53 protein-coding genes and 1 tRNA gene (2 of these 54 only partly in view) are annotated in these 56,008 nt (G+C 63.1%); 30 read left to right on the top strand and 24 right to left on the bottom strand.

Annotation, left to right across the window (positions count from 1 at the left end; genetic code table 11):
* Both N0P34_RS16815 and N0P34_RS16810 read left to right on the top strand, forming a co-directional pair.
* Window positions 1–473, top strand: the 3' portion of a protein-coding gene (locus N0P34_RS16815) for an AEC family transporter (RefSeq protein ID WP_275604374.1). The gene continues 463 nt to the left of window position 1, outside the view; only the last 473 of its 936 coding nucleotides appear in the window; its start codon lies beyond the left edge, outside the window; its stop codon occupies window positions 471–473.
* Window positions 474–558: 85 nt separating this feature from the next.
* Entirely contained in the window at window positions 559–1,488 is a 930-nt protein-coding gene (locus N0P34_RS16810) for a 2-hydroxyacid dehydrogenase (RefSeq protein ID WP_275604373.1), read from the top strand.
* Window positions 1,489–1,692: 204 nt separating this feature from the next.
* On the opposite strand, the gene N0P34_RS16805 is transcribed toward N0P34_RS16810, so the two are convergent.
* From N0P34_RS16805 to N0P34_RS16795, 3 genes are all read right to left on the bottom strand, one after another.
* Window positions 1,693–2,574, bottom strand: coding sequence for an alpha/beta hydrolase (locus N0P34_RS16805; RefSeq protein ID WP_275604372.1), 882 nt, complete (start codon window positions 2,572–2,574; stop codon window positions 1,693–1,695).
* The gene (locus N0P34_RS16800; RefSeq protein ID WP_275604371.1) at window positions 2,571–2,909 is read right to left on the bottom strand and encodes a cupin domain-containing protein; all 339 of its coding nucleotides are present in this window, start codon (window positions 2,907–2,909) and stop codon (window positions 2,571–2,573) included. Before N0P34_RS16800 ends, N0P34_RS16805 begins: the two co-directional genes overlap by 4 nt.
* A gap of 143 nt (window positions 2,910–3,052) precedes the next feature.
* A complete protein-coding gene (locus tag N0P34_RS16795) occupies window positions 3,053–3,514 on the bottom strand; it encodes a GNAT family N-acetyltransferase (protein ID WP_275604370.1) in 462 nt (153 codons plus the stop codon).
* A gap of 101 nt (window positions 3,515–3,615) precedes the next feature.
* Here N0P34_RS16795 and N0P34_RS16790 point away from each other — a divergent pair, with 101 nt between their 5' ends.
* Window positions 3,616–5,244, top strand: coding sequence for an alpha-glucosidase family protein (locus tag N0P34_RS16790; RefSeq protein WP_275604369.1), 1,629 nt, complete (start codon window positions 3,616–3,618; stop codon window positions 5,242–5,244).
* Between the two features lie 296 nt (window positions 5,245–5,540).
* Here the strand turns inward: N0P34_RS16790 and N0P34_RS16785 are convergent, their stop codons facing one another.
* From N0P34_RS16785 to N0P34_RS16770, 4 genes are all read right to left on the bottom strand, one after another.
* A complete protein-coding gene (locus tag N0P34_RS16785) occupies window positions 5,541–5,828 on the bottom strand; it encodes a hypothetical protein (RefSeq protein ID WP_275604368.1) in 288 nt (95 codons plus the stop codon).
* A gap of 28 nt (window positions 5,829–5,856) precedes the next feature.
* On the bottom strand, window positions 5,857–6,924 hold the full coding sequence (locus N0P34_RS16780; RefSeq protein ID WP_275604367.1) for an AbrB family transcriptional regulator: 1,068 nt from the start codon (window positions 6,922–6,924) through the stop codon (window positions 5,857–5,859).
* Between the two features lie 294 nt (window positions 6,925–7,218).
* Window positions 7,219–7,554, bottom strand: a complete 336-nt coding sequence (locus N0P34_RS16775; protein ID WP_275604366.1) for an endonuclease domain-containing protein — start codon at window positions 7,552–7,554, stop codon at window positions 7,219–7,221.
* A 224-nt stretch (window positions 7,555–7,778) separates the two neighbouring features.
* Window positions 7,779–8,948: a M20 aminoacylase family protein gene (locus N0P34_RS16770; RefSeq protein ID WP_275604365.1), complete on the bottom strand. Its 1,170-nt coding sequence runs from the start codon at window positions 8,946–8,948 to the stop codon at window positions 7,779–7,781.
* Between the two features lie 198 nt (window positions 8,949–9,146).
* On the opposite strand from N0P34_RS16770, the gene N0P34_RS16765 reads away from it, so the two are divergent.
* Window positions 9,147–10,118 carry a Tim44 domain-containing protein gene (locus N0P34_RS16765; protein ID WP_275604364.1) on the top strand — a complete coding sequence of 324 codons (972 nt, stop codon included), beginning with the start codon at window positions 9,147–9,149 and terminating at the stop codon, window positions 10,116–10,118.
* Between the two features lie 69 nt (window positions 10,119–10,187).
* On the opposite strand, the gene N0P34_RS16760 is transcribed toward N0P34_RS16765, so the two are convergent.
* Window positions 10,188–10,907: a LysE family transporter gene (locus N0P34_RS16760; RefSeq protein WP_275604363.1), complete on the bottom strand. Its 720-nt coding sequence runs from the start codon at window positions 10,905–10,907 to the stop codon at window positions 10,188–10,190.
* Between the two features lie 251 nt (window positions 10,908–11,158).
* On the opposite strand from N0P34_RS16760, the gene N0P34_RS16755 reads away from it, so the two are divergent.
* From N0P34_RS16755 to N0P34_RS16725, 7 genes are all read left to right on the top strand, one after another.
* A complete protein-coding gene (locus N0P34_RS16755) occupies window positions 11,159–11,917 on the top strand; it encodes an electron transfer flavoprotein subunit beta/FixA family protein (RefSeq protein ID WP_275604362.1) in 759 nt (252 codons plus the stop codon).
* Entirely contained in the window at window positions 11,917–12,855 is a 939-nt protein-coding gene (locus N0P34_RS16750; protein ID WP_275604361.1) for an electron transfer flavoprotein subunit alpha/FixB family protein, read from the top strand. The genes N0P34_RS16755 and N0P34_RS16750 overlap by 1 nt, the downstream gene beginning before the upstream one ends.
* Before the next feature lie 144 nt (window positions 12,856–12,999).
* Window positions 13,000–14,184 (top strand): amino acid aminotransferase, encoded by a 1,185-nt coding sequence (locus tag N0P34_RS16745; protein ID WP_275604360.1) that lies wholly within the window; start codon window positions 13,000–13,002, stop codon window positions 14,182–14,184.
* An 80-nt stretch (window positions 14,185–14,264) separates the two neighbouring features.
* Window positions 14,265–14,918: a fructose-6-phosphate aldolase gene (gene fsa, locus N0P34_RS16740; protein WP_275604359.1), complete on the top strand. Its 654-nt coding sequence runs from the start codon at window positions 14,265–14,267 to the stop codon at window positions 14,916–14,918.
* Window positions 14,919–15,017: 99 nt separating this feature from the next.
* Window positions 15,018–16,076 carry an Mrp/NBP35 family ATP-binding protein gene (locus N0P34_RS16735; RefSeq protein WP_275604358.1) on the top strand — a complete coding sequence of 353 codons (1,059 nt, stop codon included), beginning with the start codon at window positions 15,018–15,020 and terminating at the stop codon, window positions 16,074–16,076.
* Window positions 16,077–16,164: 88 nt separating this feature from the next.
* Window positions 16,165–17,478: a GH1 family beta-glucosidase gene (locus N0P34_RS16730; protein WP_275604357.1), complete on the top strand. Its 1,314-nt coding sequence runs from the start codon at window positions 16,165–16,167 to the stop codon at window positions 17,476–17,478.
* A 47-nt stretch (window positions 17,479–17,525) separates the two neighbouring features.
* Complete coding sequence (locus tag N0P34_RS16725; RefSeq protein ID WP_275604356.1) at window positions 17,526–18,110, top strand: UPF0149 family protein; 585 nt, start codon at window positions 17,526–17,528, stop codon at window positions 18,108–18,110.
* Window positions 18,111–18,209: 99 nt separating this feature from the next.
* On the opposite strand, the gene N0P34_RS16720 is transcribed toward N0P34_RS16725, so the two are convergent.
* From N0P34_RS16720 to N0P34_RS16700, 5 genes are all read right to left on the bottom strand, one after another.
* Window positions 18,210–19,775 carry an ABC transporter ATP-binding protein gene (locus N0P34_RS16720; RefSeq protein WP_275604355.1) on the bottom strand — a complete coding sequence of 522 codons (1,566 nt, stop codon included), beginning with the start codon at window positions 19,773–19,775 and terminating at the stop codon, window positions 18,210–18,212.
* On the bottom strand, window positions 19,772–20,608 hold the full coding sequence (locus tag N0P34_RS16715; RefSeq protein WP_275604354.1) for an ABC transporter permease: 837 nt from the start codon (window positions 20,606–20,608) through the stop codon (window positions 19,772–19,774). Before N0P34_RS16715 ends, N0P34_RS16720 begins: the two co-directional genes overlap by 4 nt.
* Window positions 20,605–21,555, bottom strand: a complete 951-nt coding sequence (locus N0P34_RS16710; protein ID WP_275604353.1) for an ABC transporter permease — start codon at window positions 21,553–21,555, stop codon at window positions 20,605–20,607. Before N0P34_RS16710 ends, N0P34_RS16715 begins: the two co-directional genes overlap by 4 nt.
* A gap of 81 nt (window positions 21,556–21,636) precedes the next feature.
* The gene (locus N0P34_RS16705; RefSeq protein WP_275604352.1) at window positions 21,637–23,115 is read right to left on the bottom strand and encodes an ABC transporter substrate-binding protein; all 1,479 of its coding nucleotides are present in this window, start codon (window positions 23,113–23,115) and stop codon (window positions 21,637–21,639) included.
* A 171-nt stretch (window positions 23,116–23,286) separates the two neighbouring features.
* Window positions 23,287–25,893 carry a HAMP domain-containing sensor histidine kinase gene (locus N0P34_RS16700; protein ID WP_275604351.1) on the bottom strand — a complete coding sequence of 869 codons (2,607 nt, stop codon included), beginning with the start codon at window positions 25,891–25,893 and terminating at the stop codon, window positions 23,287–23,289.
* Window positions 25,894–26,207: 314 nt separating this feature from the next.
* On the opposite strand from N0P34_RS16700, the gene N0P34_RS16695 reads away from it, so the two are divergent.
* A tRNA-His gene (locus tag N0P34_RS16695) sits at window positions 26,208–26,284 on the top strand.
* Window positions 26,285–26,451: 167 nt separating this feature from the next.
* Here N0P34_RS16695 and N0P34_RS16690 read toward each other — a convergent pair.
* Window positions 26,452–28,581, bottom strand: a complete 2,130-nt coding sequence (locus N0P34_RS16690; RefSeq protein ID WP_275604350.1) for a histidine kinase dimerization/phosphoacceptor domain -containing protein — start codon at window positions 28,579–28,581, stop codon at window positions 26,452–26,454.
* Between the two features lies 1 nt (window position 28,582).
* Between N0P34_RS16690 and N0P34_RS16685 the strand changes: the two genes are divergently transcribed.
* Window positions 28,583–29,113, top strand: coding sequence for a hypothetical protein (locus tag N0P34_RS16685; protein ID WP_275604349.1), 531 nt, complete (start codon window positions 28,583–28,585; stop codon window positions 29,111–29,113).
* 114 nt (window positions 29,114–29,227) lie between these two features.
* Here the strand turns inward: N0P34_RS16685 and N0P34_RS16680 are convergent, their stop codons facing one another.
* Both N0P34_RS16680 and N0P34_RS16675 read right to left on the bottom strand, forming a co-directional pair.
* Window positions 29,228–31,099, bottom strand: a complete 1,872-nt coding sequence (locus tag N0P34_RS16680; RefSeq protein WP_275604348.1) for a pilus assembly protein TadG-related protein — start codon at window positions 31,097–31,099, stop codon at window positions 29,228–29,230.
* 67 nt (window positions 31,100–31,166) lie between these two features.
* A complete protein-coding gene (locus N0P34_RS16675; protein ID WP_275604347.1) occupies window positions 31,167–31,796 on the bottom strand; it encodes a L,D-transpeptidase in 630 nt (209 codons plus the stop codon).
* 459 nt (window positions 31,797–32,255) lie between these two features.
* On the opposite strand from N0P34_RS16675, the gene N0P34_RS16670 reads away from it, so the two are divergent.
* From N0P34_RS16670 to N0P34_RS16650, 5 genes are all read left to right on the top strand, one after another.
* On the top strand, window positions 32,256–32,516 hold the full coding sequence (locus tag N0P34_RS16670) for a hypothetical protein (protein ID WP_275604346.1): 261 nt from the start codon (window positions 32,256–32,258) through the stop codon (window positions 32,514–32,516).
* A gap of 164 nt (window positions 32,517–32,680) precedes the next feature.
* A complete protein-coding gene (hisS, locus tag N0P34_RS16665; RefSeq protein WP_275604345.1) occupies window positions 32,681–34,099 on the top strand; it encodes a histidine--tRNA ligase in 1,419 nt (472 codons plus the stop codon).
* A 94-nt stretch (window positions 34,100–34,193) separates the two neighbouring features.
* Entirely contained in the window at window positions 34,194–35,258 is a 1,065-nt protein-coding gene (locus tag N0P34_RS16660) for an ATP phosphoribosyltransferase regulatory subunit (protein ID WP_275604344.1), read from the top strand.
* Window positions 35,255–35,959 (top strand): ATP phosphoribosyltransferase, encoded by a 705-nt coding sequence (gene hisG, locus N0P34_RS16655; protein ID WP_275604343.1) that lies wholly within the window; start codon window positions 35,255–35,257, stop codon window positions 35,957–35,959. The genes N0P34_RS16660 and hisG overlap by 4 nt, the downstream gene beginning before the upstream one ends.
* A gap of 91 nt (window positions 35,960–36,050) precedes the next feature.
* Entirely contained in the window at window positions 36,051–36,800 is a 750-nt protein-coding gene (locus N0P34_RS16650; RefSeq protein WP_275604342.1) for a TSUP family transporter, read from the top strand.
* A gap of 16 nt (window positions 36,801–36,816) precedes the next feature.
* Here N0P34_RS16650 and N0P34_RS16645 read toward each other — a convergent pair whose 3' ends face one another.
* The 3 genes from N0P34_RS16645 to N0P34_RS16635 all read right to left on the bottom strand — a co-directional run bounded on the left by N0P34_RS16645 (window position 36,817) and on the right by N0P34_RS16635 (window position 39,316).
* Window positions 36,817–37,059 (bottom strand): BrnA antitoxin family protein, encoded by a 243-nt coding sequence (locus N0P34_RS16645; RefSeq protein WP_275604341.1) that lies wholly within the window; start codon window positions 37,057–37,059, stop codon window positions 36,817–36,819.
* A 269-nt stretch (window positions 37,060–37,328) separates the two neighbouring features.
* Complete coding sequence (groL, locus tag N0P34_RS16640) at window positions 37,329–38,969, bottom strand: chaperonin GroEL (protein WP_275604340.1); 1,641 nt, start codon at window positions 38,967–38,969, stop codon at window positions 37,329–37,331.
* 56 nt (window positions 38,970–39,025) lie between these two features.
* A complete protein-coding gene (locus N0P34_RS16635) occupies window positions 39,026–39,316 on the bottom strand; it encodes a co-chaperone GroES (RefSeq protein ID WP_275604339.1) in 291 nt (96 codons plus the stop codon).
* A gap of 182 nt (window positions 39,317–39,498) precedes the next feature.
* On the opposite strand from N0P34_RS16635, the gene N0P34_RS16630 reads away from it, so the two are divergent.
* The 3 genes from N0P34_RS16630 to N0P34_RS16620 all read left to right on the top strand — a co-directional run bounded on the left by N0P34_RS16630 (window position 39,499) and on the right by N0P34_RS16620 (window position 41,130).
* On the top strand, window positions 39,499–39,858 hold the full coding sequence (locus N0P34_RS16630) for a DUF427 domain-containing protein (RefSeq protein ID WP_275604338.1): 360 nt from the start codon (window positions 39,499–39,501) through the stop codon (window positions 39,856–39,858).
* A 95-nt stretch (window positions 39,859–39,953) separates the two neighbouring features.
* The gene (locus N0P34_RS16625) at window positions 39,954–40,148 is read left to right on the top strand and encodes a hypothetical protein (RefSeq protein WP_275604337.1); all 195 of its coding nucleotides are present in this window, start codon (window positions 39,954–39,956) and stop codon (window positions 40,146–40,148) included.
* Between the two features lie 73 nt (window positions 40,149–40,221).
* Window positions 40,222–41,130 (top strand): DMT family transporter, encoded by a 909-nt coding sequence (locus N0P34_RS16620; protein ID WP_275604336.1) that lies wholly within the window; start codon window positions 40,222–40,224, stop codon window positions 41,128–41,130.
* 3 nt (window positions 41,131–41,133) lie between these two features.
* Here N0P34_RS16620 and N0P34_RS16615 read toward each other — a convergent pair whose 3' ends face one another.
* Both N0P34_RS16615 and N0P34_RS16610 read right to left on the bottom strand, forming a co-directional pair.
* Window positions 41,134–41,949: a class I SAM-dependent methyltransferase gene (locus tag N0P34_RS16615; protein WP_275604335.1), complete on the bottom strand. Its 816-nt coding sequence runs from the start codon at window positions 41,947–41,949 to the stop codon at window positions 41,134–41,136.
* A 73-nt stretch (window positions 41,950–42,022) separates the two neighbouring features.
* Window positions 42,023–43,453, bottom strand: a complete 1,431-nt coding sequence (locus N0P34_RS16610) for a sigma-54 dependent transcriptional regulator (protein WP_275604334.1) — start codon at window positions 43,451–43,453, stop codon at window positions 42,023–42,025.
* Window positions 43,454–43,648: 195 nt separating this feature from the next.
* On the opposite strand from N0P34_RS16610, the gene N0P34_RS16605 reads away from it, so the two are divergent.
* The 9 genes from N0P34_RS16605 to N0P34_RS16565 all read left to right on the top strand — a co-directional run bounded on the left by N0P34_RS16605 (window position 43,649) and on the right by N0P34_RS16565 (window position 54,567).
* Entirely contained in the window at window positions 43,649–44,905 is a 1,257-nt protein-coding gene (locus N0P34_RS16605) for an EAL domain-containing protein (protein ID WP_275604333.1), read from the top strand.
* 42 nt (window positions 44,906–44,947) lie between these two features.
* Complete coding sequence (locus tag N0P34_RS16600) at window positions 44,948–45,871, top strand: TIGR01459 family HAD-type hydrolase (RefSeq protein ID WP_275607009.1); 924 nt, start codon at window positions 44,948–44,950, stop codon at window positions 45,869–45,871.
* A gap of 29 nt (window positions 45,872–45,900) precedes the next feature.
* Window positions 45,901–46,872: a bifunctional riboflavin kinase/FAD synthetase gene (locus tag N0P34_RS16595; protein WP_275604332.1), complete on the top strand. Its 972-nt coding sequence runs from the start codon at window positions 45,901–45,903 to the stop codon at window positions 46,870–46,872.
* 180 nt (window positions 46,873–47,052) lie between these two features.
* Entirely contained in the window at window positions 47,053–50,043 is a 2,991-nt protein-coding gene (gene ileS / locus N0P34_RS16590) for an isoleucine--tRNA ligase (protein ID WP_275604331.1), read from the top strand.
* Between the two features lie 181 nt (window positions 50,044–50,224).
* Window positions 50,225–50,782, top strand: coding sequence for a signal peptidase II (gene lspA / locus N0P34_RS16585; protein ID WP_275604330.1), 558 nt, complete (start codon window positions 50,225–50,227; stop codon window positions 50,780–50,782).
* Between the two features lie 84 nt (window positions 50,783–50,866).
* Window positions 50,867–51,568 carry a hypothetical protein gene (locus tag N0P34_RS16580; RefSeq protein WP_275604329.1) on the top strand — a complete coding sequence of 234 codons (702 nt, stop codon included), beginning with the start codon at window positions 50,867–50,869 and terminating at the stop codon, window positions 51,566–51,568.
* Window positions 51,569–51,680: 112 nt separating this feature from the next.
* Complete coding sequence (locus tag N0P34_RS16575; RefSeq protein ID WP_275604328.1) at window positions 51,681–53,567, top strand: pseudouridine synthase; 1,887 nt, start codon at window positions 51,681–51,683, stop codon at window positions 53,565–53,567.
* A gap of 3 nt (window positions 53,568–53,570) precedes the next feature.
* Window positions 53,571–54,143, top strand: coding sequence for a 16S rRNA (guanine(966)-N(2))-methyltransferase RsmD (gene rsmD, locus N0P34_RS16570; protein WP_275604327.1), 573 nt, complete (start codon window positions 53,571–53,573; stop codon window positions 54,141–54,143).
* Between the two features lie 46 nt (window positions 54,144–54,189).
* Complete coding sequence (locus N0P34_RS16565) at window positions 54,190–54,567, top strand: GFA family protein (protein WP_275604326.1); 378 nt, start codon at window positions 54,190–54,192, stop codon at window positions 54,565–54,567.
* 4 nt (window positions 54,568–54,571) lie between these two features.
* Here N0P34_RS16565 and N0P34_RS16560 read toward each other — a convergent pair whose 3' ends face one another.
* From N0P34_RS16560 to N0P34_RS16550, 3 genes are all read right to left on the bottom strand, one after another.
* Entirely contained in the window at window positions 54,572–54,985 is a 414-nt protein-coding gene (locus N0P34_RS16560) for a Fur family transcriptional regulator (RefSeq protein ID WP_275604325.1), read from the bottom strand.
* Complete coding sequence (locus N0P34_RS16555; protein WP_275604324.1) at window positions 54,975–55,793, bottom strand: metal ABC transporter permease; 819 nt, start codon at window positions 55,791–55,793, stop codon at window positions 54,975–54,977. The genes N0P34_RS16560 and N0P34_RS16555 overlap by 11 nt, the downstream gene beginning before the upstream one ends.
* Before the next feature lie 188 nt (window positions 55,794–55,981).
* A protein-coding gene (locus N0P34_RS16550; RefSeq protein WP_275607008.1) for a metal ABC transporter ATP-binding protein crosses the window boundary here: on the bottom strand, window positions 55,982–56,008 show its end. It continues 789 nt past the right edge of the window; only the last 27 of its 816 coding nucleotides appear in the window; the start codon falls outside the window, past its right edge; it ends in the stop codon at window positions 55,982–55,984.

The raw sequence follows: 56,008 nt of genomic DNA, 5'->3' as shown, positions 1-56,008 counted from the left end.
CGCTGGGCAAGACCCTCATCGTCGCCGTGCGCCGCGTCGTCTCCAATCCGCTGATCTGGGGCATTGCCGCCGGAATTATCGGCTCGCTCATCAATCTCCAGCTCATCGAGCCGGCCGAGGCGTTTTTCTCCATGATGAGCCAGGCCGTGGTTCCCGCCGCGCTCTTCGGCATTGGCGGCGCGCTCAACGAATTCAAGCTCTCGGAAAACTGGCGTCAGGCGCTGGTGGCCTCGCTCATAAAGCTCATCCTTCACCCGCTGCTCGCCTATGTGCTGATGATCCATGTGCTCGGCGTGCCGATGGACATCGCCCGCTATGGCATCCTCCTCGCCGCCATGCCGGCCGGGGTGAACATCTATGTCTTCGCCACCTATTACGACCGCGGCACCAGCGTCGCCGCCAACACCATTCTCATCGCCACCATATTGTCGGCGCTGACCATTTCCGCCTGGCTCTATATTCTGAGCTTTTAGGGTTTTTGACACGCAACCCGGTCACGGGGTGACGCGTCATCGATATTGACTATTATTCCATTGCTACCCGAGGGGGACGCTTTTCATGACCATCGAGATTCTCCAGACCGGCCCGCTGCTGGCCTCCTGCGAAGAGGCGCTTGCCGAGCGCTACACCGTCCACAAACTCCATGAACAGGCCGACAAATCCGCCTGGCTCAAGCAAAACGGCGCCCGCATCCGCGCCCATGCCGGCTCCGGCGTGCAGGCCGATCTCATGGACGCGCTTCCCAATCTCGAAATCATCGCCAGCTTCGGCGTCGGCTATGACAATATCGACACCGCCACCGCCAAGGCCCGCAATATCCGCGTCACCAACACGCCCGACGTGCTCAACGATGCGGTGGCCGAGCTCACCATCGGCCTCATGATCTCGCTGGCCCGCCGCATCCCCCAGTCCGACCAATATGTGCGCCAGGGCAAATGGCTCGCCGGCAATTTCGGCCTTTTCTCCGAATTGACCGGCAAGACCGTGGGCATTCTGGGCCTTGGCCGTATCGGCAAGGAAATCGCCACCCGCGCCCAGGCCATGAAAATGCGCGTCGTCTATCACGGCCGCCATGCCCAGCCTTCGGTCCCCTATGTCTATTACGACAATCTCGAAGACATGGCCCGCGACGCCGACTGGCTGGTGATCATCGCCCCCGGCGGCAAGGGCACCGAGAAGATCGTCTCGCGAAAAGTCCTCGAAGCCCTCGGCCCCAAGGGCGCCATCGTCAACGTCGCGCGCGGCACGCTCGTCGATGAAGCCGCCATGGTCGAGCTCCTGCAAAGCGGCGGCCTCGGTGGTGCGGCCCTCGACGTCTTCGAAGACGAGCCCTCGGTCCCCGAAGCGCTCTTCGGCCTCGACAATGTCGTGCTCTCCCCCCACCAGGGCAGCGCCACCAACCAGACCCGCGACGCCATGGGCGCGCTTCTCGTCGCCAATCTCGAAAAACACTTCGCCGGCGAACCGCTGATCTCGGCCGTCGTCTGACCCCCTCCTAACCTCCCCCGGAAGACGGGGGAGGGACCGACCAGTGGAAAGCCAGACATCGAGAGCCCCGCTCCACTCCTCCCCCTTCGAGGGGGAGGTCGGGTGGGGGTACGGGAGCCCCGATCCCCCAAATTGTCCCCCCGGCTTCCCTCGGGCTCGACCCGAGGGCCACTCCGAAAGCCCCAATCCCTCGGCTCTATCGCCTCACTCCCCCAGAAACGCCCTGGCAAACTCCGTCACCGGCCCCACCCCCTTGCTGATCAGATCATAATGCGTGGTCCCGGGTATGATGGCGAGCTGGTTCGGCGTCGGCCGCAGCGCCCCATCGACGCCCGCATCCCGCGTCCCCCCGCCCAATAGCCCATAGATTTCGGCAATATGGGCCGGATACATCATGTCCGCATCGGCGAAGATCACCAGCGTGGGGACGGTCAGCGCCTTCACCCCCTCGGACCAGTCAAACGGCGCCGCCGCCATCTCCCCGGTCCGCCGCATCAGTTTTTCCCAGTCCACATCGGGATACATCTTTCCCATGGGCGTGGTCGCAAGATACGCCCCGATATCGGCCGCCTGTGCCCCCATCGCCTTGAAGGCAGCCTCCACCTCCGGATAATTCCCGCTTGTCTTGATGCTGGCCGAAACCATCACCAGCTTGCCCACCCGCTCCGGGTGCCGGATCGCCAGTTGCAGCGCCACGCCGCCACCCAGCGAATAGCCCATCACATCGGCGCTTCCGATCCCGATTGCCTCCAGCAGCGCATCGACATCGTCCGCCATCAGTTCCGAACTCCATGGCGCATCGCCGTCGCTGCTCAAGCCATGCCCGCGGAGATGCACGGCGATCACCTGATGCGTTTCGGCCATTGCCGCCAATGGCGCGCCGAACATATCCGCCGGATTGACCCCGCCATGCAGCATCACCAGCGGCTTGCCCGCGCCGTGAATTTCGTAGTGAAGCGCAACGCCGTTCACCGCGACGCGGTAGGATTTGCTTGGGGCGTTCATCTGTGTTGCTCCCTGTTCCTGGGCCATCGCGCCGGTGGCCATCACAACCGCACAGAGGGCGGCCAGTGCCAGCCCTCTCATTCCAGATTCTCCTGCACCATCGTCCCCGCCGCGTGAATGCAGGTCATTTCCAGCCGCTCGGTCCCGATGGCGGTAAATTTGTGCGGCACCTCCGCCGGCACCACGGCCACATCGTCCGGCCCGATTTCGAAATGCTCGCTTCCCGCCACCACCAGCGCCCGCCCACGCTTGACCACCCATGTCTCGGCATAGGGGTGCCGGTGCAGTTTCGGCCCCTGTCCTGGCCCTACATCCACCGCAAAGAACGAAATCGGCGTCCCTGCCGTGGCGCCTTCGAAGCGTATGGTTTTTCCGCTGCCGCGGATCTGGTCAGCTGCCCGCACAATATGCGCCATCGCAGTCTCTCCTCACTGCATCCTCCACTATGACGAGAAACAGAGCGGATTTTCGACACCGGCGCTCGGCCCTCCGCTCCATCGCCCCCTCGCCCCTCTGGGGAGAGGGCTGGGGTGAGGGGCTCTGCCCACGATCTGGCCCCTCAGCTCGTCCGCACGAAAACCGCGTGCGCTTCCCCACCCACCTGCGTAGTCTCCACCAGCCGCCATCCCTCCCGCACGAACAGCGCCTCTGCGCTGGCGGTCAGTGCATAGACCCGCTCGTGCCCCAGCCGCCGCGCCTCCACCAGCGACCTTGCCAGCAGCGTACCGCCCACGCCTTGTCCGCGCAGCGCGGGGTCCACGACCAATCCCCCCAGCCACGGCCCGCGCTCGCTCACCACCCCGCCAGACCGCGCCGCCAGCGCGCAGGTGCCCGCCAGAACTCCGTCGACAAAGGCCACGATCCCCAGCGGCAAATGCTCCCGCTGCATGCGTTCGGCCAGGTCGGCCCGTGCCGAAGCGCCACGCGGATTATACCATTCGGGCCAACTTGCCTCGAGCAGATCCACCAGCGGCGTCACAGTCTCGCCATGGTCAATCAGCAAAGCCGTGACTATCGCCATCGTTTCGGCTCCTCATGCAGGGGCGCCCTGCGCTGCGCCCAATTTTCAGCCGCGCCACAAACAGCTAGCCTAGCGCGCGGATTCAGCAAAGGAACAGGTCCATGAAGGAATGGTGGCGCGGCGGAGTGATCTATCAGGTCTATCCCCGCTCGTTTCAGGACAGCAATGGCGACGGCATCGGCGATTTGCCGGGCATCATCGAGCGGCTCGATCACATTGCCAGCCTGGGCGTGGATTGCATCTGGCTCTCCCCGATCACCAAGTCGCCCCAGGCCGACATGGGCTACGACGTTTCCGACTATAAGGATGTCGACCAGCTCTTCGGTTCGCTGCAGGATTTCGACACGCTGATCAAGGCCGCCCATGCGCTGGGCCTCAAGGTCATCATGGATCAGGTGGTCAGCCATTCGTCCGACCGCCATCCCTGGTTCCAGGAATCGAGTTTCAACCGCACCAATCCCAAGGCCGATTGGTATGTCTGGGCCGATCCGCATCCCGATGGCTCCCCGCCCAACAATTGGCTCTCGGTCTTCGGCGGTTCTGCCTGGGAGTGGCACACCGGGCGCAAGCAATATTACCTGCACAATTTCCTGACCTCGCAGCCCGACCTCAACTTCCACAATCCCGAAGTCCAGGACGCGGTGCTCGACACCATGCGCTTCTGGCTCGAGCGCGGGCTCGATGGCTTCCGCCTCGACACGGTCAATTACTATTTCCACGACGACCAGTTGCGCTCCAATCCGCCGCTGCCGCGCGACAAGGATGACACGCTCAAGGTCAATCCCTACGACATGCAGAGCCACCAGTTCTCCAAGAGCCAGCCCGAAAATATCGACTGGCTGAAGCGTGTGCGGAAGCTGCTCGACGAATATCCGAACGCCACCAGCGTCGGCGAAGTCGGGGACGATGAGCGCGGGGTCGAGCTCATGTCGGCCTATACGGCCGGCAACGACATGCTGCACATGTGCTATTCCTTCGATTTCCTCAGCCCCAAATTCACCGCCGCCCATTTCCGCGGCAAGCTCGAAACCTTCTTCTCGAGCGGCGAAGGCTGGCCCTGCTGGAGCTTTTCCAACCACGACGTCATCCGCCACATGACGCGCTGGGCGCCGCACAGCGTCTCGCCCGCCGATCTCTCTCGCCAGGCGGCAGCGCTTGTGTTCACCATGCGTGGTTCGGTCTGCATCTACCAGGGCGAGGAACTGGGCCTGCCCGAAACCGATATCGCCTTCGAGGAACTCACCGATCCGCGCGGCATCCGCTTCTGGCCTGGCGACAAGGGCCGCGATGGCTGTCGCACCCCCATGCCGTGGGAAGCAGGTCCTCCGCCTAATGGTTTTTCCACCGGCAAGCCGTGGCTGCCGATCAAGCACGCCCAGTCCGCGCTCAATGTCGAGGGCCAGAACGAAGACCCCGGCTCGACCCTCAATTACTACCGCGAAATCCTCGCCTGGCGGAAATCCCAGCCGGCGCTTCTCACCGGCGGCATGGAGTTTTTCGACATCGACGAGCCGGTCCTCGCCTATCGCCGCAGCGCCGGCAACAAGGATTTGATCTGCGTCTTCAATCTCTCGCCCGAGCCGCGCCGCGTCACCCTGTCCGGTGTCATCGGCACGCCGCTCGAGCCCGTCAGCCACAACGCCACCTTCATCGACGAGGACCTCTCCCTCGGCCCCAACGGTTTTGCGATCGTCGAAGTCCCGGCGGGGGAGGCTTCGGTCACGGCCTGAAAGGCAAAATCGCCCCGGTGGGGCGATTTTAGTGCCGAAGGCCATGAGAGCTACGCTCGAATGGCGGGGTCATGGCCTCAAACACAAACCCACCGGCTCCTGCGCTCCCTCCCCTCGCGGGGAGGGTAGCAGAGCTCGGCCGATAGGCCGTAGCGGCGCTGGGGTGGGGGGCTCGCGTTTGCCTCGATCTCCCAACACAGCGCCAGGCTTCCCTCGGACCCGACCCGAGGGCCACTCAGCGAGCCCAAAAACCCATACGCTCCTGCGCCCCTCCCCCTGTCAGGGGGAGGTTCTTCTCAATACACCCGCGCAAAACTATCCGGGTCGAAGAACTGCATTTCTTCCCCGCCGCCCGGCTTGCGCACAAAGGCGCGGATGCAGCCGTTCCATTTCTCGGCAGCGGTGGCGTCCACCCCCATCTGCCGCAGCCGCATGAGATTGAATTCGTTCACTTCGCTTTCGCTGAATTCTCCGACGGCGAATCCGAACGAAAAACTCACCCCCGACCCCGTGCAATAGGGCACGGCCGCCGCCGGCAGGGTGAGGCCCATCAGCATCAAACTGGCAATGACAAGACGTTTCATTTTCCGCTCCATTTTCGGTCCGGCCCGTTCAGCCGACCTGGCGATCTTGCGCGGCCTTTTCCTGCCAGCGCACCAGCATAACCACTGTGGGAATTGCAAAGCTCAGCATCAAGAGGCGAATGACATGGTGCGCTGCAATGAAGGCGGTATCATAGCCAAGCGCGATCCCGAGAGCGCCCATGCCCTCGATGGCGCCCGGCGCCAGCCCCAGCCAGATCTGGCCGAATGGCATGTCGACAAATTGCGCGACGACAAGTGTGATCGCGGTACAGATCCCCACCGTCATCGCCGTGGCGATAACCCCGCCCTTGGCCGCCGCCAGAAATTCCGCCCGCGTAATGCCCACAAACCGCGACCCGATCAGCACGCCGGTCAGCATGAAGGTGATGACCATCAGTGGTCCGGGCATGGCTTCGGTGTAAAGCCCACCCAGCTTGGCCACAGTCGCCGCCGCCATCGCGCCAAGCACCATCCCCGCCGGAATTTTCAGCTTGATAAAGACCAGCCCCACGGCCACGCACCCAGCCGCGAGCAATAGAAGCTGCACCGGGCTCATCACGCCCATCGACCCCAGCGCTATTCCATCGCCCAGCGGCAAGAACACCGCCATCACCGGCACGGCAATGGTCAGCATGAAAATGCGGATCACCTGGATGATGACGATCTGGCGGGGATTGCCCACCCCGCTGGCGGCGATGCCCAGCACCAGCGACAAATGTCCGGGAAATGAGCTGAGATAGGCCGTCCCCGCATCGAGCCCGAACAGCCGCGTCAGCATCCAGCCTGTGGCGGCAATGATGATCACGAGCTCGATCGCCAGCGCCGCCAGGCTGATCGGCCAGCTCGCCAGCAGCGAAAGGCTGTCCGGCGCCACGCTCGCACCCATCGACATGCCGATCAGCACATAGATCACGTCCCGCAGCCAATTGGGCATGCTGATGGGCAGCCCCAGCATCGCCGCAACGGTCACCGCCAGCGCCGACCCCATCAGCCACCCCGCCGGCAGTCCCAACAGCGTTGCAACGCCCCCTCCGGCCGTCGCCAGCGCAAGGGTCAGCACGAAAGACAATGGCTCAGGCAGGGCAGGGCGGGACATGGCGGGCAAATATCGAATAGGCAGGCCACCACACCCTGCCCATGTTCGCCGCACATTCAAAGCTCTAAGTTGGTTTTCGAGGTCTGCGCGTGGGCAGCAGCATCATGCTCAAGAGCCCCCTCCCCGCCCTCCCCTCAAGGGGGAGGGTGACCGCGGTGGGTGGACTAGAAAACGCCGCGCACCGACGCCCCGAATTTTCGCCACCTGTGCTACGAACTCGATGTCACCCTCCCCCTTGAGGGGAGGGCAGGGAGGGGGTGATCCTTCAAGCGTCACTGACTGCAGTCCCGGGTCTCAAACCTCCTCCCCCAGCGTCTCAGCCAGCGCCAGATAAACCCCCTCCGGATTGCGCATCACTTCGTCATTGGTAAACCGCAGCACGCGATAGCCGTGTGCTCGCAACGCCGCATCCCGCAGAGCATCTCGCTCCGGCCCGTCGCCGACAAAATGGCTGTCGCCATCGATCTCGACCACCAGTCGCGCCGAATGACTGGCAAAGTCCACGACATAGGGCCCCATCGCGACCTGCTTGCGAAAATGGTGGAGAGTCCGAAGCGGCGCGATCAATCGCCAGAACCGGATCTCAGCCGGCGTCGGGTTCTTCCTCAGCTTGCGCGCAAATTGAGACATCGCCCCCCCTCCCTGGCCCTCCCCTCGAAGGGGGAGGGTGGCATTGTGCTCGTGGCAAATTCAATGCGCCGCAACACACACTCTCCGTGGCCGGTGGATACCCGCTCCCCTACCCATCCACCGATGTCACCCTCCCCCTTGGGGGGAGGGCAAGCAAAGCTTGGGTCCAAGGGACCCTAGCGGCGCTCGGGAGGGGGAATTTCCGACCCCCCCCCGCCAAAATCTCACCCCACCGGCAGTGCTTTTTCCACCAGCCGCACCCAATAGCTCACGCCGACCGGGATGGCCTCGTCGTTGAAATCATAGGTGTCGGTGTGCAATTCGCTCGATGCCCCATTGCCGAGGAAAATATAGGCCCCCGGCCGCTCCTGCAGCATGAAGGAGAAATCCTCGCCACCCAGCGATGGCGCGATATCGTCGTCCACGCGATCGTCGCCCACCACGTCCCGCGCCACCGCGGCCGCAAAGGCCGTCTCGTCGGGGCTGTTGACGGTCACCGGATAGCCGCGCGCATAGCGGATGCTGGCCTCGGCGCCGAAGCTGCGGGCAAATTGGGGCACCATTTCGCCCAGCTTGGCCTCGATGAAATCCTGCACGTCCGGATCGAGCGTGCGCACCGTGCCGGTGATTTTCGCCGTGCGCGAAATCACATTGTCCGCCTCGCCGGCTTCCAGCATGGTCACGCTGAGGACGGCATTGGCCATCGGGTCGAGGTTTCGCGACACGATTGTCTGCAGCGCCACCACCATCTGCGCCGAAACGATCAGCGGGTCCACCGTCTGCTGGGGGCGCGCCGCATGGCCACCCTTGCCCACCACATCGATATAGAACCGGTCCGTGGCCGCCATGATCCCGCCGACGCGGATGCCGAATTGACCGACCGGCATGCCCGGCCAATTGTGCATTCCATAGACCTCGTCGATGGCGAACTGGTCGATCATCCCGTCGTCGATCATCACCTTGCCGCCGCCGCCGCCTTCTTCCGCCGGCTGGAAGATCAGCGCCACGCGCCCATCGAAATTGCGCGTCTCGCTGAGATATTTCGCCGCGCCCAGCAACATGGCGGTGTGCCCGTCATGTCCGCAGGCATGCATTTTTCCCGGAATGGTCGAGGCATGGGGAGCCCCCGTCTTCTCGGTCACCGGCAGCGCGTCCATGTCCGCGCGCAGGCCTATTGTCTTGCCGCCCGTCCCGCCGCGCCCGTTGATGATCGCCACCACGCCGGTCCGACCGATGCCCGTCACCACCTCGTCGCAGCCGAAGGCGCGCAGCTTTTCCGCCACGATGCCCGCCGTCCGATGCACGTCGAACAACAGCTCCGGATTGGCATGCAGATCCTGCCTCCAGGCGGTGATTTCGTCGTGGAACTCGGCAATACGATTGATAATGGGCATGGATGAACCGAAGCAGGTGGGAATGGGGACAATGTCTCTGTCCGGTTCCCGCCCGTCAACTGTTCGCGCGCCGGCCATGCCCGCCAGCGGTGCCGCAGGGCCTCAAAATTCCGTGGGACGGATTTTTCCGGGCCTGTCGCTACACATTTGCCATCCTACTCCCTATATCGAGCGCAACACTGTTCTGCCGGGTTCGCCATGTTCGCTTCCAAGTCCTTCCGCTTTGCCAGCCTCTTTGCCTGCCTGATCATGGCCTTTTCCATGGTTTCGGTGTCCGACGCCGAGGCCCGCCGGGGCGGCAGCTTCGGCAGCCGTGGCATGAACACCTTTAATTCTCCCGCACCGACCAAGACCGCGCCCACCCAGGTCGCGCCGGTGCAGCGCACCATGACCCCCGGCCAGCAGCAGCCTTCGGCCGCGCCCACCGCCCAATCGGCCCAGCCGCGCGGCGGCTTCATGAATGGCTTTGGCGGCTCGCTCCTCCGCGGCCTCGCCATTGGCGGCCTCTTCGGCCTGCTGATGGGCGGCGGCTTTGGCGGCATGAGTGGCATTCTGGCCATGATCGCCCAGATCGCCCTCATTGGCGGCGTCATCTGGCTGGCCATGCGCTTTTTCCGCGGACCGCGCCCCGCAACGGCAGGCGGCCCCGATGTCGCGGCCTACCAGGCCCAGCCCCAGCCAAATGCACAGCCCAAGGATTTTGGCCAGATGTTTGGTGGCGGATCGGCCGCGCCGCGCGCCGCCCAGCCCGTGCCCGGCAAGAACGCCCTCAACATCGGCATGGAAGACCTCCAGATCTTCGAGCAGATGCTGACCCGCGTGCAGGCGGCCTTCTCGAGCGAAAATTATGCGGCCCTGCGCGCGCTCACAACGCCCGAAGTCATGGGCTACCTCTCCGAGGAACTGGCCACCAACGCCACCAATGGCGTCAAGAACCAGGTTTCCGACGTCACCCTGCTGCAGGGCGATCTCTCGGAAAGCTGGCGCGAGGGCAAGGTCGAATACGCGACCGTCGCCATGCGCTATTCGTCCATTGACTACACGCAGGATCGCCAGTCTGGCGCCATCGTCGAAGGCGATGCCGACAACGCCACCGAGTCCACCGAAATCTGGACCTTCAAGCGTGACATTGGCGGCGACTGGCTGCTCTCGGCCATCCAGGAAGCCTGATCGGCCCACAATCTGCTTTTTCGGCCCGCGCCTCCTCGTGAAGCGCGGGCCTTTTTCTGCCTGCAGCTATTAGAACTGCGTGCAGGTGAGCACCGCCGACCCGATTAGCGCCGCCCCGGAGATGCGGTTGAACCAGTGCACGGTGCTCTTGTGGCGGAGGACATGTCCGAGCAGACGTCCGCTCAAGGGCCAGATTGCCATTTTCCCTATCGATGCGAGCGCCAGCCCGGCCACGCACCAGAGTTTGGCTTCGATATCCGGCTGAGCAACCAGCAATCCCGCAAAGAGTGCCCATTTGAGATAACCCAGCGGATTGCACCATGTGACGATCAGCATGTGGGCGATGGCCACGCCATGGCTTTCGGGCTTGAGCGAGACGTGATCGATGCCATGCTGATTGTGCTGGCTGAGCTGGCGCAGGCCGCACCAGAGCAGAAATCCTGCGCCGAGCACGATCAACGCCGGTCGGATCGGGGCAAAGGCACCCGCCACAACCCCCGAAGCTGCGGCACTCAACAGCAGCAGGGTGAATTCCGAGGCCAGTCCAGCGCCCAGCACCGGCGCCATGTGCCGCCGAACCAGCCCCGTTCTGATCAGAAAGAGGTTCTGCGGTCCCAGAGATGCGGCAAAGGCCAATCCCAGGCCGAGCCCGGTCAGAAAGCTCTTGCCATCGGTTCCGCCCGCCCAGCCAGATGAGGTGGCCGCCAGGGCAAGGGCAGTGGCTATGCCGGCCAGGGCGAGCCCGGTCGGCGCGCCAATCCGGATGGTGGAACTCTCTCCAGTGGTCATCGGTCCCCGTCGCATTCGCTGTGTCGCAAACCGCTATGCGCCCACCGCCGGCCTGGAGCTACGGAACTATTTGCGTCCAAGGGCTCTACGCCCGGAACTTTCTGCGCATAGTCCGGACCTCGGCCTGGAGCGGTCCTGGGGCAGGGCGGCTTTTTCAACAAAGCGCGTCTGGCTAGCCCAAAATTTCCCATCCGCGCCTTGCCCCTGTCGCCCCTTTTTGCGAAGGGATGCCCAGCCCCGGGAGTTGCCCAATGAAAATCCTCGTCGCCGTCAAGCGCGTGGTCGACCACAATGTGCGCATCCGTGTCCGTCCTGATGGTACGGGCGTCGAGACAGCTGGCGTGCGCATGTCGATGAACCCCTTCTGCAAGCATGCGGTGGAAGCCGCCGTGCAGCTGGCCGAGGCCGGAAAAGCCGACGAGATCGTCGTGGTTTCCATCGGCCCAAAGGGCACCAACGACGTCATTCTCACTGCCCTCGCCATGGGCGCCCACCGCGGCATTCTGGTCGAGGCCGAGCAGAAGCTCGAAACCCTTACCATCGCCAAGCTCCTGGCAAAGATCGTCGCGGAAGAGCAGCCCGATCTCATTCTTTTGGGCAAGCAGGCGGTGGACGACGACAGCAATCACGTCGGCCAGATGCTCGCCGCCCTCACCGATCGCCCGCAGGCCACGTTCGCCTCCGAGATCAAGGTTGACGGCACCACCCTCGAAGTTACCCGCGAAGTCGATTACGGGCGCGAGACCCTGTCGCTGCCGCTCCCGGCATTGGTGACCGCCGACCTTCGCCTCAACACCCCGCGCAATGCGGCCCTGCCCATGGTCATGAAGGCGCGCTCCAAGCCGCTGGCCGTCCGCGCCGCTGCCGATCTTGGCGTCGATCTCACCCCGCGCCTCACCGTCGAAAACATATCCCCGCCGCCCGAACGTGTGGCAGGAAAGAGCGTCGCCTCGGTTTCCGAGTTCGCCGCTTCCGTCGCCGCCGAAGTCAACGAGATGGAGGCGCTCTGATGTCCGTTCTTCTGCTTGCCGAACACGACAACGGAAAACTCTCGCCCGCGACGGCGCGCCTCGTCGCTGCCGCCAGCCAATTGGGCCCGGTCGATCTTCTGGTCGTGGCCGAAGAGCCAGCTGCCATCGCCGAGGCTGCGTCCACCCTCTCCAATGTTCGGAAAGTCCTGGTCGCAAAAGGTCCGGAAACCGCAGATTCGTTAGCATCAACGCTCGAACGCTGTGCCAAAAGCTATCAATTTGTTAGCGCCAACGCCTCAACGGTGGGTAAGGACGTCATTCCGCGCCTGGCTGCAAAGCTCGATATCCAGCCTGTCACGGACATCGTCGCCATCGCGGCGCCGAACCGCTTCACCCGCCCCATCTACGCCGGCAATGCGCTCGAAACCGTCACCGACCCGCAGCCGCTGCACCTTCTCACGTTCCGCGCCTCGGCCTTCCGCCCTGTTGCGGCTGGTGCCGCTGCGCCCGTGGAAACGCTCGACAATTCAGTCACTTCGGTGGCGCGTCTGCTCGCCGCGCACCGCACCGAGAGCGACATTCCCGACCTCTCGACGGCCCAGATCGTCATTGGTGGCGGTGTCTCGGTCGGTTCCGCAGCAGGCTTCCAGCTCATTGAAAAGCTTGGCAAAACCCTGGGCGCAGCGGTCGGCGCCACCCGCGCCGCGGTCGATGCCGGCTACGCTCCAAATGATTGGCAGATCGGCCAGACCGGCAAGATCATCGCCCCCGATCTCTACATCGCCATCGGCATTTCCGGCGCCCTCCAGCACCTCGCCGGCATCCAGGGCGCCAAGAAGATCTTTGCCATCAACACCGATCCCGAAGCTCCCCTGATGAAACTCGCCGACGTCGCGCTCGTGGGCGATCTATTTGAAATCATTCCGCAATTAATCGCCGAACTGGAAAAGCTGGGTGTCACTAAACCCACCGGCTGACACCCTTCTCTTCACCCTCCCCCTTGAGGGGAGGGCCGGGGAGGGGTGTTTTCACTTCTAAAAGCCCCGCCCTCAACCCCCTGCCGATTGCAAAAATCCCCCGCGCGCCTATAAAGACCGCGCCTTCTCACCGGACTTCAAAAAATGTTCGAAAACCTCTCAAAGGCCCCTGGCGACAAGATCCTTGCGCTCATGGGCGAATATGCGGCTGATGCCCGTCCCACCAAGATCGACCTCGGCGTCGGCGTCTATAAGGACGAAAAAGGTGTGACCCCGGTCATGACCTCGGTTCGCAAGGCCGAAGAGCGGATTCTTTCGAACGAAAAAACAAAGACTTACCTCGGCATCGCCGGGAACAAGGGTTATGGCGCGGCCGTGCTTGACCTCGTTCTGGCCGACAGCATCGACCGCAGCCGCGTCCGTATCGCGCAGGCGCCGGGCGGCACCGGTTCCCTCTGGGTCCTGATGCAGCTGATCAATCGCGCCCGTCCCGGCGCGACCGTCTATGTCTCGGATCCGACCTGGGCCAACCACAACCCGATCGCCATCAATTCGGGCCTCAAGGTTGCAACCTATCCCTATTTCGACGCTGCCACCCGCGGCGTGAAATTCGACGAAATGCTTGCGGCAATTGATAAATTGAGCGCGGGCGATGTCGTTCTCCTCCATGGCTGCTGCCACAATCCGACCGGCGCAAACCTCAATAACGAGCAGTGGGACCAGGTCGCGGCGAGCCTTCTGCGCACCGGTGCTCTGCCCTTTATCGACCTCGCCTATCTCGGTTTCGGCGATGGCATCGAGGCCGACGCCTACGGCACCCGTAAGATTCTCTCCACGGTCCCCGAGGCCGTGATAGCATTCTCTGGTTCGAAGAATTTCGGTCTCTATCGCGAACGCGTTGGTGCCGCCATTCTCGTGGCCCGCACTGCAGAAGAAGCCGATGTTACAAATTCGCAGCTTCTGAACATCATTCGCGGCGCCTATTCCCAGCCGCCTGATCACGGTGCCGAGATTATCCGCACCATCCTTCAGGATGCGGATTTGCGCGCCGAATGGGAAGAAGAGCTGGAGATCATGCGTAACCGTATGATTTCATTGAGAGAAAAGCTCTCTGCAGCAATTCGCGAACGCTCGAACTCCACTGATTTCGACTTCGTGGCCGGTCATCGCGGCATGTTTTCGCTTCTCGGCCTCTCGGTCGAGGCGGTGGACCATTTAAAAGCTGGAAACGGTGTCTATATGACATCTGATAGCCGCATCAATGTCGCCGGCATTCCGGAAGACCGCGTTGGCGATCTTGCAGACGCGTTTCTGGGCGCCATTCGCTGAGCCAATGCTTGCGGCTCCCGTGCCGCCATGGAATAAACTCGGCTAACCGGCCGAAATGAAACGCTTTTCAGGAGGGAACGATGAAGTTCTTCGTCGACACAGCAGATACCAAGGCCATCGCGGAGCTTCACGATGCGGGCCTCGTCAATGGCGTCACCACCAATCCGTCGCTGATTGCCAAGTCTGGCCGTGACTTCAAGGAAGTCATCAAGGAAATCTGCGCCATCACGCCCGATCCGGTCTCGGCCGAAGTGGCAAGCCTCGAATATGACGGCATGATTGCCGAGGGCGAGGTGCTGTCCAAGCTCGCGTCCAACGTTGTCATCAAACTGCCCCTTACCCTGAATGGCCTCAAGGCCACCAAGTACTTCAAGGAAAAGGGCATTCCGACCAATGTTACGCTCTGCTTCTCGGCCAACCAGGCGCTTCTGGCTGCCAAGGCCGGCGCGACCTACATCTCGCCCTTCATCGGCCGCCTCGACGACATCAATCTCGATGGCATGGAACTGATCGAAAACATCCGTCAGATCTATGACAACTACCAGTTCGAGACGCAGATCCTGGCCGCCTCGATCCGTTCGGCAAACCACGTGACCCAGGCCGCCCTCGCCGGCGCCGACGTCGCCACCATCCCGCCCGACGTGATCAAGAAGCTCGCCCAGCATCCGCTGACCGACAAGGGCATCGAAGGCTTCCTCAAGGATTGGGCCGGCACCGGCCAGTCGATCCTCTAAGGATTTCAAACGATTATCCGCCCTTCGGGGCGGGAGATATGCAACAGACCTCGCCCTTCGACACGCTCGGGGTGAGGTCTTGTTCATTCAGGGATTGTCATGGCCGACACCGAACTTTCCGCAGAGATCAAGTCTGCGCTCGCCGCAGTGGACATCCCCGGCGGTGGCGATCTGGCCTCCTATTCCGGCCTCTCGGAGATCATCGTCACCCCCGGCGCCGTCGCCTTTGCCATCGCCGTCCAGCCCGGCATGGAGGCGGCTTTCGGCCCCGCCCGCGATGAGGCCCAGAAGCGCACCCAGGCGCTCGCCGGCGCCCGCAAGGTGATGGTCTCGATCACCGCCGAAAAATCGAGCGGCCCCAAATTCTCCCACGGATCGCCTGTTCCAGTCGGAAAGACCCCGGTCAAAGGTGTCCGCCGCATCATCGCCGTAGGCTCGGGCAAAGGCGGTGTCGGCAAGTCGACCACCGCTGTCAACATCGCCCTATCCCTTGCGGCCGAGGGCCTCAAAGTCGGCATCCTTGATGCCGATCTCTATGGCCCCTCGGTCCCGAAACTGCTCGGCATCGAAGGCCGTCCAGCCATTCGCGAAGACGGTATTTTCTCGCCGCACGAGGCCTTTGGCCTCAAGGCCATTTCCATCGGCTCCATGCTGGTTCCCGCTCAGGCCGTGGTCTGGCGCGGCCCGATGGCCACCTCCGGCCTCCGCCAATTGCTGCGCGAAACCGATTGGGGCGAACTCGACGTCCTCGTCATCGACCTGCCCCCCGGTACGGGCGACATCCATATCGGCCTCTTCCAGCAGGCCGTGGTCGATGGCGTCGTCATCGTCTCGACGCCGCAGGATCTGGCGCTGATTGACGCGCAAAAGGCCATCGACATGCTGCGCCGGATGAACGTGCCGGTCCTCGGGCTCGTTGAAAACATGAGCTATTTCATCGCGCCCGATACCGGCAATCGCTACGACATCTTCGGCTCCGGTGGGGCCGAAAAGGCCGCTGCCGATCTTGGGCTGGACTTCCTCGGGGCTGTCCCCCTGGTGATGTCGATCCGGGAAAACTCCGACGCGGGCGCGCCCTCGGTCGCCAAAGATCCGGAGGGAGCCGAAGCGGCGGCCTATCGGAACATCGCCCGACGCCTCGTGGCCCGCATTCCCTGACCCGACGCGACTTAAATCGATTGCATAAACTCCGGTCGCGATGCTATCCGGCACTCCAATTGGCGATACGCCGTTCTGGAGGGGATCCATGTTTTCATTCGACCGGCGGGATTTCGGTCCCGACTTCACCTTTGGCGTTGCCACGGCCGCCTATCAGATCGAAGGCGGGCAGGGCGATGGCCGCGGCCAGTCGATCTGGGACAGTTTCTCCGCTACTCCTGGCAATGTCCACAACGGCGATACCGGGCGTGACGCCTGCAATCATTACGAACTCTGGCCGGCCGATCTGGACTTGATCCGCGACGGTGGCTTCGACGCCTATCGCTTTTCCTTCGCCTGGCCGCGTCTGATCCCGGAAGGGACGGGCGCAGTGAACCAGAAGGGCGTCGATTTCTACGACCGCCTGATCGACGGCATGCTCGAGCGCGGCCTAAAACCCTATGCAACGCTCTATCACTGGGACTTGCCTTCGACCCTGCAGGATCGCGGCGGCTGGATGAACCGCGACATCGCCCATTGGTTCGCCGACTACGCCACGCTGATTGGCGAAAAATTCGGCGATCGCTTGACCGCCACGGCCACGATCAACGAGCCCTGGTGCGTCGCCTTCCTCAGCCATTTCCTCGGCGTCCATGCCCCCGGCTATCGCGATCTGCGCGCCGCCGCCCGCGCCATGCACCATGTGCTCTTCGCCCATGGCACGGCCATCGATGCCCTGCGCGCCACCGGCACGAAAAATCTCGGCATCGTGCTGAACCTCGAAAAATCCGAGGCCGCCACCGATAGTCCCGAGGATAAGGCCGCCGCTGATTTCGGCGATGCCCAGTTCAATCGCTGGTATCTCGACGGCGTCTTCAAGGGCAAATACCCGGAAGTCCTCACCAAATGGCTGGAGCCCTATCTGCCGGCCAACTACCAGGCCGACATGGATGTCGTCTCGCGGCCGCTCGACTGGCTGGGGATCAACTATTATACGCGCGGCCTCTATAAGGCCTCGACCCAGCCCGGTCGCCCCGTCGAGCAGGTCAAGGGACCGCTCGAAAAGACCGATATCGGCTGGGAAATCTACCCTCAGGGCCTGTCGGACCTGCTGGTCCGGGTGTCCAACGACTACACCAAGATTCCCGTCTACGTGACCGAGAACGGCATGGCCGAAGTGGAGGGGGACAATGATCCCCGTCGCGTCAAATATTATGACGACCACCTCAAGGCCGTGCTGGCCGCCCGCCAGGCCGGCGCTGACGTGCGGGGCTATTTCGCCTGGTCGTTGCTCGACAATTACGAATGGGCGGAAGGCTACAACAAGCGTTTCGGCCTCGTTCACGTCGACTACACCACCCAAAAGCGCACGCCCAAGGATAGTTATCGTTCCTTCCAGGGCCTGCTGCACAATTCGCGCTAAGCGTGTATGGTCCGCGCCAAACGAACATTAGGCGCGGACCTCATCACATGACTCCAGAATTGACCGACCTGCCTCAATCCCTGCAGCGGCTTGAGGAGCTCCTGGCCGAGGCCGGGCCCGATGCAATGCTCCTGCCGGAGCTGGACGGCTTTCTCTGTGGCCTTGTGGTCAGCCCCGAGCCGATTTCGCGCGACGAATGGTGGCCCTTCGAATGGCTGGCCGACGAACGGGGCGAGCTGCGCAGCGGCAATGAGGAACTGGCCTCGCTGATCGAAGCCCGCCTTGCCGAGACCGAGCAGGAACTGGCCAACGACAATTACGCCCCGCTCTTCGAAGTCGACGAGGAAACAGAGGAAGTCATCTGGCAGGTCTGGATCTCCGGTTTCCAGCAGGCCATGCTGCTCCGGTTCGACGCATGGGACGCGCTGCTGCGGGACACGGAAAGCGCCGGCGAGCGCGGTGAGGCCGCCCTCGGGTTGGCCACTGCCCTGATGCTCTCCTCCCCCGATGCAGGGCCGGACGATACGGCCGGCGAGGAAGAATGGGCCGAGTATGACGAGATGATGGAAGCCATGCCCATGGTCATCGCCGGCTTCGCCGGTCTTGCGTACCGCCTCCACAAGGGCAGCTAGAGTGCTTTGAGGAAAAGTGGACGCCACTTTTCCGGTTCGAAAGCGCGACAATACAAGGATCTGGAGCGATTTCATCGCGTCGCCGACGCGGTGAATGCTCTAGTCGACCAATTCCGGCAGCCTGGCCGCCATCAATTCCTGCGTCAGGCGATGGTTCGGGTGCGCAAACAGCGCATCTGGGCTGCCCTCCTCCACGATCCGGCCCGCCTCCATGACCAGCACACGGTCGGCCATTGCCGCGATCATGTCGAGGTCGTGGCTGATGATCAGATAGGTCAGCGCGTGCTCGGCCTGCAGGCGCGCCAACAGGTCCAGCACATCGCCACGTACCGACATATCGAGCGCTGACACCGGCTCGTCGAGCACCACAAGGCGCGGGCGCGTGACCATGGCTCGCGCGATGGCGAGGCGCTGCCGCTGCCCGCCTGAAAACTCATGCGGATAGCGCGAGAGCATGGCCGGCTCGAGACCCACCGAGAGGATCGCCTCTTCCAGCCGCCCGCGGCGCTCGATCGGCGCCATCTTCGGCAGCAGCCGCAGCGGCTCGCCCAGCGACGCGCCAATGGTCAGCCGCGGATCAAAGCTTGAGAACGGATCCTGGAAAACGAAGGAAAGGTCGGCCCGCAGCGCGGCGGGCAAATCGGCGCCGCCATAGCGCCTGCTCTGGAATTCCAGCCACCCGGACGTGGCCGTGTCCAGTCCGACGATCAGCCGGCCCAGCGTGGTCTTGCCACAGCCGGATGGTCCGACCAGCGCCAGACATTCCCCCTCGAGAATGGAAAAGTCGACCGCATTGACGGCGCGAAGCGGCGTCTCGCCCCAGTGTAGCCAGCCCCGCCCAAATTCCCGCGTCAGCCCTGCAACGCGTAGAATCGGTTTGGTCTCCGCCTGGTTGTGGCGTTGCCGAAGCTCAATCCGGGTCGCGGCGACGAGCCTCTTCGTATAGTCGTGCTGGGGTGCACGCAGGACCTCGCGCGTTGGTCCCGTCTCCACCAGCTTGCCGCGATGGAGCACTGCGATCCGTTCGCAGAGGGACGCCACGGCGCGGATATCGTGGCTGATAAAAACGAGCGTCATGCGTCGGCGCTGGCAGATTTCGAGGATCAGATCGAGCACGGTCCGCTGTGTGATGACATCGAGGGCCGACGTCGGCTCGTCGGCAATCATCAGGTCGGGCTTGCTGGCCAATGCCATGGCGATCATCACGCGCTGCCGCTGGCCGCCCGACAATTGATGCGGGAAGCGGCTGCCATGGCCGGGCTCGAGCCCCACCTCTTCGAGAAGGGCAGGCAGTTCCACCAGCGGCGCCGTACTGGCAGCCGCCAGCCGCATGGCTTCCTCGATCTGCTCGCCTACGCGCAGCAGCGGGTTCAGCGCCGTCATCGGCTCCTGGAACACCATGCCGATGCGTTTGCCGCGCAGACGCGCCAGTTCCCGTTCGTCGCTGGGCAGTGGCGCGCCGTCGAACCGAACCTCTCCGCGCATTTCCGCTGTTTCGGGAAGCAGCCCCGCTATGGCCAGCGCCGTCAGCGACTTGCCCGATCCGCTTTCCCCAATAATGCCGAACCGTTCGCCGGCTTCGATGGCGAGCGACAATCCGTCAACCGCCGGACGGCCGCCGAAAGAAAGCGTCAGATCGTTGATCTCGACCAATGGCTTGGTCATGCCACCTCCTGCCGGCGCAGGCGCGGATCGAGCGCATCGCGTAGACCGTCCCCGGCAATGTTGAGCGCAACCACGATCAGCACGATAGCGAGCCCCGGCAGCAGGCTGAGCCAGGGGTGGATCAGGAAAAGGCTCTGTGCATCGCGCAGCATCAACCCAAGGCTGGTCGCCGGCGGCTGGGTGCCCAGCCCGATATAGGACAGCCCCGCTTCGGCCAGTATGCCCAGCGACAGCTGGATCGTGCCCTGCACGATGATGAGGCTCATAATGTTGGGCAGCAGGTGCCGCAGGGCAATTTCGGCCCGGCCCATGCCGGCGAGCCGCGCTGCGCCCAGATAATCGAGCGAGGACAGCGCCAGCGCGCCGCCCCGTGCCACCCGCGCGAAAACGGGGATATTGAAAATGCCGATGGCGACCACTGCATTGGTCGCCCCCGGCCCGACCAGCGTGGCGATCAGGATGGCGATGACCACCGATGGGAAGGCAAAGGCCAGATCGGAAATGCGCAGCACCACCCATTCCACGGGACCGCCCCACATGGCTGCCGCCAGGCCCATGGGCACCCCCACCCCGATACCAATGGCCACGGCGGCCGTGCCCACAGTAAAGCTCACCAGCGTGCCGGACATGATCAGTGACAGCAGGTCGCGCCCGAGATGATCCGTACCCAGCAGGTGCGCCATATCCGGGCCCATGAAGCGGCGCGCAATGGAAATGTCGCCAATGGGGTAGGGCGTCCAGACCAGCGATACCAGCCCCAGCACGGCGAATATGATCGTTGCCACGAGGCCGATCATCAGGCTGGGATGGGCCGAAATACGCTGCCAGTTCATGGTCGCCGCTCCCTGAGGCGCGGGTCGACCATTGCATAGGCGAGATCAACCAGGAGCATGGTCACACTCACCGCCAGCACCAGCACAATCGTCGCGCTCCGCACCAGCACAAGGTCGCGCTCGAAAATAGCGGTCGAGATCAACCGCCCCAGGCCCGGCAGGTAGAAGACGTTCTCGACGATGATCGTACCAGCGATCAGATAGGCAAATTGCAGTCCAAGAATGGTCAGAACAGGGAGCAGGGCATTGCGAAGCCCATGGCGCCAGATGGCTTCTCCAAAGGTCATGCCCTTGGCCCGGGCGGTGCGGATATAATCCTGCCCCGCGACGTCGACCAGCGCCGTGCGCATGACGCGCGCCAGAATTGCGGCCTGCGGCAGGGCGAGGGCGAGGCCGGGCAAGATCAGTCCACGCATGGCCAGCCACCCATCTTCGTGCCAGGGCGTAAATCCCCCCGGCGGCAGCCAGCGCAGCGTCACGGCGAATAACAGGGTCAGCAGCATGCCGAACCAGAAATTGGGAACGGCGACACCGGCCTGTGACAGCACCATCAGACCCGTGTCGAGCGGCTTACCCCGGTGCCGGGCCGCCAATATGCCGAGCGGCAAGCCGACAGCCATCGACACCACCATGGCAATGATCGCCAGCGGCATGGTCACCGCCATCCGGTCGAGGATCAATTTGGCCACCGGCTGCCGCTGGGTATGCGACATGCCGAAATCGCCTTGCAGCATGCCCAGGATCCAATTGCTGAAGCGCAGGAGGGCAGGGGTGTCGAGCCCCATCTGCAACCGCAGCGCCGCCAGCGCATCGGCACTGGCATTGATGCCAAGGATGAACCGCGCGGGATCGCCCGGCAGGAGATCGAGCAGCACGAAAATGACCACTGCTGCGATCAGCAGGGTGACCGCGAAACCGAAGAGGCGTTTCAGGATATAGACAATCACCAGCCACCTCGGGCAGGGGGGTGGCGCAGGATATGGCGGGGGGAGATGCGCTCCCCCCGGCCAGCTATCACCAGGGCCGGATTATTCCGTCCAGTGGATGCCGCGCAGCACCACGCCTTCGATCGGCGCGTTCTGCCACATGCCCTCGAGCTTGGCGTTCCACACGCCGGTCTGGGCCAGTTCGAACAGATAGCCGTTGACGGCGTCTTCGGCGATGATGGTCTGGATCTGCTGAACCAGGACCTTGCGCTGTGCTTCGTCGGTCGTGGCATTGAGCGTCTCGTTCAGCGCCTGAACTTCAGGATTGTCGTAGCCGAAGTAGTAGTCGGGATTGGCATAAATGCCAATGTCGAACGGCTCCACATGGCTGATGATGGTCAGGTCGAAGTCCTTGTTGGCAAAGACATCTTCCAGCCAGGGTGCCCAATCCATATTGATCAGCTCGAGCTTGATGCCGATCTTGCTGAATTCGCTGGCAATGATCTGGCCCGACAGCCTTGCATAGGTCAGCGGCGGCAGCTTCAGCGTCGCCGAGAACCCATCCGGAAATCCGGCTTCGGCCAGCAGCGCCTTTGCCGCTTCCGGATCGTACGGGTAGGTGTTGGTCAGGTCGAGATAGTCGGGATTGTGCGGGGCGAAATGGGTGCCGATCGGCACGCCATAACCATAGGTCGCGCCCTCGATGATGTCCGTGCGGTTGATGGCATGCGCCATTGCCTTGCGGACCTCGAGCTTGTCGAACGGTGCCTTGGCATTGTTGGTGGCAAGAATGGTCTCGCCCTCGGTCGAGCCGACCAACACCTTGAACTGCGGGTTGCCTTCGAACACCGCCAAAGCCTCGGGAGCGAAATTGTTGGTGCCGTCGATATCGCCCGCCAGCAGCGCACTGGTCATGGTGGCCGTGTCGCCGATAAAGACATAGGTCGCCTTGGTCAGCGCCGGCTTTTCACCCCAATAGGGGCCGTATTGCTCGAGGATCACCCGGCTGCCGCGATCCCATTGCACGAAGGCGAAAGGCCCGGTGCCGATGGGGTCATTGGCGTTATTGTCCGCGCTTTCCGGCGCCACGATCACCGCGTCCCCGCGACCGAGATTGAAGAGGAACAGCCCATCCTGGCGCGAAAGGGCAATTTCGACCGTTTGCGGATCGATGACAGTCACGGTCTCGATCGGCGTATAGAGCGCCTTCTGGGCGTTGACGCTGTCTTCGGCCAGGAGACGGTCGAAGGTGAACTTGACGTCCTCCGCATCAAAGGCGGTGCCATCATGAAACGTCACGCCTTCCACGAGGGTGAAGCGATAGGTCAGGCCGTCGTCGGAGATGGTCCAGGCGCTGGCCAGCCCGGGCTGCACCGCGCCGGTCTCATCGATGCGCACGAGGCCTTCGAAAATGTTCTGGTAGACGACGACGTCGATCGCTTCGGCTGCCCCCGCCGTCGGGTCGAGCGCCGGTGGTTCAAGCGCCACTCCAATTCTTATCTCGGTCGACTGAGCGTAGGACATGCCGGTTGCCAGCACCAGGCCGGCCGCAGCCAGCGCGAGGGACTTCATCGATATCATTATGGTCTCCCAGAAGGTGAGGCCTGTTCGCACCTCGGGCCTAGATATAGGCAAACTGGCTTTTCAGCGCACCATTGTTGCGTATTAAACTTTTCGCCCATTGGGGCTTTGAAGGGCAAGATCATCCCCCACGCCCAAATCCCGGCATGAACCAGGCGATGCAAGGACCGATTATTGCTCGTCGCCGCTCAGGTCCACCAGATCGGCGGGGACCTTGAGGCTGAAGAGAACGCCGCTTCTGCCGGCAGGATCGACGGACAGCGAGACGGCATTGACTGCCAGCAAGGAGCGCGTCAGCGCCAGCCCCACGCTCGATCGGACCGGGGTCAGCGCCTTGCCCTGCAGGCTCTGCCCGTCGCGGAACACCACGAATCGCTCCGCCATATCCAGCGCATGGTTGGAGCTGTCGCGGACATGGATCGCGATGCCGCCATCGTCGAGCCGCTGCGCCGAAATGACCACCGCGCCGCCCGTCGGGCTCTGGTCGATGGCGCTGGCCAGCAAATTGAGCACCGCCTGGGTTAGCGAGGCCCGGTCCGCCGTGACTTTCGGCAGGCTTTCCGAAATGGCGTTTCGGAGCAGCACGCGCGCGCCATTGGCCTGGTTCTTGATGCGCAGGACGCAGTTTTCCAGGAGTTCCGTCAGGTCGAGGCTTGCCCGTTCGGGCAGATATCGTCCCTCGCGCAGCCGCGCATAATCATCCAGCTCGGTCACCAGCGCAGCGATGTCATGCCCTGCCATCGCGATGTCCTGCGCATAACTGTCGAAACGTTCCGAATCGAACGTCTCCGTCCGCAACATTTCCGCATAGCCGATTATGGTGTTGAGCGGTCGGCGCACGCCACGGCTGATTCGCGCCAGCAAGGCCGGATCGAGGTCGTTTTGGCTGGTCAGCACCTGGCGGGGCATCGCCGTTCTGGCGCGCACGAAGCCGAAATAGCCGCTGACGACACCGGCTTGTCCCTGGGTGAACAGCTGGATATCCGATTGCCCATCCGCGCTGCGCAGGCCGAGCGAGGGCCGCTCGGTTTCGGCAAAGCGCGCCGGCCGTTCGAGGAAGGACCGCAGTGACAGCGCTTCGTCCTCGCTGACATAGCTTGACAGCAATTGGCCCAGAACCGACTTACCGCCGCCGAGCAGCGCCGTCGCCACCCCATTGGCATTGCTGATCATGCCGCTGCGGTTGGCTTCGAAATATCCGTCATCCCGCAACTCGGAGAGGCCTTGGGCGAAAGCGCGCACGGCGTCCTCGTGCCCGGTTCGCACCTCGGTCGAACTCGCCGAGAGCATCAAAGCGGGACGGGCCTGCCAGGACATGGATTGCAGCCGCGCCGTGACGGGCACCAGAGTGCCGTCGCGCTGCACGATGTGGTTGACCGGCCCGGCCTCCTGGTCGGAGCCGGACCCGGGGAAGACTGCCGCAAGGCCGGCCTGGCGCAGGCTTTCGACGCTGTCATAACCCATCATCTCGGTTATGGCCCGATTGGCAAAAAGGATCTGCTGGTCGCGGAACACCAGAATGCCCAGTGGCAATCGGTTGAGCACCAGGGTTTCCCCGCCGAGGCTCACCAAGGCGCCGCTGTTTGTCGGCTGCAAATTGGCCGGCGGCGCCGGGTCCGTGACGAGGCTTTCAGCTTGCCCGCGATCGCCTACCCGGTCGTTGAGGATGCGCGACAGCTCGTCGAAATTATAGCGTGAAACGCGTTCGACGATCTCCGGATCGGGCGCAGCAATGTCCGGGGTCGTCGCAGCGACCGGCTCGGCCAGGAGGGGTTGAGCGGTCTCGCTGCTATCGGGTGCAGGAATGTCATCGCGCCGAAACCCGCGTCCGACAAGCTTGTAGAGCACACGTGGCGCGTCAACGGTCTCTTCCTCCGGCGCCGGCGTTTCCGCAGCGGCCGGGGGCGCCTGATCGTCGGCATCGGTGAGAGGCGCATAGAGCTTTTCATCTGCCGCCAGCCTGTCGACAAGCTGGCTCAGGCTCCGGAAGAGGCGCCGATCGGGTTCGGCGTTTTCGGGTGGAACGAGCGTTTCCCCTGCCGCTGCGGCTCCGTCGTCGATGGTGGGTTCAGTTTCGGCGCCGGGCTCTGCCGCGGGGAGAGCCTCGGGCAGGGCATCATCGTCCGGCGCATCGGCTTCCGTCCCGACGGCGCTGGCCTGATAAGCCGTCTCGGCGTCGGTATCCTGCCAGTTCTGCAGCTCACGGGCATAGGCGCTGTCGCCGGCGATGTCACCCCGGACGGGCTCTTCGGTGTCGTCGGTCGTCACCTCGGTGTCGTCATTGCCTGCCATCTCGGCGTCGGCCAAGCTGATCGCCTCGATTTCCGCCGCCAGTGCCTCCATTTCGGTCACGGCCGAGGGCGCGGCCGCTGGTTCCGGCACCGGCTCATCGGCGGCATCCTGAAGGGCAAGGATTTCCGGGTCTATGGGGTCGACGCCAACAATGAGCAGGGCGTTCTCGTCGTTCGCCCAGGCCAGTGGCGTCGTTGCGCATGTCGCCGACACGGGCTTTTCGCCGGCACGGAACTGGATGCGCGCAAGGCTTGTTCGCCCCGGCGATCCAAGGCGGATGATCCGGGCGATCTGTCCCTTGATCGGTATGGCTGGTTCGGCGCGCTTGAGGCCATGTTTCTTGATTTTGGCCAGGAACAGGCCGGCGGCGTCATTGGCCCAGATCAGGTGCTGGCCGTCCTGGGACCATAGCCATGCCGGTCGCGCGTCCTGAGCGTGTTGCAGAACGCGGCGCGCATTGGGCAATGTCGTCCAGAGTTCATCCATAAGGCAGCGCGTTCGACCAATATGTAGTGCGGCCATTGTCCCAGTTTGAAACGGGTGGCCTGAGTTCTTCATGTGTTCTTAAATATAGTGCCGGCCCGGCCGAATCCAGTGCAGCAGTCCCTTCGGCTCGATTCATTCTCTGCAATGGTTAAGGCCCATGTCCTAACGATTGGTCATGCACCCCCCATTTTCGAGGGAAAACGCCCTGCGGCAATCACACTGTCCACAGGGGAAAATCGGTGCTTGTCATTGCGTCAAACTCGACCTATGTTCCGCCCGTTTCCGGGAGCACGCCAGTGTCGCCCGGCTGGCTTGCCGCCTTAGCTCAGTTGGTTAGAGCGCTAGATTGTGGATCTAGAGGTCCCCCGTTCAATCCGGGGAGGCGGTACCACCAAAATCCAACATTTTTGTCGGTGACGCCCAAGGTGGAGCGGCAGCTTGCCGCCCGATCTAGAGCATTTCACCGCGTCGTTGACGCGATGAAATCACCCTAAGTCCTCGTTTTGTGGCGCTTCCCAACAGAAGAGTGGTGTCCACTTTTCCTGGTAACGCTGCAGTCTATTGTTCCTGCCGAATTGCGGCTGTCACGATGGCGCGGACCCCCGGGTGGTTGTCTTCGTAATCGAGATTTCCCTCGAGACTCTGCATCAGCACCCGCAGCATTTTGGAGCCGAATCCGGTTCCGGCCACGCCGCCATTCATGCCGGGGCCGCGATCCGCGACGATCAGGCGGAGCATGTCGCGATGCTGCTCTAGTCGGATACTCACGGGGCCTGGCCTGCCTTCATAGGCATATTTGACCGCATTGGTCAGCAGCTCGTTCGCAACCAGTCCGAGCGAAACTGCGCGCCCCGCATCGGTCAGGATCGGCGCCAAATCGAGCGCAATCGCATCCCGCCAGCCGGCCTCCAGCGATTTTGCCAATTCATCCATGAGTTCGGTGAGATATCTGGACAGGTCGATGACTTCGACGCTGTTATCCTGATAGAGGCGCCGGTGGGCAAGCGACACCGCCATCAGCCGGCTCTGCGCCTCTTCCAGTTCGGACCGTGTCTCGCCGCCTGCGGCCCGCGCCTGCATCCTGAGGAACGCCGCCACGAGGGACAGGCTGTTCTGCACCCGATGATTGACTTCCTTGAGCAGGAAACCGCGTTGCTCGAGCAAAATCTCGTTCTCGCGCACCGTAGTGGTCAGCTCATTGTTGAGCTCGCGGATGCGACTATTTTTGCGCGCTTCCAGCAGCAGGCGGACCAGCCGCGAGGCAGATTCGGTTTCGGACAGGCTCCAGTCGCGCGCGCGCCCCCTCACGCTCTCCGCCCATTCTTCAAAGGAGCTGCGCGGTGTCAGTTGGGCGCTTGGGTCGTGCGCGACATCCTTGTGCGGATTGCCGGCCCATTTGACGGTCTGGAGTTGCTCGGCCCTGAACCACAGCAAGATCGTGGGCACTTCCGTGGACATGGTGACGGCCAGAAGCCCGCTCGCCGTTTCGGTGAAGTGCGCCGCGGCCGGAAATTGCCTGGACAATTGCCTCGTGGCGTAAGGCTTGGCCAGCGCCCCCACGCGCACATGCTCGGCCATGGCGCGGATGTCGGCGTCGTCCGGACATTTCCCCGTGCAATAAAGGTCCGTGCCCTGCACGGCGGCGAAACCGTCGGCATCGAGCAGTTTTGCCAAATCGAGACCGGATTGCGAGAAAAATCGGGTCAGCGAGCTGTCCGGCCCCAGGCGTGTGAGAATGGCGTCCTCGCGACTGCGCAATTGCACCCGCTCGCGATAGAGCTCATTGTCTTCCCGCACCTTGATAAGGCGCGCCAGGCTCGTCGCCATGGACTGACAGGCGATCCGCGTATCGAGCGAAAGTTCCCGCTTTTCGTGGTGATGGCAGGCGATCAGCCCCCACAGCATGCCATCCTTGACGATCGACATGGATGCCGACGCGGCCACGCCCATGTTCTTGAGATATTGCAGATGCACCGGCGACACGCTGCGTATGGTGGAATCGCTGAGATCGAGTTCCTGCAGGGTCGAACTCGCGCTCACGATCGGAGCGGGCTGGTAATGCACGTCGGCGATCACCCGTACCCGGTTGCGCACATAGAGGGCTCGGGCCTGCCGCGGGATATCGGAGGCCGGAAAATGGTGGTGCATGAAGCTGGGCAGCCCCTCGGAGGTGCTTTCCCCTCTCACGACCCCGGCGCCTTCATCCACGAATTGATAGACCATGACGCGGCCATAGCCCGTCAGCCGCTGGAAGATCTGCGCGGCTTCGGCTGAAAGCTCGGTTAAATTGGTCGCGCGTTCAAGACGCACGTCGAGCGTGTCGAGCGTAGCGAGCAGTGCCGCATCGATCCGTGTGCCGTCGACCTTTTCGGTGAGTTCCACCACAAGGTGCGACCCGCTGGCATAGGCGATCGCATCGCGGGTGACGCCATCGAATTGCACGTCACCGAGCACCTGCATGCCGGTGCGCGGCAGGCTGGATCGGATCGCCTGCGCACTCCAGCCGATCACTTCGTCGAGCGGGCGATCGAACAATGTGCCATCGACACCCTTGGTGCCGGCATAGCCGACGATGCGCCCCGAACCCGGATCTGCCACCAGCATGATGCCGTAAGGCTGGATCGAACCTGGGATATGGATCGGCTCGAGGTCGCAGCTGGTCAGGTCAAGCGAATTGGGAGGGTTCACTTTGGACCTCGATGAAATGAGTGAGTGCGGCCGTAAAACAGGCCCGGGCGCCGCGTATGGCAAGGCTTTGGTCGATGTCGCCAAGGCTCTCGAGCATCGTCAGGAAATTCCGCCAACGCCGGGGATCAGTGACCTGGCCTGCCAGATGGCGCGCGCCATGGGTCTGGGTAAAACCAAGCAGTTCTGCCCGCCTGAAGAGAATGCGGGCGCCCAGCGCCGATCCTTCGAGGACATAGAGCAGTCCAAGCTGCTCCGCCTGCGTTTCGGCGCGCAACGCCGTCACCGGGGCGGATACGATGCCGGCCCCGAGATCCTCAAGATCGTGTGTCAGCTCTTCGAGCAGGAGCTCGGCGTTCCAAAACCCGATGGTGGATGTCGCAGGTTCGAGACATTTGCGAAATCGATAGCTGCCAACAAGGAAGGATCTGTAGCTTTGGAGATCGGAGAAGTCGCCGATCTGTGCATCGAGCCGGTCATGCTCATCCTGGGTATTGTGCCGAAGCGCGCTCCGGAGCCCAATGCCATTCAATAGTTCTGCTCCGGTTGTGCCGCTGCTTTCGGCATGATTTGCGCGCTTTTAGCATATTATCACCGGCCCACTGTTCACATTTTGGCCTGATCGGCGCGCATCTCACAGGGGATGGAGCTATCTCGCGATCCGCAGTGCGGAAATATTGCTGGCGATCTGCTGGAAGGCAGAGTCCAGTCCGCTGGCGTTGTTGGCGAGAAAGGCGTTGTTTGCCCCGCTGGCGCAATATGACAGCAAGTCCGCTGCAGCGCTGCCTTGCGCAATACCGAAGCCCACCGTGAAGATCACGATTTCTTCAGTAGCCTTCATCGCATCGCAATAGGCCCGCGCCTGGACATAGGGCGCGCCGTTGGGAGCGTTACAGGCGATTTTATCGGTGTTCTGACCACTACTTGTGCCGCCGGTCGAACTCCACGACACCACGCCGTTGCAGTGGACAGTGTTGAAGTCCCCGTCGGTCATGATGATTGCGGCCTTGAGCAGGTTTGGCTCGTCATAAGCCGCCGGCGGACCCTCGCCATTCCAGAGATATCCCAGATTGGGCGACAACATATGCCAGGCCCATGCGATGCCGAGATGTCCCGCCGTCGAGCCGTCAGTGGTGAGCGAGGCAATGGCCCCCTTGAGGGTGGTTTTGTTTGACGTCAGGGGTACGATTGGACTGGAAATGCACTTATTGCCCGACTCCGCATAGTTGCGTCCCGCCAAATTCGTCGAGAAGCGCTGGTCGCCAGTCGGGTTGACGGGCCTGTCGGTGACGCAATTTGTCAGCGGAAATGTCTGGAAGCCGCCCGCCGCGGTCGGAAACCGCAAAAAGGCACAGCCCGACGTCGCCGTTTGCCAGGTGCAGTGAAGCTTGCCGGTATTGGAGATATGGCTCAGACGTTCCGGTTCGTTTCCGCCACCGACCGAGCCTTTGAGGATCAGGGTGTCGCGGGTGGCGCTGCTCACCTCAAAGGCTTTGGCATTGGTTTGCGGGACGGGATAGTTCAGACCCGTCATACCCCCGACATCGGTGACGACGACATATTGCCCATCGGTGTAGCCGTGCCGCGTGGAGGTTACCATGACCTCGCAGTTCGCGCGTTCGCACTTGATGACATTGCCGGAACTTGCAGTACTATTCCATCCCGTCTCATTGGCGCCCACCAGACGGAAGGAATTGGTGTTCACATTGCTGATGCGGAAGGCTTTGTGGTTGATCGACGAAAAGCCGTTGAAATTCCAAACGTAGACCCAGTTGTTTTCCGAAAAACCGTGGCCGGAGAGGTCGACCACCACGCCCCCGCCGCTGGAGTCTCGCTTGGCGCTTGCGCCGGTCTTCTTGCTTCCGGAGGCCCAGCTCATCTTGCTCGCCGGAACGGGTGCCTGCTCGGGACTCCGGACCTGGACTTGGTAGGGGGAAACATTGACCGATTGCGCATAGGGCACCAGGGCCATCTTGGTGTAGTTGAGACTCTGATCGTCCTGCACCACTGCATCCACTAGGCGTGTCGCCGCCGCCTTGAGGTCGGTGATCCGCTGGCCTTTCATCGACCCTGTAATATCGAGCGCCACCGCCACTTCGATGTCGAGCGAGCCGCGAATGACTTCAGAGCTGAAGCGTGCCGCGAGTTCAGGCACCCCGACCAGGCGCACGAAATATGTTTGCGTGACAAAAGTGCCGCTGAGGAACAGCGAACCCCGCGCCGCGTCGATGAGGACTTCGTCGATGTCGGCCCGCACGTCTTCATTGCCGATGCGCTCGCGCACCAGCGCCTCTGCGCGTTCGCGGATGCTTTCTTCGTCATAGCCGGGACGGGTGATTTCGGTCTGCAGTGCCAGAGCGGCCGCATCCAGCGCCAACTGCGCGCGATTGCGGCTCTGCTCGAGGGAGACATAATCGACCACCGCACCGCCCAGCGCGATCAGCACCAGCGCCATGACGCCGAACACCATTGCAAACGCGCCGCCTTCGTCGCGGACAAAACGCGAAACGATGCGGTTCAACCTCAACATGGATTTTCAAGCCTCATTCCTGCACCGGACTTTGGTGCAGTCTCGAAGAAAATCCTTATTAAAGGACCACTACTTTTGTGTTGAGTTTTACACGTTCATAAAGGTCGGTCACATCGGCATTGGTCATTCGAATGCACCCGGAAGAAACGTTCTGGCCAATGCTCCAGGGTTCATTCGTCCCGTGGATCCGATAAAGCGTCGATCCCAGATAAAGCGCGCGTGCGCCCAGCGGGTTATTTGGTCCGCCTTCCATATGGGCCGGCAGACCCGGCTGCCGCTTGCGCATTTCCGCCGGCGGGGTCCATCCCGGCCACTCTGCCTTGCGCGTGACCTGATGAGAACCGCTCCACTCGAAGCCGTCGCGGGCCACCCCGATCCCGTACCGCAGCGCGCGCCCGTCGCCGAGCACGAAGTAAAGGAAGTGGGACCGCGTATCGACTACGATCGTGCCCGACCGCTCATTGGTGGCGTATCTGACCACCTGGCGAAGATATTGTGGATGCACCCTGGCATTCCCCTGCAGCATCAGCGCGTGGCGCGGCTTTTGCTCCGTGAGGGTAACCCCCGGGGGCGGGGCAAATCGCCAGCCCTGTTCAAAGCGCTGTTGTGCCATCGAAGGCAGGGCCATCGCGCCCGCCATGACTGTAACGATGATTGCCGTTAACCCGCTTCGAACAAGAGCGCGCATTTCAGTCCCCAAACGATCCATGCGCGGGCCATTCTGCCGACAAGGCCCCAATGAGTGGTCAACCGGGCTGGTTAACCCTCCGCTAGCGGGCAGGGTTAACGCTTCGCTTCGCATGAGCGGGCTGTTGCCCAGCGGCAACAGATAGCGCGCACTGCGACAAGCTGCCGCAGAATGATGTTGCCGATCACGCTGCCGCGATTTAGAAGGCTGGCGTCCGCATTGCCAACCAGGGAGGCGCTATATGAATAATCATCCGCATCGCCATACCTGGGTATCTCACCGTCTCGCTGTCATCTCGCGAGCCTGAGACACAGCATAGTCGGCGCATTCCGCGCCCTATGCCCGTGGACACACTCCCCCACTGAAGCCCTGAAAAAACCGGGTCGTTTTGCGTCCCGATTTTGGCTTCCTTCCTGAACTCAATCAGAGGCCGGCGGGGAATCCCTGCCGGAAACCGCAATGACGTCCAACGTGCTTGACGAGCGCAGCATCGTGCTGCGCCTTGAATTCTCCATCGCCGATGCGGTGCACCAGCGCGGACTTGTCCCCGTTCTGGCCGCAGCCTTCTCTGCATGGTTGAACCGCCCCCGGGCACCGGCCCGCGTGCCTGCCTATCTGCGGGCCGATCTGGGCCTGCCGCCGGTAGCAGAACCCGTTCTCTGGCATTCCCTGCCGACCACCACCACTGTTGTCAGTCTCCGGCGGCGGAGCCGACATTGATAGTGCATGGCGGCCGGGGTCCTCCCCGGCTGCCTTTTCCCGCGCCGCCTGTTGTCACCCAAAACCCTATAAGCTAGAGCAGGTCCCATAGAAGTGGGGGCCGGTTCCTGCCCATCGCCCTGCGTCCGCCCTTAGTCGAACCGACCGCTTTCCAGAGTTGCCAGATGACCGAAAAGACCAAGCTGATCACCGCACGCCTGCCGCGCGGCTTTGAAGACCGTACCCCCGGCGAAATCGCCGCCGTGGGGCAGATGATCGAGACGATCCGCAAGGTCTATGAGCGCTATGGCTTCGACCCCGTCGAAACCCCTCTGTTCGAATATACCGAGACGCTGGGGAAATTCCTGCCCGATACCGACCGGCCCAATGCCGGGGTCTTTTCCCTGCAGGACGACGACGAGCAGTGGATGAGCCTGCGCTACGATCTCACCGCGCCACTCGCCCGCTACTTTGCCGAGAATTTCGAAAGCCTGCCAAAGCCCTATCGGTCCTACCGCCAGGGCTATGTCTTCCGCAATGAAAAGCCCGGCCCTGGTCGTTTCCGCCAGTTCATGCAGTTCGACGCCGATAATGTCGGGGCAGGGGGGCCGGAAGCCGACGCCGAAATGTGCATGATGATGGCCGACGTCATGGATGCACTCGGGCTAGCCGGCAAATATGTCGTGCGCGTCAACAACCGCAAAGTGCTCGACGGCGTGCTCGAAGCAGCCGGCGTCAGCTCAAATGAGCAAAAACTGACCGTCCTGCGCGCCGTCGACAAGCTCGATAAATTCGGCCCCGAGGGCGTCAAGCTCCTGCTCGGTGCCGGCCGCAAGGACGAAAGTGGCGACTTCACCAAGGGCGCCGGCCTCTCCGATGCCCAGGCGGCAGTCGTGCTCGACTATGTCGAGGGCAAGCCGCCGGCCGACAATGACGGCATTGCCGAACTCAACGCCATGCAGGCACTCTTTGACGCCGCCGGCTACGGCGTCGAAAAGATCAAGATCGATCCTTCCGTGGTCCGCGGCCTTGAATATTACACCGGCCCGGTCTTCGAGATCGAACTGACCTTCAAGGTTCAGAACGAAAAGGGCCAGGACGTGGTGTTCGGCTCGGTTGGCGGCGGTGGCCGTTATGATGGCCTCGTCTCGCGTTTCCGTCGCGAGCCGGTTCCGGCCACCGGTTTTTCCATCGGCGTCTCGCGGCTCGCCAATGCCCTCAAGCTCACGGGCAATCTCGGCGCCACCGAACCGGTGGGCCCGGTTGTCGTGCTAGTCATGGACAAGGCCGAGACCGCCGGTTACCAGGCCATGGTCGCCGAGCTGCGCCGCGCCGGCATCCGCGCCGAAATGTTCCTGGGCAATACCAAGAATTTCGGCAAGCAGGTCGCCTATGCCGACAAGCGCAATGCCCCTGCCGTCATCATCGAAGGCAGCCAGGAGCGCGAGCAGGGGATCCTCCAGATCAAGGATCTGGTCGCGGGTAAGGAAGCCGCCGAGGCCATCACCGACAACGCCGAATGGAAGGCCGCTCGTCCTGGCCAGTTCGAAATCAGGCGTGAAGACCTCGTCCCTGCTATTCAGAAGCTCCTGAGCGAACAGTAAGCATGGTTGGCCTCGTTTCCATCAGCACGCACTGTGTCATCCCCGCGAAAGCGGGGACATTGTGTTTGGCGGGCGGCTCTCTGGGACACACGAAATGACCAATTCCGCCTACCGTCGCAGCCAGTTGGAAGCCCTCGTCGAAGCGCAGGGCGGGTGTCGCGCCACCCCGCCGCTCCTGCTCAATGCCAATCCCTATTTCGACCTCGCGGGTGAAGAATTCGGCCGACGACTGTTGCTCACCACGGACGCAACCGGCTCGGAATTCTGCCTGCGTCCCGATTTCACCCTGCCCATCGTCACCGACTACATTGCCGATGCGACGCGCCAGCCCGCAGCCTTTACCTATATGGGCCCGATCTTTCGCCAGCGCGAAAATGGCGCCGCCGAATTCGACCAGGCCGGCATCGAGCTCCTGGCCCAGCCCGATGGCGACATCGCGCTCGATCAGGTGCTCACCTTCGCCCGTGCGGCGCTCTCCATTTACGGCATTCCCACGCGCCTGCGTCTGGGCGGGGTAGGCCTCTTTGAAGCACTGCTGGTCCAGGCGGACATGCCCGATGCCTGGCGTCCGCGCATCCGGCACCGCTTCGGCCACACCGAAGCGCTCGAGCGTCTGCTCAATCGCCTCGAGGCCGCCCCAGATCTGCAACGCAGCGAGCAGCCCGTTCGCGACGCGCTGATCGAGGACGTCACCGCGCGCATGGTCGCCGCCGGTCTTAGTCTTTCCGAAAGCCGCACGCCCGAGGAAATCGCCGACCGCTATATCGAGCAGCAGGCGCTGGACGCCGCCCACGTGCCGGCCCAGACCCTGACGCTGCTGCGAAAATATCTTGCGATCTCCGGCGATGTGCTGGGCGCCCTGCGCCAGATCGAGGCGCTCGCCGCCGAGTATGGCCTGATGCTGGGGGCCCCCATTCGGGCCATTCGCCGTCATCTCGACAAGCTGGGCGAGGCCCGCATCGAGTTCGATGCCGCCTTCTCGCCGCGCCTTGATTATTACACCGGCATCGTCTTCGAAATGCTCGGCCGCGATGGTGCCATCCTGGCCTCGGGCGGCCAATATGATCGCCTGTTGGAACGCCTCGGCGCTCGCGCCCCTATTGCCGCCTCGGGCTGCGCACTCTGGGTGGATCGGCTGGAGGCAGAGGTTACCCCATGACTGGTCTTACCCTCGCCGTGCCGTCCAAGGGGCGGCTCGAAGAATTGACGCGCGACTGGTTCGCCCAACGCGGCTTCCCCATTTCCCGCCCCGGCGGCGCACGCTCCTATCTCGGACATGTCGAGGGCGAGCCGGACATCACGGTTCGTTTCTTCCCCGCCTCGGAAATCGCCCGCGAGCTCATTCGCGGCAATATTGATCTGGGTGTCACCGGCCGCGATCTCATCCACGAAACCAGCGAAACCGGTCCGGAGGCAGTGCATTTCGCCAGATCGCTCGATTTCGGTCATGCCGACGTTGTCATCGCTGTCCCCGAATCCTGGATCGACGTGACCCATCTGCACGACCTGGCCGATGTTGCGTCCGATTTCCGCACCCGGCATGGGCGCTGGATGCGCATCGCCACCAAATATATCACCATCACGCGCCAGCATTTCTCCCGCGCCGGCATTGCAGAATACCGGATCGTGGAAAGCCTCGGCGCCACCGAGGCTGCGCCCGCCTCAGGCGTGGCCGATATCGTCGTCGACATCACCTCCACCGGCTCGACCCTGGTCGCCAATGGGCTGCGCGTGCTCGAAGATGGCGTCATGCTGAAGAGCGAGGCCAATCTTATCGTCTCGCGCACGGCGCCTTGGCCCGACGAGAAAAAAGCGCTGCTCGACGATCTGCTGTCCCGCATTGGCGCCAACGGCCTCTAGCCAGGCCAGGGGCAGGGAGCGACCTTAAGCCCCTGTCCCCGCCGCGCCGCTGATGCTAAGAGCCCGGGCATTGTTCCCTGGTTCTTCCCTTATGCTCGATCCCCTTATTCTTCTGGCGCTGGCTGGCGTCGGGTTTCTCGCTGGTTTTGTGGACGCTGTGGCGGGCGGGGGCGGGATGCTCTCGGTTCCGGCTCTGCTCTCCGTTGGTCTGCCCCCTGTTGCGGCGTTGGCCACCAACAAGATGCAGTCGGTCATCGGCACCGCCATGGCTGTAACCACCTATTGGCGCCGGGGCTATGTCGAGCTGAAAACCTTGCTTCCGGGCCTGCTGCTGGCTTTTGCCGGCAGCGCCATCGGCGCGCTGATCGTGTCGCGGGTGGACACCTCTCTCCTTAATCTCGCCGTGCCGATCGCCCTCATCGCCATCGCGCTCTATTTTCTGTTTGCTCCCAAGATCTCCGACGCCGATCGCGCCGCGCGGCTCCCCTTTGACAAATTCGTACCCCTCATGGCCTTCGTCATCGGCTTTTACGACGGTATCTTTGGCCCGGGTACGGGGAGCTTCTTTTCGATCGGGTTCGTGCTGCTGTTCGGTTTGGGGCTGACCCGGGCCACTGGCAACACCAAGGCGCTCAATCTCATGTCCAATTCGGCGGCGCTGGTGGTTTTCATTCCCATGGGGCACGTCGTCTGGCCGGTCGCCCTGGTCATGGCAATTGGCCAGATCGCCGGTGGCTATATCGGCGCGCGCACGGGCATACGCTACGGGGCGAAGGTCATCCGCCCGCTTATCGTGGTCGTGTCTATCGCCATGGCGGTAAAACTTCTGCTCTGGCCCTGACGGACCAGCGCCGAAACTATTCCTTGTCGAGCCCGGCCGCGACGCGCAGCGCGGCGTTGATCCGCTCCTGCCAGCCAGCGCCATCGTCCTGAAAGTGCTCGAGAACCGCGCGGTCGAGCCGCAGCGATACCAGTTCCTTGCCTTCGGGCTTTGCTGTAGCCGCCAGCTTTGCCGGTTCGGCTGCGGTGGGCCGGGTCGTGGCGCTTTTGAAGGCGGCCTCGGCTTGTTCGTAGGCACTGCCGCGTCGTGGCGTTCGCATCGGTCACTCATGTTTTGTGTGTCGCCAGCTTAACGCCGGAATGTGGATGAAAAAAGCCCCGGTGTTTCCACCGGGGCTTTTCCAACGAGGTTCGTGACTGGGAAGAAACAAACCGCGAAGTCATTTTAGTTCTTTCAGGCTGCAAGGCAGCCCGGCAGTCGTCTGTCGCGCCCGCGCGGGGCCAGCAATCGGTCCAGCGCGGTTTCGCGCGTCGGGCCAATTGCGATGCGGCCCGTGAGCGAGGGGAGGATCTAATTCGCTTTCGCGAATTAGAAGTCCATGCCGCCCATGCCGCCCATGCCGCCGCCGCCCGGCATTGCCGGTGCTGCGTCCTTGGGGGCGTCGACGATGGTTGCTTCGGTGGTGATCATCAGCGATGCAACCGAGGCAGCGTCTTCGAGAGCGGTGCGCACGACCTTGACCGGGTCGATGACGCCGAGAGCGACGAGGTCGCCATACTCGCCCGTTGCGGCGTTGTAGCCGAACGAAGCAGCAGCGTTCTCGAGGATCTTGCCAACGACGACCGAACCTTCAGCGCCGGCATTGTTGGCGATGCAACGGACCGGCTCCTGCAGGGCGCGGCGAACGATCGAGATACCAGCTTCCTGGTCGGCGTTCGCACCCTTGACGGTGATCGCAGCAGCGGCGCGGAGCAGGGCAACGCCACCACCCGGCACGATGCCTTCTTCAACAGCAGCGCGGGTTGCGTTCAGGGCGTCGTCGACGCGGTCCTTGCGCTCCTTGACTTCCACTTCGGTCGAACCGCCGACGCGGATCACCGCAACGCCGCCAGCGAGCTTAGCAAGACGTTCCTGCAGCTTCTCGCGGTCGTAGTCCGAGGTGGTTTCCTCGATCTGCGCCTTGATCTGGCCAACGCGACCCTGGATGTCGTCGGCCGTACCGGCGCCGTCGACGATGGTCGTGTTTTCCTTGGTGATTTCAACGCGCTTGGCAGTGCCGAGCATGTCGATGGTCACGTTCTCGAGCTTGATGCCGAGATCTTCCGAGATCACCTGGCCACCGGTCAGGATGGCGATGTCCTCGAGCATTGCCTTGCGGCGATCGCCGAAGCCCGGAGCCTTGACGGCAGCAACCTTGAGGCCGCCACGCAGACGGTTGACGACGAGGGTCGCGAGAGCCTCACCTTCAATGTCTTCGGCAATGATCAGCAGCGGACGCTGGGACTGAACGACGCTTTCGAGGATCGGCAGGATAGCCTGCAGGTTCGAGAGCTTCTTTTCGTGCAGCAGGATCACCGGGTCCTCGAGGACGGCGGTCATCTTTTCTGCATTGGTCACGAAGTAGGGCGACAGGTAGCCGCGGTCGAACTGCATGCCTTCAACGACATCGAGTTCGGTCTCGGCGGTCTTGGCTTCCTCGACGGTGATGACACCCTCGTTGCCGACCTTCTGCATGGCCTCGGAGATCATCTCGCCGATGGCGGTTTCGCCGTTGGCGGAGATCGTGCCAACCTGGGAGATTTCCGAGGTGGAGGTGATCTTCTTGGCAGAAGCCTTCAGCGAAGCAACGACTTCGGCAACAGCCAGGTCGATACCGCGCTTGAGGTCCATCGGGTTGAAGCCGGCGGCAACAGCCTTGACGCCTTCAACCACGATTGCCTGACCGAGAACGGTCGCGGTGGTGGTGCCGTCACCGGCAATGTCGTTGGTCTTGGAAGCGACCGAACGCAGCAGCTGCGCGCCGAGGTTCTCGAACTTGTCTTCGAGTTCGATTTCCTTGGCGACCGACACGCCGTCCTTGGTGATGCGCGGTGCGCCGAAGGACTTTTCGATGACGACGTTACGACCCTTCGGGCCGAGCGTGACCTTCACCGCATTGGCGAGGATATTGACGCCGCGCAGCATTTTTTCGCGGGCGTCGGTGGAGAACTTGACTTCCTTGGCGGCCATTTATGGCTCCTTGAGAATTCGGGTTGGTGGGAGGGACGTCAGCGGCGGAGAGGCAATTAAGCCTCGATCACGCCCATGATGTCGCTTTCCTTCATGATGATCAGGTCTTCGCCGTTCAGCTTGACCTCGGTGCCGCTCCACTTGCCGAAGAGCACGCGATCGCCGGCCTTCACGTCGAGGGCATTGATCTTGCCGTTCTCGTCACGGGCGCCGGGGCCAACCGAAACGATAATGCCCTCGGAGGGCTTTTCCTTGGCGGTGTCGGGAATGATGATCCCGCCTTTGGTCTTTTCTTCACTGTCAACGCGACGGACGACCACGCGGTCGTGCAGGGGACGGAAGCCCATGATTTTGTTCCTCTTGGCATCATTTCTGAAGCAATTTCGGGCCTGTTAGCACTCGCACTGAAGGAGTGCTAACAAGCTACAGGGATATAGGGAGCGCGCGGTCAGAGAGTCAAGGCTCAGTGAACGGAGATTTTTCTCGTGCGTTAATGGCTATGGACCCAACCCAGCAACAGGAGGCGCCCTTGTCCGCAGATGCCACGCCCAACCCAGTTATCTCGCCAATATCCGGCCGCGTGCATGTCTACTTCGACGACGCCGAGATTGCCAGCACACTCAAGGCAATGCGCCTCGAAGAGCCTGGTCTTGCGCCACAGATCTACATCCCGCTCGATGCCGTGCATCCCGGTATTCTGGAAGCCTCGGACACGAAGAGCCAGGCCCCTGGCAAGGGCGAGGCCCATTATTACACCATCAAGCTCCTCACCGCCGATGGTCCGGACAGGGTTTGGTACTATCCCTACGCCGATGGTGCTTATAGCGATATTCGCGACCTTCTCACCTTTGGTGGCGAGCGTATCGAGATCCGCGTTTCCGACGTTTAGCCCCCTTTGGCGCTCTCAAGTGGTGCGCGTGCGCGCCCTGGTAAACGCCAAATACCCCCTTCCTTCCGCACGGCGAGTGCTGCATAAGGCTGCTCATGAGCGAACAATCCAATCTTCAGATCAAATTGCGCCGCACTGGCGGCATGGGGTCCAACGCCAACTGGCATTGGGAAGTGCTTGATGCAGACGGCAAGACCCTCAAGACGGGCAGTGCCGTCGGTCCCGAGCACAAGGCTTTTGCCACGGCTCGCATTGCCAAGGAAAAGCTGGAGCAGGCCCAGGGCAAGTAAGCCCTGAGAAGGACTACAATTGGCGGCCCCCTCCATACACGTCGACACTCGCCCTGCAGCGGCTTCAGATCCGGTGCGGGGGATTGTTCTAAAGATCACGTCGGTGTGCTGCTTTGTCGTCATGGCGACCATGCTCAAGGCCACCCAGACCATTCCGCCCGGCGAAATGGTCTTTTTTCGCGCCTTCTTCGCCATGGTGCCGGTCCTTGCCTATCTCGCCTGGAAGCGTCGACTGTCCCATGCCTTCGCCACCCGGCGTCCCCTGGGCCACATCGTGCGCGGACTTGTCGGCGTAGCTTCCATGGGGCTGGGCTTTTTCGCCCTCACACGCTTGCCCCTGCCTGAAGCGACGGCGATCACCTATGCCACGCCACTTCTCATCGTCATCTTCTCCGCTGTCCTGCTCAATGAGCGGGTCCATATTTTCCGCTGGACCGCCGTCATCTTCGGTCTTGTGGGCGTTGTCATTATCCTCTGGCCCCGCCTGACCGTCTTCAGCGGCGGCGAGGTTCTTGGTGATGCCGAGGCCGTGGGCGCCATCGGCGCGCTGATGGCGGCCATTCTCTCGGCCTTCGCAGTCCTGCAGGTGCGAAATCTCGTCCAGACCGAGCGCACCGAAACAATCGTCACCTATTTCTTTCTCAGCGCCAGCTTCCTCGCCCTGTTGACCCTGCCGTTCGGCTGGGTCATGCCGACGCCCGAGCAGGCAGCGCTGCTCATCGGCGCAGGCTTTATCGGCGGCGTCGGCCAGCTCCTCATGACCTCGTGCTATCGCTATGCCGACATGTCGGTCATCGCGCCCTTCGAATATGTCTCGCTGATCCTGACCATCATCATCGGCTTCCTGATCTTCTCTGACATTCCCACGGTCACCATGCTGGTCGGCTCGCTGATCATCGTCGGCTCCGGCATTGCCGTCATCCTGCGCGAGCGCCGGCTGGGCCTCGACCGCACCCGCGCCCGCGAGGCCAATACGCCCTGACGATCAGGCCGGGCCGCTGGTGGACCGTTCATCCACCGGTTTGCGCGCCCGGATATGCAGGAAAATCGGGGCCACCCGCGTGTCGGCAACCACGGGCTCTGCCGCCGCCTGTTCGGGGCTTGCCATGGGTTCGCCGAACGCCTCGATGGTTAGCCCGGCGCCCACGATCATGCTCACCCAGCTCGACAAGGTGCGGTGAAAGCGCGGTACGGTAAAGGGTTTTTGGCCCTGCCGTTCCGCTTCGGGGATGGAAGAAAACAGCCAGCTTTCCACTTCGCCATCGGTCTCGCGAAAATAGTCGGCGATTTCCACGGCTACGGGTTCGCCTTGGGCGTCCCGTATATTGCGACGCTTTGGCGGCACGAAGCATGGGTGGAGAATGGAGAACTGCAGAAAGCCACCCGGCTTGAGCACGCGCCGTACTTCAGCCAGCACCGCCGCCTGGTCGCTCATATCCATCATCGACATGAAGGCGGTCACAAAGTGGAACCGACCATCTTCAAAGCCGAGACCAAGGCCATCGCCGAGCACATAATCAATACCGCGCGGGTCCTCGGCTTCGGTTTCCCGGGCGTGCCTGAGAAAGGTTGGCGCGATGTCGAGGCCTGTCATTTTAGCGCCCAATTCGGCGACCGCCCGCGTATTGGTTCCTTCGCCACATCCCAGGTCGAGCCCGTTGAGCCCCGCCACGGGCGGCAGCATGGCGAGAAAAGCGGGTGTATTCAGCGCATCGCGATAGCGGTCATAACCGGCGCGGGAGTATTTCGTCCACGCGTCCGCATTCCCCTCCCAGTGGGCGGCGACCGTTTTGGCGTCCATCTCTCGTCCTCCTCTCGTTTCGGGGAGGCGCTTATAGGAGAAGAGGGGCGCTGTGCAAAGCGCGCGCGGCCTCCTAGCTGGCCGCAGACATCTCCGCCCAGCTCTGGCGCTTGCGATAGATCGTCGACGGGCTGATTTCCAGCGCCGCTGCTGCCAGCGAAATATTGCCCCCGAAGGCGGCAATGGCGTCCTCGATGATGCGCTGCTCCTGCTGCCACATCGGCAAGATGGTCCGGCGGGTCTCGGCGCGGCTGGCTGCTGCTGCGATCGGCGCAAAGGTCTGCGACTCGATATCGGCGGCGTCCAGCATGGCATTGTCCACCTCGCCGCCATCGAACATCACGACGATGCGGCGGATCAGGTTCTGCAATTGGCGCACATTGCCGGGCCAGTCGGCGGCCGTCAGCTGCTGCGCCGCACCGGTTGAAAAGCCACCGAAGCTCTTGTGCTCCTCGCGCGAATAGCTGGTGAGGAAATGGCGGGCCAGCACCATGATATCGGTTGGGCGCTGGCGCAGCGGGGGCAGGTGAATGGGCAGGACGTGCAGCCGGTAGAACAGATCTTCGCGGAATTTGCGCTCCGTGATCATCTGCAACGGATTGCGGTTGGTCGCGCAGACCACCCGCACGTCGACCTTGCGCAGGGTTGATTCGCCAACGCGCGAAATCGTCCCGGTCTGCAGAAAGCGCAGGAGTTTGGACTGCAGCGACAGATCCATTTCCCCGATCTCGTCGAGGAACAGCGTGCCGCCATCGGCCAGCTCGGCCGCACCCTTGCGGTCTTCATGGGCTCCGGTAAAGGCGCCGCGCACCACGCCGAACAATTCGCTTTCCATCAGATCGCGCGGAATGGCGGCGCAATTGATCGCTACGAAACGCTTGCCGACGCGTGGCCCTTTTTCGTGCAGGGCCTCGGCGCACACATCCTTGCCCGTGCCGCTTTCGCCGGTGATGAAGACCGGGGCAGACGAGGTCGCCACGCGCCCGATCTGTTCGTAGATGAACTGCATCGCGCTCGAGGCGCCGACAAAGCCGGCATAGTCGGGCATGGCCAGCGGCTGGGCGGTGTCGAAGCCGAGCGAGCGTGGCCGTCCATGGCGCTGCGCCAGCTCGCCGATGCGGCTGGCAAGGGCCGGACCGGCCACCGGCTTGGCCACATAATCATGGGCGCCTACGCGCATCGCGCCAAGCGCGGCGCTGACCGATGCGCCATCGGCCATGGCGAGGACCAGGGCGCCTTCGGCAAGCCGAACCAGCCTTCCCATGGCATCTTCATCGCTCTCGCCAAGATCGGCGAGGCTGGGCATGTCGGCGAGAATGATATCGAACCGGGTGCGGCGCAAATGCTCCACGGCTTCACGGCCGTCGGCAGCCAGCACCACCTGGGGTGGCACCAGCAGGGCCTGGCAGAGCGATTCGCCTGTGCGTCGGGCCATTTCGGCGTCGCGGTCGATCAGCAGAAGCTGCCCGCACAACGCATGTTCCTGGCCGTTTTGCATCGCCATTATCAAGGATTCCCGGTCTATCGCCCCAGGCGGCGGGTGCGCGCCTGGTCCTGTCTTGGCGCGATTGTTCGTGAACAGGGTAAATAATCCGTTCTTATGGCGTCAGATTGCGAGTCCGCGCTTTTGCCTGCGGGGGGGCGATGCTAAGAGAACAAGGCCGAATCTTGACGCTTTTGTATTTCTTTCGGGATGCCCATGCAGGCTCTGGTCTACGTTTTTATCGCTCTGGCCGCTGCCGCCCTCGGGGCCGCTGCATATTTTGGCCTGAGCTTTACCCCGGCCAATGCCATCCTGGTCTCCCTGGTCGTCGCCTGCGTCTGCGTCATGATCGTCGAGCGGCAACTGCGTCTGCGCGCCGAACGTCGGCTCGAGCGCGGCATTGAGGATCTCTCACGTCTGCTGGCGACCGATGCCCAGGCCGGTGCCGTTCTGGGCCGCCGCATCAATGCCCTTTCGGAGATGAACCCGGGCCAGCGGCTCGAAACCGTCGAAGCCGACATCTCCGTTCTGGGGACCGTCATTCGCCAGGTGGCCGAGGCCGTCGCCGACATCGAGGACAAGCTGGGCAGTGCCCCCGCGACCTTGCCGCGCACCGGCCAGGCTTTCGAGGCGGCCCGCGCGGTGACCCCGTTCATTCCCGATGATGACAGCGAGCCGGTTATTCCGCCCGAAATGGTCCGCGAGGCCCTGTCCGAGGATCGCCTGGTTTTTCACATCCAGCCCATTGCGCGCCTACCGCAGCGCCGCCCGGCAGGTTACGACCTGCTTCCGCGCCTCGTCATGGAAGACGATGATTTCGCCGATATGTCCGACTTCATGCCACGGCGCGGCAGCGACGATATCAGCGAACGTATCGAAGGCCTCGCGCTCAACGAGGCCGTTGCCATTGCCCGTCGCGCGCGGTCCGGCGGACAGTCGGTCAGCCTTTATGTGCCGCTCAGCCGCGCCACTCTGTCCGACGCAAGCGCCGTCGAGCAATTGATGGCCACGCTGGACGCCAACAAGGCCATCGCTACGGGCCTTGTTTTCGTGATGACCGAGGCCGAGTTCCAGACCCTGGCCCAGACGACGCGTCCCCTCATCGAAGCAATCCTGCGCAAGGGGGCGGGATTTTCGCTCTCCGCGGTCCGCTCGCTGCGGCTCGATTTTGCCGATCTCTCCAATCTCGGTGTCCGCTCGCTCCGCGTCGATGCCACCCGTCTCGTCGATATGACCGAGAGCTACACCGATTTCCATCTTTCGGACATCGCTGCCTATGTGGGCCGCTACGACCTGTCGCTATTGGCTACCAATGTCGAGGGCGAGCGCCAGATCGTCGAATTGCTGGACAACGACATCCTCCTCGTTCAGGGCAATCACATCGCCCCGCCCACCGCCGTGCGCCCCGATCTTTTGCTCGAGCCAATTCGCACCGTGACGGCCCATCCCATCCGGCGCCACGCCGAAGTCTAGGAGCCTGGGCAGGAGGGGCGAGGAGGTTTTTGCTTGATCGCCATGGGCAAACTGGCCCATAGCTCGCCGCGCCCCTTCCTTCCCAGCCTTGGTGTCGTCATGACTTCCCCCCTGCCGATCATCTCCGGTTTGTCCGAACTCTCCAGCGGTTACGACGCAGTCCTGAGCGATGTCTGGGGGGTCATCCACAACGGCGTCTCTGCATTCCCCGAGGCTGTGGACGCGCTGGTCTCCTATCGCAAGGCCGGGGGAAGGGTGGTGCTGATCACCAATGCGCCTCGCCCCTCTCCGCCGATCGTCGCCATGCTCGATCGTCTCGGCGTCCCGCGCGATGCCTATGACGCCATCGTTTCCTCGGGCGATGCCACCCGCGCCATGATCTCGAAATATCGCGGCAAGGCCATCCACCATGTCGGCCCGCCGACCGAGGACGATGCGCTCTACGAGGGTTTTGACCTTCGCCGTACCGGCGCAGAAGAGGCCGAAGTCGTTGTTGTCACCGATCTCGACACCGACGATGACACCCCCGAAATGTACCGCGAACGCGCCAAGCTCTGGCTGCAGCGAAGACTCCCGATGATCTGCGCCAATCCTGATCGGGTCGTCGAACATGGCGACAAGATCATCTATTGCGGCGGCGCGCTCGGCGATCTCTACGCCGCCATGGGCGGCATGGTGCTGATGGCCGGCAAGCCTTATCAGCCAATCTACGAAGAGGCCTACCGCCTAGCCGAAGAAGCCGCGGGCCAAAGCCTCGACAAATCGCGTGTGCTCGCCATCGGCGACAGCGTACGGACGGACGCAACCGGCGCCGCCCAGTTCGGCATCGACATCCTGTTCATCACCGGCTCGATCCATGCCGCGGAACTCGACGCCTTCGGCAAGCCCGACCCGCAGGCCATCGCCGATCTCATCTCCCCCAGCCGTGCGCGCGTCGCCGGATTTCTGCCGCGCCTCACCTGGTAATCTCGCCCTGGCGTCTGGAGCCTGCTGATTTGACCTTCATCCGCCTGTCCAATCTGTCCGATCTGCCTGCCTCCATGCGTGGAGCCTATGTCGCCATCGGCAATTTCGATGGCATGCATCGCGGCCACCAGACCGTTATCGAGACCCTGCGCCAGCGCGCTCAGGCGGCGGGCGTGCCGGCCATCCTCCTGACGTTCGAACCGCATCCGCGCGACGTCTTCGCCCCGGCGCCCCATCTCTTCCGTCTGACCGTGGGCGATGCCAAGGCGCGGCTGGCCGAGGCCCTCGGGCTCGACGGCATCATCATCCTGCCCTTCGACAGGCCCTTCTCCCAGATCGAGGCCGAGGATTTTGTCGGCGACATGCTGGTGCGCGATCTGGGTGTGCGCGGCGTCATCGTGGGCTCCGATTTCCATTTCGGCCGCCAGCGCCGCGGTACGCCCGCGTTTCTGCGCGACGAAGGCGCGCGGCTTGGCTTTGCCGTCGAAACCCTCGATCTCATGGATGAAGGCGACGAGGTCATTTCCTCCTCCCGCATTCGCGCTGCCCTCTCGGAAGGCGCGGTTACGGCTGCGAACCGTCTGCTGGGCTACCACTGGTTTTTTGAGGGCTGCGTGGTCAAGGGCGATCAGCGCGGCCGCGATCTCGGCTATCCCACCGCCAATACGATGACCCCCAATGGTTTCCAGCTTGCCCAGGGCGTCTATGCCGTCCGCGCCCGGCTGGGAACGCGTCTCCTCGATGGTGTCGCCGCCTATGGCAAGCCCATGTTCGACAATCACCGTCCGCCCTTTGAGACTCACCTCTTCGATTTTGACGAAGACATTTACGGCCAGACCCTGCAGGTTGCCCTTGTCGGTCACATCCGCGGCCAGGAAGTGTTCAAGGGCCTCGACGAACTGATCGCCGCCATGGATCGCGACTCGGGCAAGGCACGGGCTCTCATCGCCGAATGCGCCCCCCTCGGCCCCGTCGACGAAAAGCTCGGCTTTTTCGCCTAGGCTGCAGCGCGTCCATCCTCCTTTCTTCCCTTCTCCCCTCGAGGGAGAAGGTGGCTCGCGCAGCGCGCGAGACGGATGAGGGGAGGGCCCTCCGCCGACACGCGCGGCAAATCAACCTTTGCCCCTTGCGTCCTGCCTTGCTAAAAGGCAGCCCGATCTTCCCGAACGAAACGCCGATCCATGACCGATACCGCTTCCAGCGCGACCGAAACCGATTACTCGGCCACGCTTTTCCTGCCGGAAACCGAATTCCCCATGCGCGCGGGCCTGCCCCAGCGCGAGCCCATCTGGCTCCAGCGTTGGGAAGACATGGATATTTACGCCCTCCAGCGCGAGCAGGCCAAGGATCGTCCGCTCTTTACGCTGCATGACGGCCCTCCCTATGCCAATGGCAACATCCATATCGGTCACGCGCTCAACAAGACGCTGAAAGATATCATTTCGCGCTCCATGCAGATGCTGGGGCACAACTCGGCCTATGTGCCGGGCTGGGATTGTCACGGCCTGCCCATCGAATGGAAGATCGAAGAGCAGTACCGCGCCAAGGGGCAGGACAAGAACGAGGTCCCGGTGGTCGAATTCCGCCAGGAATGCCGCACCTTTGCCGAGCAGTGGGTCGATATCCAGCGCGAGGAATTCAAGCGACTCGGCATTCTGGGTGAGTGGGACAATCCCTATCTCACCATGAGCTTTGACGCCGAGGCCCAGATCGCCCGCGAGCTGATGAAGGTCTCGATGACCGGTCAGCTCTATCGTGGTTCCAAGCCCGTCATGTGGTCGGTGGTCGAACGCACCGCGCTGGCCGAGGCCGAGATCGAATATGCCGACTATGAGAGCGACACGATCTGGGTGAAATTCCCGGTGACTTCGCTCCTTGGCAAGGATTTGACCGATGGCGGCCGCCCAGCTCCTCTGTCTGCCAAGGCCCTAGAGGATATCGGGCTGAGCGGCGCTTCGGTGCTGATCTGGACCACGACGCCCTGGACCATCCCCGCCAACCGGGCGATCAGTTTCTCGTCGCGGATCGACTACGGCGTCTATGAGGTCACCTCCGCGCCTGATGGCAATTGGGCGAAGACGGGCGACCGGTACATCATCGCGAGCGCGCTGGCCGCCGACGTCATGGCCAAGGCCAAGGTGACCGGCTACCGTGAAGTCAGCATCCTGCCTAACAATGTTCTGTCGCAGATCACCGCTGCCCACCCTCTGCGCGGCTTCGCCGGCGGCTACACTTTCGACGTGCCGCTCCTCGATGGCGAGCATGTCACCGACGACGCCGGTACCGGTTTCGTCCACACCGCTCCGGGCCACGGCCTTGATGACTTTGGCATCTGGATGGAATCGACCCGCCTCCTGCAGGACCGCGGCATCGATCCGGCCATTCCCTACGCAGTGGGCGACGACGGGTTCTACACCGATCAGGCCCCCGGCTTCGACGGCGCCCGCGTCATCGACGACAACGGCAAGAAGGGCGACGCCAACAATCGCGTCATCGCCGCTCTGGCCGAGGCGGGCAACATCATCGCCCGTGGCCGCGTAAAGCACCAATACCCGCATTCCTGGCGCTCCAAGAAGCCGGTCATCTTCCGCAACACCCCGCAATGGTTCGTCTATATGGACAAGGCCATTGAGGGTGCCGAAGGCGATACGCTGCGCCACCGGGCGCTCAACGCCATCGATGCCACAAAATTCTATCCCGCCGCCGGCCAGAACCGCCTGCGCGCCATGATCGCCGATCGCCCAGACTGGGTGCTGTCCCGCCAGCGCGCCTGGGGCGTGCCGATCACCGTCTTCGTCAATCGCGAAACCGGCGAGATCCTCCGCGACGAAGTGGTCAACGAGCGCATCGCCCAGTCCTTCGAGGAAGAAGGCGCCGACGCCTGGTACAAGGACGGCGCTGCCCAGCGTTATCTCGGCACCGCCTACAAGGCCGACGATTACGAGATGATCCGCGACGTGCTCGACGTCTGGTTCGATTCGGGCTCGACCCATTCCTTCGTGCTGCGCAACAAGCAGAAATGGCCGCATCTGAAATTCCCGGCCTCGATGTATCTCGAAGGCTCGGACCAGCACCGCGGCTGGTTCCATTCGTCCCTGCTCGAAAGCTGTGCCACCAACGGTCATGCGCCCTATGACAGCGTCCTCACCCATGGCTTCACCATGGATGGCGAAGGCCGCAAGATGAGCAAGTCCCTGGGCAATACCGTTGCCCCGCAGGACATCATCAAGCAGTTCGGCGCCGACATCCTGCGTCTCTGGGTGGCCTCGTCCGACTATTCGGAAGACCTGCGCCTCGGCAAGGAAATCATCCAGACCACGGTCGACAGCTATCGCAAGCTGCGCAACACGCTGCGCTGGCTGCTGGGCAATCTCGCCCACTTCAAGGCCGAGGACGTCGTCGACCCGCGCGACATGCCCGAACTCGAGCGGCTGATGCTGCATCGCCTCGCCCAGCTCGATGCCGGCGTTCGGACCGCGTATAAGGAATATGACTTCCGCAAGGTCGTCACGCTCCTCACCAACTTCATGAACATCGAGCTCTCGGCGTTCTATTTCGACATCCGCAAGGATGCGCTTTATTGCGACCCGATCTCCTCGATCAAGCGTCGTTCGGCGCTGACCGTGCTCGATCACCTCTTCAACGCGCTCACTGCGTGGCTCGCACCCATCCTCGTCTTCACCATGGAAGAATGCTGGCTGGAGCGTCACCCGGGCGACGCGTCCTCGGTGCATCTGCGCCTCTTCCCGGAAATCCCGGACGAGTGGATCGACGAGGACTTGGCCAGCAAGTGGCAGCTCATCCGCTCGGTGCGCCGCGTCGTCACCGGCGCGCTCGAAATCGAGCGCCGTGAAAAGCGCATCGGCTCCTCTCTCGAGGCCGCTCCGACCGTCTTTGTCTCCGACGCCCGCTATATCGTGGCGCTCGAAGGCCAGGATCTCGCCGAGATCGCCATCACCTCGGCAATTTCGATCAAGCAGAACGAAGGCTCGCTCGAGGCCTTCCGCCTCGACGACGTGCCCGGCATCTCCGTCGTTCCGGCTCTTGCCGAAGGCAAACGCTGCGCCCGCTCCTGGAAGGTTCTTCCCGAAGTTGGCAGCGATCCGGAATACCCGGACGTCACACCGCGCGACGCCCAGGCCCTGCGCGAACGCGCCGCCGCAGGTCTCTAGTTCGAGAAGCCATGCGGTTAACGCCCGCATGGCGCGCCCGGAGTTTCGGCTCCTTCCCCTCTCCCCTTGCGGGAGAGGGTGCCCGAAGGGCGGGTGAGGGGTATTTCCCGACACCACGACCCCTCATCCGGCGCTATGCGCCACCTTCTCCCTCAAGGGGAGAAGGGAAACGGAGAGATCGATGCAGTCCCGCGCCTCTTCCCTCTACACCTCCCTCGTTGCCGCAATCCTCGCCTTCGGCATTGATCGCGCGCAAAAAGCCTATCACGTGGCCGAAGAGTGCATCGGCTTCGCCCAGGCCAAGTGCATCGACATTTTCGCCAACTACATCCCCTTCACCATGCAGGGGTGGCGCGGCGGCGAGATCGTCCCGGTCACCCCGTTCTTCGACTACGTGCTCGTCTGGAATACCGGCATTTCCTATGGTCTGCTCGATGGCCTGCCCACCTGGGTGCTTGGCGCCATCATGCTGGTGGCCATTGCCGCGCTTTCGGTCTGGTGGGTCCGCGCCCGTGAGCCCTTGGTGCGCCTCGGTCTCGCGCTCTGCATCGGCGGCGCGCTCTCCAACGCGCTCGATCGACTAATTTATGGTGGCGTGGCCGATTTCTTCCACTTCCATTGGGGAAGCTGGTCGTTCTACATTTTCAACATCGCCGATATGGCGATCACGCTAGGCGTCATACTGCTTCTGGTCGACCTGCTCGGCTTCACGCGCAAGCCTGCGGATCGCCCGGTCTGACGATACAAATCATTGTGCTGCCAAAATCTGGTCTTAGGGCCGGGAATGCGCTATAAGCGCCGCCAGGATCGTAAGGGATGTTACATGCGTATTGGATTGACAGGCCGACAGAGCCGAGTTTCCGTCGCCGCGCGCGCAGGTATGATGGCCGTAGCGCTGCTGGCGACATTGGCCCTCGGCGCCTGCACCACGGTTGAAGGCACCAATGCCCTGACCGATTTCGGCACCTTCGAACGCGATGTGATGAACACCACGGCGCGCGGCATCGGGCTCATCCCCGGCGAGGCGCCCAAGGCCGATCTTACCCAGGCGCGCGCGCCGCTGGCCCTGCCACGCTCGGGCAATGAGCTGCCGGTCCCGGCCAGCCAGTCCGCCGCAGCGCAGCTTCCTGCGGACAGCAATACCGTCAAGATCGACACCTCCAGTCTCAGCGAAGCCGATCTGGCCCGCCTGCGCAATGCGCGCGTGGTCGATCTGCGCTCGCTTTCCGGCCGCCCGCTGACCGCCGAGGAATCGCGTGCGCTGACCGCCCGCATGACCGCGTCGGGCATGCAGGTCACCGCTTCGGGTAGCCGTCCGCTCTATTTGCCGCCCGATGAATATTTCACCCGCGTCGGCGATGCCAACCTCGTCTGCCGCGCCGCCACTGGCGAACTCGTGCCTCTGGCCGATGCGCGCTGTCCCGAGGAAGTCCGCAAGGCCTTTGGCCCACGCGGTCCGCAGGCGGGCGGTGCGCTCGGCACTGCTGGCGCACGCCTCACCAAATCGGATATCGGCCAGCAATAATCGTCTGGTCTAATACGATCCAAAAAATGCGGCGGCCGGAATTGTCCGGCCGCTTTCGCTTTCCCCGCGCCGCCCATTCATGGGTCCCGCATGTCATGGAAGTCCTGTTCGCATGAGCGAAACTGAAAAACCCGAAACCGCTGACCGTCTTGCCAAGGTCATGGCCCGCGCCGGCCTCTGCTCCCGCCGCGACGCAGAAGCCTGGATCACCGCCGGTCGCGTGATCGTCAACGGCAAGAAAGTGCTGACCCCGGCATTCAACGTCACCAGCCGCGACAAGATCGTCGTTGATGGAGAACAGCTTGCCGCTCGCCAGGGCACGCGCATCTGGCTCTACCACAAGCCTGCGGGCCTGGTCGTCACCGAGAAGGACCCCGAGGGTCGCAAGACGATTTTCGAAGCCCTGCTCGAAGAGGGGCTTCCCCGCGTCGTCACCGTCGGCCGTCTCGACATCAACACCGAAGGGCTCTTGCTCCTCACCAATGATGGCGGCCTCAAGCGCGTGCTCGAGCTGCCCTCCACCGGCTGGCTGCGCCGCTATCGCGTCCGCGCCTATGGTCACGTCACCCAGGCCCAGCTCGATGCCCTCAAGGATGGCATCGAAGTTGAAGGCATCACCTATGGCCCGATCGAGGCCACGCTCGAACGTTCCCAGGGCAGCAATGTCTGGCTGCTGCTCGGCCTGCGCGAAGGCAAGAACCGCGAAGTCAAGAACGTGCTCGGCGCGCTCGGCCTCGAGGTGAACCGCCTTATCCGCGTGTCCTATGGTCCGTTCCAGCTCGGCGACCTTGCAGAAGGCGCCGTCGAGATGGTTCGCGCCAAGATGCTGAAAGATCAGCTCGGCAAGAAACTGGCCGAAGCGGCCGGCGTTGATTTCGACAGCGAAATGCCCGATACGGCGCCGCCGCCACCGCGCGAAGATTTCCGTTCCGCCCGTGGCGGTCGCGATGCGCCGCGTACCGGTCGCCCGCGTCGCGTCCACTTCGAGGAAGACGGCCGTGCGCCCGAGGAATACGAACCCAAGGGTGCGGGCAAGCCGCGCCGTGACCGTGACGACCAGCCCATCAGCACCTACGGCAAGCCCGCGCCCCGTCCGCCTCGCGACGCCGCCGCGCCGGACCGGAAGTCCTTTGGCGACAAGAAGCCTTACGGCGATAAGAAATCCTTTGGCGACAAGAAGTCCTACGGCGATAAGAAGTCGTATGGCGATAAGAAGCCATATGGTGACAAACCCTTTGGCGAGCGCAAATCCTTCGGCGACCGCCCGCAGCGTGGCCCGCGTCCCGATGGTGACCGTCCGGCACGCAGCTTCGAAGGTCGTCCGTCCCGCGATGGTGGCGATCGTCCGGCCCGTAGCGGCTTCGGTGATCGTCCGCAGCGCAGCTTTGAGGCTCGTCCGTCTCGCGATGGCGGCGATCGTCCTGCCCGCGGCGGTTTCGGTGACCGCCCGGCCCGGGGTGGCTTTTCTGACCGTCCTTCCAATGGCCCGCGTGGCGAGCGTCCGCAGCGCTCCTTTGATGACAATCGCGGCCCCCGCCGTGACGATCGTCCGGGGCAGGGCAGGCCGTCGGCAGGGGGGCGTCCCGGTGCCGACCGCAAGCCGTTCGCCGGCAAGCCGGGTGGCGGTCGTCCGTTCGAGGGCAAGCCACGTGGCGACAAGTCCTTTGGCGACAAGCCCTTCGGTGCCCGTCCGTCGGGTGGTCCACGCCCCTCCGGTGCCGGTCGCCCTGCAGGCGGCACTCGTCCGTTCGATGGTGGCCGTCCCGCGACGGGCGGGCGTCCGTCCGGTGGCGGGCGTCCCTTTGATGGCGGCAATCGCCCGTCGGGCGGTGGTCGCCCCGCCGGTGGTGGTGGTCGTCCCTCCGGTGGTGGTCGCCCCTCGAGTGGCGGTGGTCGTCCGCAAGGCGGTGCTCGTCCCACGGGCGGCCCACGTCCCACGGGCGGTGCTCGTCCTTCGGGCGGTGCCCGTCCCACGGGTCCGCGCAAGCCGCGGGGCTAGGCCATGCGCATAGTTGCCGGTAAATTCCGCGGCAAGCAGCTGATCTCGCCGTCGGACGATTCCATTCGTCCCACGGCGGATCGGGTGCGCGAGAGCATGTTCAACATTCTGGGCTCCCGGCTCGGCCCGGTGCTCGAGGGCAAGCGGGTGCTCGACCTCTTTGCGGGCACTGGCGCCCTGGGCTTTGAAGCACTTTCGCGCGGTGCGGCCCATGTCACCTTCGTCGATATCGGCGCCGAGGCCCGCGGCATCATCCGTGACCACATCCAGGCTTTTGGCGTTGCGGGTATCACCAAGCTTTTGCGCCGCGACGCGACGGGGCTTGGTGCACCTGGCACCTTTGGCGAGTTCGATCTCGTTTTCCTCGATCCACCCTATGGTCAGCAACTCGGCGAAAAAGCCCTTGTCGAGCTCGCTGCCAATGGCTGGCTCAAGCCCGGCGCCACGCTGGTCTGGGAAGAATCCGCCGATGCTCCGGTGACCGTGCCGGATGGCTTCACGCTTGAGGACACGCGCGAATATGGCGCTGCCGCAGTCCGGTTCCTGAGTTTTGAGGTCGCCCCGGTGAACCTTTAGCGCTGCTGGCACTTTGTCCTCCCATATCCAGGGGAGGACAATCGACATGCCAGAAGAGACAAGATCCGGCGGTTGCCTATGCGGCGCCGTGCGCTATCAGGTGCGCGGCGCGCCTTTCAAATCCGGCCTCTGCCATTGCGCCGATTGCCGCAAGATCACTGGCTCATCCTTCCTCGCCTTCGCCGATTGGCGCCCGGGCCAGTTCGCCCAAACGGGCGAATATTCGACCTATGACGGCCGGTGCTTCTGCCCGCGCTGCGGTTCGCGCGTCTTCAGCTTCGGCGAAGACCAGGTCGAGATCTATCTCGGCAGTCTCGACGATGCGCCCACCGACATTGTTCCGCAATTCGAGGGCTGGTGCATAAGGCGCGAGCCATGGCTGCCCATCCTTCCTGGCATGCCCATGTATCCCCGCGATCCGTAAAACCTTACGCGGCCTGCTTGCACTCGGCGCAGCGGCCGCGGATTTCCATCGTCGTGCGTTCGACGAGAAAACCGGTGCCGTTCGCCCATTCGCCCAGCCGCCCTTCGATGATTGGATCGGCAAATTCGTCGACCTTTCCGCAGCCGCTGCAGATGGCGAAGGCGATCAGCCCCTTGCGGTGACAATGTTCATCGGCGCAGGCCACGAAGGCATTGATCGATTCCAGCCGATGGGCGAGACCGCGATCGACCAGCTTGTCGAGCGCTCGATAGACCTGCAGCGGCGCTCGCAATCCGTCTTCCCGCAGCCGATCGAGAATGTCATAGGCGCTCAGCGGCCCGTTGGAGCGGTTGAGCGTGCCCAGCACCAGTTCCTGGTTGCGCGTCAGATCGGTCGGCATCTCGTGGCTATGCGCCATGGCGTTCCCTCCTGCCAAAGAGACGATCGACAGGGACCGTCAGGGAAACAAGAAAAATCAGCAAGGCCGCGACCACGATCGAGGGCCCGGAGGCGCTGTCCCAGGTGCGCGAGCCGAAGAGCCCGGCCACCACAGCGGCCACGCCCAGCACGGCCGCCACGATCGCCATCATTTCCGGCGTGGTGCTCAGCCGGCGCGCTGTCGCAGCGGGAATGATCAGCAGCGACGTGATCAGCATAACGCCCACGAGCTTCATGGCAATGGCGATGACACTTGCCATCAGCAGCATCAGGATGATGCGGCTGACATCGGGGCGCAGGCCTTCGGCTTCGGCCAGTTCGGGGCTCACCGTCGCCGCCAGCAGGGGCCGCCAGTTGAGCCACAGCATGGCCAATATCGCCGCGCCGCCACCATAGATTATGGCGATGTCCTCCACGGACACGGCCAGGATGTCACCGAAGAGGAACCCCATCAGATCGATGCGCACGCTGGTCAAAAGTCCCACCAGCACCAGCCCCACAGCCAGCGAGGAATGGCTCAGAATGCCCAGCAGCGCGTCGGTCGAGAGATTGTTCTGCCGCTGCAGCAGCAGCAGCGCGCCGGCCACCATCGCTGCTACGGCAAACACCCCCAGCGTCATGTTGATCGATAGGAGGATCGAAATGGCCACGCCCAGCAGCGCCGAATGGGCCATCGTGTCCCCGAAATAGGCCATGCGCCGCCAGATGACGAAGCAGCCGAGCGGCCCCGTCACCGTCGCCAGCCCCACGCCCGCAATCAGCGCCCGCGAAAAGAAATCACCGAACATGGGATACCCCCTCCCGAGCTGCGCTAAGCCTGCGGCTAAGCTCCGCTTGCCCTCCCCTCAAGGGGGAGGGTGATTTGGTGGATACGGCACGACCTTGCCACGAACTGGCGCTCACCCTCCCCCTTGAGGGGAGGGTAGCAAAGCTAGGCCCTTTGGGCCTTAGCGACGCTCGGGAGGGGGTAATCACGTCACTTGGCATGGCTGTGCCCCTCATG

This window comes from Devosia sp. FJ2-5-3 (genome assembly GCF_029201545.1).
Lineage (GTDB): Bacteria > Pseudomonadota > Alphaproteobacteria > Rhizobiales > Devosiaceae > Devosia.
Note: the sequence above shows the minus strand (reverse complement) of the source record. Positions and strands in the feature narration are given on the sequence as shown.

What these genes read in the sequence shown, in the direction of transcription:
- N0P34_RS16670 (WP_275604346.1), top strand. Translation starts at nt 32,256, where the DNA reads ATGACGTCCAACGTGCTTGACGAGCGCAGCATCGTGCTGCGCCTTGAA.
- N0P34_RS16800 (WP_275604371.1), bottom strand. Translation starts at nt 2,909, where the DNA reads ATGGCGCATATTGTGCGGGCAGCTGACCAGATCCGCGGCAGCGGAAAA.
- N0P34_RS16645 (WP_275604341.1), bottom strand. Translation starts at nt 37,059, where the DNA reads ATGCGAACGCCACGACGCGGCAGTGCCTACGAACAAGCCGAGGCCGCC.
- N0P34_RS16705 (WP_275604352.1), bottom strand. Translation starts at nt 23,115, where the DNA reads ATGATATCGATGAAGTCCCTCGCGCTGGCTGCGGCCGGCCTGGTGCTG.
- groL (WP_275604340.1), bottom strand. Translation starts at nt 38,969, where the DNA reads ATGGCCGCCAAGGAAGTCAAGTTCTCCACCGACGCCCGCGAAAAAATG.
- N0P34_RS16650 (WP_275604342.1), top strand. Translation starts at nt 36,051, where the DNA reads ATGCTCGATCCCCTTATTCTTCTGGCGCTGGCTGGCGTCGGGTTTCTC.
- N0P34_RS16615 (WP_275604335.1), bottom strand. Translation starts at nt 41,949, where the DNA reads ATGGACGCCAAAACGGTCGCCGCCCACTGGGAGGGGAATGCGGACGCG.
- N0P34_RS16635 (WP_275604339.1), bottom strand. Translation starts at nt 39,316, where the DNA reads ATGGGCTTCCGTCCCCTGCACGACCGCGTGGTCGTCCGTCGCGTTGAC.
- hisG (WP_275604343.1), top strand. Translation starts at nt 35,255, where the DNA reads ATGACTGGTCTTACCCTCGCCGTGCCGTCCAAGGGGCGGCTCGAAGAA.
- N0P34_RS16760 (WP_275604363.1), bottom strand. Translation starts at nt 10,907, where the DNA reads ATGACCACTGGAGAGAGTTCCACCATCCGGATTGGCGCGCCGACCGGG.
- N0P34_RS16605 (WP_275604333.1), top strand. Translation starts at nt 43,649, where the DNA reads ATGCAGGCTCTGGTCTACGTTTTTATCGCTCTGGCCGCTGCCGCCCTC.
- N0P34_RS16770 (WP_275604365.1), bottom strand. Translation starts at nt 8,948, where the DNA reads ATGCCCATTATCAATCGTATTGCCGAGTTCCACGACGAAATCACCGCC.
- N0P34_RS16700 (WP_275604351.1), bottom strand. Translation starts at nt 25,893, where the DNA reads ATGGATGAACTCTGGACGACATTGCCCAATGCGCGCCGCGTTCTGCAA.
- N0P34_RS16765 (WP_275604364.1), top strand. Translation starts at nt 9,147, where the DNA reads ATGTTCGCTTCCAAGTCCTTCCGCTTTGCCAGCCTCTTTGCCTGCCTG.
- N0P34_RS16730 (WP_275604357.1), top strand. Translation starts at nt 16,165, where the DNA reads ATGTTTTCATTCGACCGGCGGGATTTCGGTCCCGACTTCACCTTTGGC.
- N0P34_RS16805 (WP_275604372.1), bottom strand. Translation starts at nt 2,574, where the DNA reads ATGAGAGGGCTGGCACTGGCCGCCCTCTGTGCGGTTGTGATGGCCACC.
- N0P34_RS16600 (WP_275607009.1), top strand. Translation starts at nt 44,948, where the DNA reads ATGGGCAAACTGGCCCATAGCTCGCCGCGCCCCTTCCTTCCCAGCCTT.
- N0P34_RS16715 (WP_275604354.1), bottom strand. Translation starts at nt 20,608, where the DNA reads ATGAACTGGCAGCGTATTTCGGCCCATCCCAGCCTGATGATCGGCCTC.
- N0P34_RS16560 (WP_275604325.1), bottom strand. Translation starts at nt 54,985, where the DNA reads ATGGCGCATAGCCACGAGATGCCGACCGATCTGACGCGCAACCAGGAA.
- N0P34_RS16675 (WP_275604347.1), bottom strand. Translation starts at nt 31,796, where the DNA reads ATGCGCGCTCTTGTTCGAAGCGGGTTAACGGCAATCATCGTTACAGTC.
- N0P34_RS16785 (WP_275604368.1), bottom strand. Translation starts at nt 5,828, where the DNA reads ATGAAACGTCTTGTCATTGCCAGTTTGATGCTGATGGGCCTCACCCTG.
- N0P34_RS16565 (WP_275604326.1), top strand. Translation starts at nt 54,190, where the DNA reads ATGCCAGAAGAGACAAGATCCGGCGGTTGCCTATGCGGCGCCGTGCGC.
- N0P34_RS16810 (WP_275604373.1), top strand. Translation starts at nt 559, where the DNA reads ATGACCATCGAGATTCTCCAGACCGGCCCGCTGCTGGCCTCCTGCGAA.
- N0P34_RS16660 (WP_275604344.1), top strand. Translation starts at nt 34,194, where the DNA reads ATGACCAATTCCGCCTACCGTCGCAGCCAGTTGGAAGCCCTCGTCGAA.
- N0P34_RS16580 (WP_275604329.1), top strand. Translation starts at nt 50,867, where the DNA reads ATGCGTATTGGATTGACAGGCCGACAGAGCCGAGTTTCCGTCGCCGCG.
- N0P34_RS16625 (WP_275604337.1), top strand. Translation starts at nt 39,954, where the DNA reads ATGAGCGAACAATCCAATCTTCAGATCAAATTGCGCCGCACTGGCGGC.
- N0P34_RS16555 (WP_275604324.1), bottom strand. Translation starts at nt 55,793, where the DNA reads ATGTTCGGTGATTTCTTTTCGCGGGCGCTGATTGCGGGCGTGGGGCTG.
- N0P34_RS16575 (WP_275604328.1), top strand. Translation starts at nt 51,681, where the DNA reads ATGAGCGAAACTGAAAAACCCGAAACCGCTGACCGTCTTGCCAAGGTC.
- hisS (WP_275604345.1), top strand. Translation starts at nt 32,681, where the DNA reads ATGACCGAAAAGACCAAGCTGATCACCGCACGCCTGCCGCGCGGCTTT.
- N0P34_RS16745 (WP_275604360.1), top strand. Translation starts at nt 13,000, where the DNA reads ATGTTCGAAAACCTCTCAAAGGCCCCTGGCGACAAGATCCTTGCGCTC.
- N0P34_RS16720 (WP_275604355.1), bottom strand. Translation starts at nt 19,775, where the DNA reads ATGACCAAGCCATTGGTCGAGATCAACGATCTGACGCTTTCTTTCGGC.
- N0P34_RS16735 (WP_275604358.1), top strand. Translation starts at nt 15,018, where the DNA reads ATGGCCGACACCGAACTTTCCGCAGAGATCAAGTCTGCGCTCGCCGCA.
- N0P34_RS16610 (WP_275604334.1), bottom strand. Translation starts at nt 43,453, where the DNA reads ATGGCGATGCAAAACGGCCAGGAACATGCGTTGTGCGGGCAGCTTCTG.
- ileS (WP_275604331.1), top strand. Translation starts at nt 47,053, where the DNA reads ATGACCGATACCGCTTCCAGCGCGACCGAAACCGATTACTCGGCCACG.
- N0P34_RS16790 (WP_275604369.1), top strand. Translation starts at nt 3,616, where the DNA reads ATGAAGGAATGGTGGCGCGGCGGAGTGATCTATCAGGTCTATCCCCGC.
- N0P34_RS16775 (WP_275604366.1), bottom strand. Translation starts at nt 7,554, where the DNA reads ATGTCTCAATTTGCGCGCAAGCTGAGGAAGAACCCGACGCCGGCTGAG.
- fsa (WP_275604359.1), top strand. Translation starts at nt 14,265, where the DNA reads ATGAAGTTCTTCGTCGACACAGCAGATACCAAGGCCATCGCGGAGCTT.
- N0P34_RS16780 (WP_275604367.1), bottom strand. Translation starts at nt 6,924, where the DNA reads ATGTCCCGCCCTGCCCTGCCTGAGCCATTGTCTTTCGTGCTGACCCTT.
- lspA (WP_275604330.1), top strand. Translation starts at nt 50,225, where the DNA reads ATGCAGTCCCGCGCCTCTTCCCTCTACACCTCCCTCGTTGCCGCAATC.
- N0P34_RS16795 (WP_275604370.1), bottom strand. Translation starts at nt 3,514, where the DNA reads ATGGCGATAGTCACGGCTTTGCTGATTGACCATGGCGAGACTGTGACG.
- rsmD (WP_275604327.1), top strand. Translation starts at nt 53,571, where the DNA reads ATGCGCATAGTTGCCGGTAAATTCCGCGGCAAGCAGCTGATCTCGCCG.
- N0P34_RS16755 (WP_275604362.1), top strand. Translation starts at nt 11,159, where the DNA reads ATGAAAATCCTCGTCGCCGTCAAGCGCGTGGTCGACCACAATGTGCGC.
- N0P34_RS16725 (WP_275604356.1), top strand. Translation starts at nt 17,526, where the DNA reads ATGACTCCAGAATTGACCGACCTGCCTCAATCCCTGCAGCGGCTTGAG.
- N0P34_RS16750 (WP_275604361.1), top strand. Translation starts at nt 11,917, where the DNA reads ATGTCCGTTCTTCTGCTTGCCGAACACGACAACGGAAAACTCTCGCCC.